The organism is Alistipes intestinihominis (assembly GCF_040095975.1).
GTDB classification, from domain to species: Bacteria; Bacteroidota; Bacteroidia; order Bacteroidales; family Rikenellaceae; genus Alistipes; species Alistipes senegalensis.
In genome coordinates, this window is sequence record NZ_JBBMFL010000017.1 from 1 (window position 1) to 57,671 (window position 57,671).

The following is a 57,671-nucleotide window of genomic DNA, read 5'->3' on the forward strand; positions in this document are numbered from 1 at the left end:
GGTTTGTCTTAACCTTTATTAAATTATTTCCGATACAAATATAGCATAATTTTTTCAATTTTAAGTTATGCGACCCGTATAAAAAACAAGACGTGAGCCTTGCATTATCGCTGTTCGGTTCTGGGGAGATACCTTGCCCAATAACACAAGATCCCACGCCCATAGAGCATGGTACGATACCACAATCCGGGGCGCGGGAACACGACCCGTCGGGCATCTTGTGTTTTGTAGGGCATGAAAATCTCCCCAGATTTTACAGCTACAAAACCCGCGTCTGCCTATCTGACAGACCGCAATTCAAAACTAATACAAAAAATCCAAATCCACAACAATTTGCGGACAATTTTTGCGCCGAATGGGCTATATAGACCGAATAACCTACATTCCCGCTTTAACGGAATATACCGCACCAAAACAAAACGGACACGGCAATGCCGCGTCCGTTTTTCGCATACCGGAGAATGCGTTATTTCATCTCCACCAGCGGTTTGCCCGTCATTTCGGCAGGCTGTTCGAGCCCCATCAGCTTCAGCACCGTGGGAGCCACGTCGGCCAGAATGCCGTCGTGAACCGACTGCACGCGGTCCGAAACCACCACGATGGGAACGGGATTCAGCGAGTGCGCCGTATTGGGCGTGCCGTCGGGATTCAAAGCGTTGTCGGCATTGCCGTGGTCGGCGATCATCACCACCTCGTAGCCGTTGGCCTTGGCCGCCTCGACGACCTCGGAAACGCACTTATCGACAGCCTTCACGGCCTTTTCGATGGCCTCGTAGACGCCCGTGTGGCCCACCATGTCGCCGTTGGCGAAATTCAGGCAGATGAAGTCGAATTTCTTTTCGCCCAGCGCCGCAACCAGCTTGTCGGCGACCTCCGGGGCCGACATCTCGGGCTGGAGATCATAGGTCGCCACCTTGGGCGAAGCGACGAGGATACGCTCCTCGCCCGCGAACTTATCCTCGCGGCCGCCGTTCAGGAAGAACGTCACGTGGGCATATTTCTCGGTCTCGGCGATGCGCAGCTGCTTGAGGCCCTGCGCCGAAACGTACTCGCCGATGGTGTTGGGCACGTTCTCCTTGTCGAAGAGGATGTGCAGGCCCGTGAACTTGGCGTCGTAAGGAGTCATGCAGCAGTAGTAGAGCGGCATGGTGTGCATTCCCTCGGCGGCCATATCCTCCTGCGTCAGCACGATCGTCAGCTCCTTGGCGCGGTCGTTGCGGTAGTTGAAGAAGATCACCAGGTCGTTCGGGCGGATCGTGCCGACGGGCTGTCCGTTGGCACCGACGTGCACGACGGGCTTGATGAACTCGTCCGTCACGCCCTCGTCATAGGATTTCTGCACGGCAGCGACCATATCCGACGCATGTTCGCCGACGCCGTTCACCAGCGCGTCGTAAGCCACCTTCACACGCTCCCAGCGCTTGTCGCGGTCCATAGCGTAATAGCGGCCGATCACCGTCGCCACCTTGCCCGTCGATGCGGCCATATGCTTTTCGAGGTCGGCGATGAATCCCTTGCCGCTGTGCGGGTCGGTGTCACGGCCGTCCATGAAGCAATGCACGAAGGTATTTTCGATCTTATACTCGGCGGCGATGTCGCAGAGCTTGAAAAGGTGCTCCAGCGACGAGTGCACGCCGCCGTCCGACACGAGGCCCATGAAATGCACGTTCACACCGTTCTTTTTGGCGTATTCGAACGCGGCCTTCACCTCGGGATTCTGCATGATCGAGTTGTCGCGACAGGCGCGGTTGATCTTCACGAGGTCCTGATACACGACGCGGCCGGCGCCGATGTTGAGGTGGCCGACCTCCGAATTGCCCATCTGTCCGTCGGGCAGACCGACGTTCTCGCCGTCGGTGCGCAGTTCGGCATGGGGGTATTTCGCGGTCATGGCCGAGATGTATTCGGGATGGACGGTCGAAATCACGTCCGCCTTGTCGTGACGGCCGTTTCCCCAGCCGTCGAGGATCATTAAAAGAACCTTGTTGTTGCTCATATCCTTCGATTTTTAATTTTTAATTCTCAATTGAGTTGATTGCAAATCAGCTCCACGGCCTTGTCGATGGCGGCCTGCAATCCGTCGGCGTTCTTGCCGCCGGCGGTCGCAAAAAAGTTCTGGCCGCCGCCGCCGCCCTGCATCAGCTTCGCGGCCTCACGCACGACAGCCCCGGCATTCACGGCCTGAGCCGTGATCTCGTCGCCCAGCATCACCGTCAGCGTCGGCTTCTCCTCCCAAACGGAACCGACGACGAAAACCAGTTTCGGAGAGCGCTGGCGCAGGTTGTAGGCCAGGTCTTTCACGAAATCGGGACGGCGGTCGGTCTGCGTGGCGAAAATCTGCATGCCGTGGCGCTCGGGCGTCGAAGCGATGATCTTGTCGGCCCACTGCGCCACCTGCTCGCGGCGCATGGTCTCGACCTCCTTCGACAGCGTTTCATTGCTTTCGAGCATTTTCTTCACGGCCTGCACGACCTGCGGGTTATTGAGGTATTCGGCGACGTTGCGCATCGTATCCTCGGCGGCGTAGATGATCTTCTCGGCCTGCTCGCCCGTGACGGCCTCGATGCGGCGCACGCCGGCCGAAATGGCGCTCTCGGAAAGGATCTTGAAGAAGCCGATGTTGCCCGTCGCGCTGGTGTGCGTACCGCCGCACAGCTCGACCGACGTTCCGAAGCGCACCATGCGGACCTTGTCGCCGTATTTCTCGCCGAAGAGCATCATCGCACCGCATTTCTCGGCCTCCTCCTTGGTCGCCTCGCGGTTCTCCACGAGCGGATGGTTGGCGCGGACGGCGCGGTTGACGAGCCTTTCGACCTCGCGCAGCTCCTCGGGCGTAACCTTCTGGAAATGCGAGAAGTCGAAGCGCAGGATCTCGGGCGTCACCATCGAACCCTTCTGCTCGACGTGCGTGCCGAGCACCTTGCGCAGCGCCTCGTGCATGAGGTGCGTGGCGGTGTGGTTGTTGGCCGCAGCCTGCCGTTTCTCGGGATCGACCCGGGCGGTGAATTCGGCCGCGGGGTTCTCGGGAAGCTCCCTGACGATATGGATGATGAGTCCGTTCTCCTTCTCGGTGGCCACGACCGCGATGCGCTCGTTGGCGCTCTCGATGAAGCCGATGTCGCCGATCTGACCGCCCGAATTGCCGTAGAACGGCGTGCGGTCGAAGACCAGCTGGTACGAAGTCTTGCCTTTCGAGGTCACACGGCGGTAGCGGGCGATGCGGACCTTCTCGGTCAGCGTGTCATAGCCCGTGAAGACGCTCTCCTTGATGGGGATCAGCTCCACCCAGTCGTCGGTATCGACGGCCGCGGCGTTGCGCGAACGCTCCTTCTGGGCCTGCAACTCCTTCTCGAAAGCCGCGAGGTCCACGCCGACGCCCTGCTCGCGGGCGATCAGCTCCGTGAGGTCGATCGGGAAGCCGAACGTATCGTAAAGCTCGAAAGCCTCCTTGCCGGAGATCAGTTCGCGGCCCTCTTTCCGCGTGCGCTCGACGACGCCGTCCAGCAGGTTGATGCCCGTGGCCAGCGTCCGCAGGAACGACGCCTCCTCCTCCTCGATAACCTTCTCGATAAGTCCCTGCTGCGCCTTCAGCTCGGGGAACTGACCGCCCATCTGCTCCACCAGTCCGGGGACCAGGCGGCAGAGCGTCGGCTCGGTGAAGCCGAGGTAGGTATAGCCGTAACGCACGGCGCGGCGCAGGATGCGGCGGATGACGTAACCCGCCTTGACGTTCGACGGCAGCTGGCCGTCGGCGATCGAAAAGGCGATGGCCCGCAGGTGGTCGGCGATCACGCGCATGGCCACGTCGGCCTTGGCGTCCTCGCCGTATTTCTTGCCCGACATCGCCGCGATACGGCCGATCGTGGGCTGGAAAACATCGGTGTCGTAGTTCGACTTCTTGCCTTGCAGGATCATGCACAGGCGCTCGAAGCCCATGCCCGTATCGACGTTGCGCGCCGGAAGCTCCTCCAGCGAACCGTTGGCCTTGCGGTTGAACTGCATGAAGACGAGGTTCCAGATCTCGATCACCTGCGGATGGCTCATGTTGACCATCTCGCGGCCCGGCTTCAGGGCGATTTCCGCCTCGTCGCGCAGGTCGAAGTGAATCTCCGAGCAGGGGCCGCAGGGACCCGTCTCGCCCATCTCCCAGAAGTTGTCGTGCTTGTTGCCGCGGATGATGTGGTCCTCGGGCAGGAACTGTTTCCAGTAGTCGTAAGCCTCCTGGTCGAACGGCACGCCGTCCTCCTCCGAGCCCTCGAACACCGTGGCGTACATCCGCTCGGCGGGCAGTTTATACACGTCGTGCAGCAGCTCCCAGGCCCACTCGATCGCCTCCTTCTTGAAGTAGTCGCCGTAGGACCAGTTGCCCAGCATTTCGAACATCGTATGGTGGTAGGTGTCGTGTCCGACCTCTTCCAGGTCGTTGTGCTTGCCCGAGACGCGCAGGCATTTCTGCGTATCGGCCGCACGCGGATATTTGCGGGGAGCGTTGCCCAGGAAGATGTCCTTGAACTGGTTCATGCCCGCGTTGGTGAACATCAGCGTCGGGTCGCCCTTCACGACCATCGGGGCCGAAGGCACGATAACGTGGCCCTTCGACTCGAAGAAGTCGAGAAAAGCCTGACGAATTTTATTTGACTCCATGATATATTGATTTATCCTATTTTTCCGTTATTCAATTCGGGTTGCAAAATTACACATTTTAAACTAAATTTGCATCTTATTAAAGAGTTTTTTCCGCGATGGGGCAAAAAGGACACGGATTCGATACCGGGGCGCTGCGGGCCGGCGCGGGGGAGCTGACGCACGAAGCGCAGGCACTCACGCGCGATGTGATGACGGCCCCGTTCCAGCTGCGCACCTACCGTCTGATCCGCAAGATTCTGATCGGTTTCATCCTCGTCTCGATCGCCAACGTCGTCTTCTCGTATTTCTTCTACACGCCCAAGATGTACCGCATCCTGCGCGACAACCGCGAAACGGTCATCAAGTACCGCATCCTCCAGGACCGCATCCGCAGCGCCCAGCAGCGGGTCGATGAAATACGCCACCGCGACAACTACGTCTACCGGTCGCTTTTCTCGACCGACACGCTCTCGATCCCGGGGGTGTGGCAGCCCTACCCCGACTCGAAATACGCCGCGATGGCCGAGGACGAATACGCCCCGCTGATGATCGGGATGTGGCGGCAGCTCGACGCGCTGGCCCGCACGATCTATCTCGAATCGGTGTCGTTCGACGAACTGCAACAGCTGTCGAAAAACAAGGAGCAGCTTTCGGCGGCCGTTCCGGCCATCTGGCCCATCGAGCGCAGCGCCCTGCACAACAACCACATCGGCGCCTTCAACATGCGGCGCATGCACCCCGTGCTGGGGTATATCCGTCCCCACAGGGGCATCGACCTGGGATGCGACCGCGGCACGCCGGTCTACGCCACGGGCGACGCCGTGGTGGAGGCGGCCTCCACCGGCGGCAACGGCGGCTACGGGCACATGGTGCTGCTGAACCACGAATTCGGCTACAAGACCCGCTATGCGCACCTGAGCAAGATCCTCGTGCAGCCGGGCGAACGGGTCGTCCGCGGGCAGATCATCGCCGAGACGGGCAACACGGGCATCTCCTCGGGCCCCCACCTCCACTACGAGGTGATCCACAAGGGCGTACCCGTCAATCCGATCAACTACTTCAACCGCAACATGACCTCCGAAGAGTACGAACAACTCATGGAGAACATGCGCGAAACCAATTTCGAAAAGCTGTAAGATGGCAGGGAAAAAGGATCTCGAAAAGCTCCGCCGGCGCAAACGCCGCAAGCAGCGCATCATCCGCGCCACGGTCCACGCTTTCGTGTGGCTGGGGATGGCGGTGCTCTACTATCTGGGGTTCTCGATCTTCTTCGACACGCCGTTCGAATACCGGCTCAAACACTCGACCGACCGCCTGCGCCGCGAATACACCGAATTGGCACAACGTTACGATTCGCTGCAAATGGTCCTCGGCAATCTCAACGACCGCGACCGCAGCGTCTTCCGCACGCTTTTCGAATCGGAGCCCTACGACTTCAATTCGGAGTCCGAACGGCGCCAGTCGGCGACCTACGAGAAGATCATCGGCCGCTCGACGCGCCAGCTCAAACGCGAACTGCGCGAAGGGGTCGCGGCGATGGAGAGGCAGCTGGACGAACTCAACGGCACCTACCTCGAATTGCAGGGTCTCATCGACTCGGCGGGCAGCGGATGCAACAACATCCCCTCGATCCAACCGGTCATCAACAAGCAGCTGACGCTGCTCACGGCCTCCTACGGCATGCGCATCCACCCCTTCTACAAGACCCTGCAATCGCATCAGGGCGTCGATTACACCATTCCCGAAGGGTCGCGCGTCTTCGCCACGGCCGACGGCGTGGTGCGCGACGTGGCGCTGCGCAACTCGACGCAGGGGCAGACCGTGGTGATCGACCACGGCAACGGCTACGAAACTTCGTACGGCCATCTCTCGAAAATCCACGTCCGCAAGGGCCAGAGCGTGCGGCGCGGCGACATCATCGCCCTGTCGGGCGACACGGGTCTCTCGCTGGCCCCCCACCTCCACTACGAAGTGCGGCTCGACGGCATGCGCGTAGACCCGATCCACTACTTCTTCATGGAACTTTCGCCCTCGGAATACCAACGCCTGATGCGCATCGCGCAGTCGGGCATGCAGTCTTTCGACTAACCCGGCTAAGAGCCGGGATTCAGGCGGCAACGAGCCTTTGGAACAATCATAGCCAGATACACGCCTTCGACCGAATAGTAAACCGAAAAATGGAAAATTCTGAAATCCGCCTTATTCTGCTCGATTTCGACGGCACGCTGGCCGACACCCGGCGGGCCAACACGCTGGCCTATGTCGCGGCCCTGGGCGAAGCCGGCTACAAGCTCACCGAAGAGGAGTACGCCGCGCACTATTTCGGCATGCGGTGCGACGAGTTCCTGACCCGGCTGGGGATCGCCGACGCCGCCGAACGCGAGCGGATACGGCTGCGCAAAATCGCCCTCTACCCCTCGTTTTTCGACACCGTGCGTCTGAACGTCCCGCTGTGGGAGTTCTGCCGGCAGTTCCGCGCCGACGGCGGCCGCGTGTGGGTCGTCTCCACGGGCAGCCGGGAGAATATCGACAACGTGATCGCCCATCTGGGCATCGGCGGCGGGCTCGACGGCATCCTCTCGGGCGCCGACGTGGAACACGCGAAGCCCGCCCCGGACTGCTTTCTGGAGGCCATGCGCCGCGAGGGCTGCACGCCGCGCGAGACGCTGATCTTCGAGGATTCGCCGATCGGCATCGAGGCGGCGCGCCGCAGCGGAGCGTCGTATTTCACGGTGAAACTTTCCTGAAACAGAAATAACCGCGCGCTTCGACCGCGGAAATTTATGTACTTTTTTCCGCAAAAAGTACCAAAAACTCCCCGACAGATACCTCCGCCTACTCCGGACTGTCTAACGCTGGCTCCGGGCGACTATTCGCGGGTTTGCAAGCAAACCGTCCCCTCCGCTCGCGCTTTTAGCCAGTCCGTCGTTCAACGGCTCCGGTATCGAGTCGGGATCAACCATTACGCTTGCATAGAATATTGAAATCGCAGAACTTGCAGGTGTCGGCGTCCTCGCACTGGCGGAACGGCACCGAGGGATCGTACAATTCGGCGAGGGTCTCGCCCACGAGCCCCCCGAAACGTTCGGCGCAGAACGTGTAGCCAGCGGAGCGTCATATTTCGTGGAGAAACTTACGTAAACCAGATATGAGTCCAATTCCAGAATACGCCCAGAGAGGCAATATAACCTGAAATCAACAAACCGAAACAAATCAGGGGCAACGGCCGATAGCATCTGTGCCGCAGAAACAGAAAAGCCACAACGACTTGCGCACCGAGCGTCAATACGACGACAACCGTCATCGCACGAACAACGAATAACAACGCATCGCCACCCCATAAACCCATAAACACGAGAAACGATGCAATGACCGTCACGACGGGCAGCAGCCATCCATATCGACGCAAAAGCTCCATACCCTATCGCTTACAGATGATATTGAAATCGCAAAACTTGCAGGTGTCGGCGTCCTCGCACTGGCGGAACGGCACCGTGGGATCGTACAATTCGGCGAGCGTCTCGCCCACGAGCTCCTCGAAACGTTCGGCGTAAAGCGTGTAGCCGGCGCCGCGCAGACCCGTTTCGCGGTCGTCGAGCGTCGGCAGGTAGTCGGGACGGTTCATCGCCCGCACGTAATAGAGCGCCGGCACGGCGTCGGCCCCGCGCGTGCGGTAGAGCATCATGGCGTAAAGCAACGTCTGGAGAATATTCGAAAGCCGCTGCTTGCCCTCGCCGCGGAAAAGGCTCTCCACCCCCGCGAACTCCAGATGCGGCGCCCCGGTCTTGTAGTCGACCACACGCAGCGTTCCGTCGTCCAGCGCGTCGATACGGTCGGCGATGCCGGCGAATTTCATGCGGAGCGGCCGCCCGGCCGACTCAAAATCGAATCCGTAGGCCACTTCCTGCTCCAGGCCCGTGACCGTGAAGGCGTCGTGCGCAGCGTCGTAGGGCATCACCCCGCCCCGCAGGTAGCGCGTGACGATATCTTTCACCAGCAGGAGATTGCCCGTATAATCCTCGGTCGTGGCCGCTGTGTCCCGGAGGTAATTCTCGTTGATCGCGGCCTCGACCGCCGCCGCCACCTCGCCCGTGCGGAGCATCGTCCGCAGGGTCTCGCCGGGATGCAGTTCCCCCACGATCCGGGCATAGAGTTTCTGCACGGCGGCATGGAGGATGGTTCCGAACATCGGGGCGTCGACCTCCTCGGCGATCTCGTCGTCGGCCTGAAGCCGCGCCACGGAGTGAAAATAGAACCGCAGGGGACACGCCACATAGCGGAAAAATGCCGTCGGCGAGAGCGTGGCCTTCGATTCGGGGTCGGTGAAACGCTCCAGACGCCGCATCACCCCCTCGTCCTTCGCCACCTCGATCGGGGCCGTCTCGGCGAGGTTGACATCGACGCCCACCTCGACCTTTTTCACCGGGAAACCGCTCTCGTAATCCAGCTGGTAGATGTAGCGGCTGGGCTCGCCCGTCGATTTGTCGTCGGCATGCGAGCAGTAGAGCATCCACACCCGCCGGGCACGCTGCACGAGGCGGTAGAAATAGTAGGCGTAGACGCCCTCGTGGTGCTCGGGCGTGGGAAGCCCGTAAGCCGCGCGCAGGTTGTAGGGCACGAACGACGCCTGGGCCATATGGTTGCCCGGGAAGTTGTCGTCGTTCATCGACAGCAGGATGACGTTATCGAAATCGAGGTTGCGGGTTTCGAGGATACCCATAATCTGCACCCCTTCGAGCGGTTCGCCCTCGTAGGGAATGCGCAGGGTTTGCAGGTGGCGGCGCAGAAGCGACGCATAGACCTCCGGAGTCAGTTCTATGTCGCATTCATCCAGCGAATTGCGCAGTTTGGTGAGCTCCTCGGCGATCACGGCCAGAAACTCCACCCGCTGCCGGGCGTCGTCCCCCTCGTAGGGCATCCGGGCCACGGCGGCCGTGACCCTCAGCAGCCAGTCCGAAAGTTCGCGCCATTCGGCGGCGGGCGAAAAGACCAGTTTCAGCAATTCGTTGCGCCCCAGCCACCGGGCGTCTATCGAGATGCGGCGTTCGCGCACGATCTCGTCCTGCATCGCACGGGTTTCGCGGGCATCGCAGTCCGCGATGTAGGGATGCGCGAGGATGCCCACGGCGTCGGCGTGGTAGAAGGTGCACCCCGCCCCCTTCGTGCGGCGGTGGGCCTGCAACTCCACGAGGCGCTCGACAAAGGTGTAGGCCAGGCTCGACCGCAGCGGATAACCCATCGTGACGTTGACCCGCCCGATCTCGGGCGGCAGGGCGTACAGCAGCGGCAGGAGCAGATTCTCGTCGGTCAGCACCACGGCGGTACGCTTGTCCAACGGCCCCGCGGCGGCCAGTTCGCGCAGGATCGCGGCGGCGTGCTTGCACTGCACGGCGTTCGACACCGCGGCCACGGCGGTCAACTCCTTGGGCCGCTCCATGTTGTCGTGCGACACGGCCCCGCGCGGCGGGAACTGCACGACGTTCTCGCGGACGAACATCCCGGCCTCCTGCTCGGGGCGGTCCTTATAGTAGGAGTCGTAATCCCAGTAGAAATCGGTCTCAGCGGCGGTCGAAAGGAAGCGGAAGAGCACCTTTTCGCACTCCGACAAGGCGTTGAAACCCGCCACGACATACTGTCTCGGCTCCGGGAAGGCGTACCCGCCCTCGCGGATGCGGTCGGCGGCGGCACGCTGGACCATGCCGTTATAGGCGATGCCCAGTTCGGCGAGGCGTTCGCGGAAACGGCGGTAGACGGGTCCCAGCGTCTTCCAGATGGCCAGGAACTTGCGTTTCTCGGCCGAAAGGTCGGCCTCGTCGCCCAGCGACGACCAGAAGCGCAGGATTTGCAGCTGCGCGGGAGTGAGGTACGAAATGTCGGCCTCGATCTCCTTGATCTCCGAGATGTTGCGGAACAGCATCGCGGCGTCAATCCGGTATTTGTCGATGGTGTCGAAATCCGTCAGGAGCATGTCGCCCCAGAAGTAGAATTTGTCGAACGGCTCGGCGTGGTACTCCGAATAGATCTTGTAGAGTTCGGTGATGAGCCGCACGCGGTCGCCCGTATGCAGGCCCGAGATTTCGGCCATGAGATCATCGACGGTCACCCATTGCGGCTGCCACATGGGCCGCCCGGCGATTCCGGTCAGGGCATCGACGAAAAACAGCCGCGCACGCCGCGACGAAAAGAGCAGCGCACGGTCGGACAACCCCTCGCCGTAGCGTTCGTAAAGATCCCGGGCGACTTCGTGGAGAAAAGTCAAGATTATGAATTTTGAATTACTCTACCCGTGTTATGTCGCCGCCCATGAATTTCGAGCCGCTGCGCACGACCGGCGGAACGCCCTTGTAGGAGATCTTGCCCCCGGTCGAGGTCTTGCCCTGGAAACGGTCGGTCACCCACAGCGACGCGGTGCCCGAACTGGTGACGTTGACCTCGGCGGACATCACCTCCAGCTCCGCGGCTTCGACCCTGCCGGTCGAGACGAACAACGAGAGGTAGCGCACATCGCCCGTCAGCGTCGCCGAACTCTTGCCCGAAAGCTCCATTTTAAGGTCCTTGACATCCATCCGGGCCGTCACCTGCGCCATGCCGCCCACGGTCAGGTCGAGGACCGTGGCCACCAGCGTGCTGTCGAACGTCGCCACGGCGTCGGCAATGGCTATGCGTTCCAGCGAGTTGTAATAGACCGTCACGGAGGTGCGGTCGGGACGGCGCGCGTCGGCACGCTCCGAAATGCGCAGCACCTTGTCCCGCACCTCGGCGCGGAAACGGGTCGTATAGGAACCTTTGGTGTCGTAGACGATCTTGGGGGCTTCGGTGTCGGGCACCGGGACGAAGCGGATGTCGAGCGGAGCCGACACCTCGACGGCGGTAAACGAAGTGAGCCATTCGCGGCGTTCCCCGGTTTCGGCCGGCTGCTGTGCGCGGCAGAGTGCGGCGGCGGCCAGCATCACGGCCGTCAGAATCATTTTCTTCATAACAAAGACTTGTTTTACCTCCGCTAAATTACAAAATTATTGCGAAGTTCGGGATTTGTTTTGTATTTTTACCCGTTAAAACGAAATTTCGGACAGTGAGAGCGAAGATTCTGAATGCAAGCGCCGGATCGGGAAAAACCTACCAGCTGGCCTACAAATACGTCCGCGACGTGATCGGCCAGCCCGGTCTTTACCGGCATATCCTCGCCGTGACCTTCACCAACAAGGCCACCGAGGAGATGAAATCGCGCATCCTGAAAGAGATTCACGCCCTGGCGTCCGGAGCCGCAAGCCCCTATCTGGAAAACCTCTGCCGCGAGCTGTCGCTCGACGAACGTTCGGTGCGCAAACGCGCCGCCGAGGTGCGATCGAAGATACTCCACGACTATTCGCGCTTCACGGTGCTCACGATCGACACCTTCTTCCAGCGCATCCTGCGCGCTTTCATCAAGGAGCTGGGCATCGACCTCAATTACAACGTCGAGATCGAAACGGCGTCGGTGCTGTCGAAAAGCGCCGACACGCTCATCGAGCAGATCACCGTTGACCGCGACCTGCAACGGTGGCTCACGGATTTCGTGCAGGAGCGCATCGACGAAGGCCGCAAGTGGGACATCCGCGACGGCATTCTCTCGCTGGGCGGCGAGCTGTTCAAGGAGAAGAACAAGGCCGCGCTGGGCCGGGCGCGCTCGCGCGAGGAGCTGGGGAGGATCGTCGCACGCGCCACGGCGCATGCCGAAGCGACCAAGAAACGGATGCAGGAGGCGGCCGCGCAGGCCGTCGGGATCATCACCGGAGCCGGGCTCACGGCCGCCGATTTCTCGGGCAAGAGCCGCAGTTTCGCCAACTGGTTCTTCACCGTCGCCGCGGGCGAACTGAAACCCTACGGCGCCACGGCGGCCAAAATGGCCGCCTCGACCGACGGATGGGCTCCCAAGGGATCGCCCGCTCAGGCGCTCGTTCCCGAACTGCAACCCCTGCTTCGGGAGATGTGCGATCTCTACGACGCCAACATGCGGAGCTGGAACACCTGCGACCTGCTGCGCGAGAACTACCGCAGCTTCGCCCTGCTGTCGGACCTCTACGAACGGGTGCAGCAGCTGTGCGACGAACAGAACATGATGCTCCTCTCGGAGACCAAATACGTCCTTTCGGAGTTCATCGGCCACAACGACGCGCCGTTCATCTACGAGAAGGTCGGCAACCGTTTCGAACGCTTCATGATCGACGAGTTCCAGGACACCTCGGTCAAGGAGTGGGAGAATTTCCTGCCGCTGTTGCAGAACGCCATGTCGCAGACCGCAGAGACCTCGGTGCTGATCGTGGGCGACATCAAGCAGTCGATCTACCGCTGGCGCGGCGGCGACTGGCGCATCCTCCACGAGAAAGCCCAAAAGGCCCTGGGACCCGGCAATACCGTGGTCGAAAACCTCCAGGAGAACTGGCGGAGTCTGCCCGCGGTGGTGGACTTCAACAACCGCATCATCGAACGGATCGTCGCGGCGGACAATCTCCTGCTCAACGAAACTCTCTCGAAGGCCGCCGACGCAGGGGCCATCGACCCCGCGGAAGCCGCCTCGCTGCACGACACGCTGGCCGACGCCTACCGCGGGCACGCGCAGACGCCCCGCCGCAAAGCCGAGCATCCGGGCTACGTTTCGGTCGAAACCTTCGCCGAACAGCCGCCCGTCGTGGAGCGCATCTGCGAGCTGATCGACAAGGGTTTCCGGCCGTGCGACATCATGATCCTCGTGCGCGGGGCCACCGACGGCGCGAAGGTCGCCGCCGAACTCCTCGACTTCAAGCGCCGCAACGAAAATCCGCGCTACCGCTTCGACGTGATGACACAGGAGGCGCTGATCGTCGGCAACGCCCCCGTCAGCTCGTTCATCGCCGCCGCGCTGCGGCTGGCGCTCAACCCCGACGATTCGCTTTCGCGGGCCGTCTACAACCACTACCTCGGCCATGCGTTCGACCGCGCGCTGACCGACGGCGAACGCGACTTCTTCCGTTCGATCCGCCTGCTGTCGCCCGAGGAGGCGTTCGAACGGATCGTCATGGAGCACGCCCTCGAAGGCGACCGCCGCCAGACGGCCTATCTGCAAGCCATCCACGAACAAATCATCGCCTTCTGCGCGACGAAGATCGCCGACATCGCGCTGTTCCTGCGTTGGTGGGACGAAACGGGCAAAAACCGCTCGCTGTCGGTTGACGAAAGCGCCACGACGGTCGAAATCACCACCATCCACAAAGCCAAGGGGCTCGAAAAACGGGCCGTGGTGATCCCTTACTGCTCGTGGCCGCTGGACCCCAAATCGAGCGGTATGGTGCAGAACATCGTCTGGGCCGAGGCCCGCGGCGAAGCGGCCGGCGAGATCGGACGTTTCCCGGTGCGCTACAAGCGGGCGATGGCCGAATCGGACTTCTCGGCGGAGTACTACCGCGAACTGGTCTACGCCCATGTGGACAACGTGAACCTGTTGTATGTGGCCCTCACGCGCGCCGCCGAGTCGCTGCACGTCTTCATTCCCCAGAAGGGCGGCCGCACGGTCGGCGGAGTGCTGCTGCAAAGCATCCGCATCGACGGCGACAAAGCCCTGCTGGGCGACACCAAGGGACGCTATACGGCCGACGAGACGGGCGAACATTTCGCTTTCGGAGAGTTCGCAGGCCCCGTCGCCGGAGGCTCCAAGCGTTCGGAAACGGAGCATATCATCCTCGAAGACTACCCCACGGCGCGCGCCGACCTGCGGCTGCGGCTCCCCTCGCAGCGCTATTTCGAAGACGGGGCCGATGTCGAGCTCTCGCCCCGCAACCTCGGCATCCTGATGCACAAAGCGTTCGAGCAGGCCGGCGACGAAGCGCAAATCCACGACGCCGTGCGGCGCATGCAGGCCGACGGCACGCTTTCGACCGACGATGCCGCGACGCTGCGGCTGATGATCGACCGGGCGCTGGAACACCCCGAGGTGCGCGAGTGGTTCGGCGGCGGATGGCGGCAGGTCCGCAACGAAAGCGAGATCATCCTCCCCGGAAGCTCGTCAACGCGGCGTCCCGACCGCGTGATGATCGGCGACGGGCGAGTCGTGGCCGTCGATTACAAGTTCGGCGAACGCGACGCCGGACGCTATCGCAGCCAGATGCGCGAATACCTCCGCCTGCTCGGCGAAATGGGCTACGAAGGGGTCGAGGGATACCTTTGGTACGTGAAGCTGGGGAAGATCGAAAAAGTGGAACTCTGAGAGGCGGCCGGAAAAACCGCGGAAGCGGCCCAAAAAACAACACCGGAGCCCCCGCCGCACACAACAAAAAAAAACAGACCGGATCGCTCCGGTCTGTTTTCGTATGAATCGGTTCGGACTACTCGCCCAAAGCGAAACGCTTGTAAGCGACTACCGTGGCGTCCTTGTCGGCCTTGCGGATGAAGTCGGCGATCGACTCCTTCTCGCCTACCACCGGCTGAGCCAGCAGCGTGTTCTCCTCGAAGAACTTGCGCATCTTGCCTTCGGCGATCTTCTCCAGAATGGCCTCGGGTTTGTTGGCGTTCTTGGGGTCCTGCTTCATGGATTCCACGGCGATCTTGCGCTCGTGCTCCACGACCTCTGCGGGGCAGTCGGCCTCGGAGATCGAAACCGGAGCCATAGCCGTAGCCTGCATGGTCACGGTGTGGGCCACCTCGGCGGGAATCTCCTTGTTGAAGCCCAGGATCGTACCCAGCTTCTTGTTGAAGTGCACGTATGCGGCGCAGTAGGGAGCCTCGATGCGGGCATAGTATGCCAGCTCGATCTTCTCGCCCGTCTGACCCGACTTCTCGGTCACCATCTCCTCGACGGTATGGCCTTCGCCGTTCTTCGTAGCCAGCAGAGCGTCGCGGTCGGCAACGTCGTTCTTCACGGCGACCTCCAGCATGGCCTCTGCCGAAGCGCTGTATTCGGCATTCTGAGCCACGAAGTCGGTTTCGCACGCCAGGCAGAGGATGTAAGCCTTCTGGCCTACGATCTTCGTCACGACGACACCCTCGGTAGCGGTGCGGTCGGCACGCTTGGCAACGACGAGCTTACCCTTCTCGCGGATGATGTCCTGAGCACGCGCAAAATCGCCTTCGGCCTCGATGAGTGCTTTCTTGCAATCCATCATACCGGCACCGGTCATCTTGCGGAGCTTCATTACATCGGCAGCTTTGATTTCCATAATCTTTTCCTTTCTCTTACGGTTCGTAATACAATTATTCTGCCTTTTCCTCGGCAACAGCTTCGGCAGCCTCCTCGGCGGGAGCGGCAGCGGGCTCCTCGAACGGAGTTTCGACAGCGGCAACCACCTCTGCCACGGCAGCCTCCTCGGCATCCACCGAAGCCTTCACGGCCTTCTTGATGCGGGGCTTGCCCTCCTTCTTGATCGCAGCACCCTCGGCTTCAGCCTCCTGTGCCTCCTTCTCCTTTTCGAGCTTGCGCTCCTCGGTGCCCTCGGCGATAGCGGCGCACATGGCTTCGAGAACCACGGCGATCGACTTCGTAGCATCGTCATTTGCAGGGATAACGTAATCAATGTCGGTCGGATCACAACAAGTGTCTACCATTGCAAATACGGGGATGCTGAGGCGTTTGGCCTCTTTCACGGCGTTGGCCTCTTTCTGTACGTCAACGACGAACAGGGCGGCCGGAAGGCGCGTCAGATCGGCGATCGAACCGAGGTTCTTCTCCAGCTTCGCGCGCTGGCGGGCGATCTGAAGTTTCTCGCGCTTGGAGAAATTATCGAACGTGCCGTCGGTGGTCATCTTGTCGATGGTGGCCATTTTCTTGACGGCTTTACGTATGGTGGGGAAGTTTGTCAGCATACCGCCGGCCCAACGCTCGGTGACGTAAGGCATTCCGACGGCTGCCACCTTTTCGGCAACAATTTCCTTGGCTTGTTTCTTGGTCGCTACGAACAGCACGCGGCGACCGCTCTTGGCGATCTGCTTGATGGCCGCAGCAGCCTCATCGATCTTCAGCACGGTCTTGTGCAGGTCGATGATGTGGATGCCGTTCTTCTCCATGAAGATGTAAGGAGCCATTTTGGGGTTCCATTTGCGCTTCAGGTGACCAAAGTGCGCACCGGCTTCCAGTAATGTATTAAAATCTGTACGTGACATTTTAATTCGATTCGTTGGTTTAATTTTAATTCTCTTTTCATCAACTCAGGCGGGTAGCGGCCTTGCCGGTCCCCCGAGTTTTCCGCGGCGCAGCAACCAGATAGTAGACTGATTAAAAATTAAGAATTGAAAATGAAAAATTCCCAATATATAATAAGTATCCATGTGGTTTGAGAACCGTCGCCGTGCGTTGCCGAAATTCCGGTCGTGCGTATTAACGCTTGCTGAACTGGAACTTGCGGCGTGCTCCGGGCTGACCGGGCTTCTTACGCTCAACCTCGCGGGGATCGCGCGTGAGGAATCCGGCCTTTTTCAGCACCGGACGCATCTCGGCGTCGATCTCGCACAGGGCACGTGCGATGCCCAGACGAGCTGCCGAAGCCTGTCCCGTGATGCCGCCGCCATCGAGGTTGATGGCGATGTCGTAATTCTCCACGGTGTTGGTGGCCAGCAGGGGCTGCTTCACCTGGTACTGGAGAATTTCGAGCGGGAAGTAAACTTCAAGCGCTTTGCGGTTGATTGTAATCTGACCCTTGCCCGGCTTCACGTATACGCGAGCCACAGCGGCCTTACGACGACCTACGGTGTTTACAACTTCCATAACTCTTACTTAATCTCGTTTAATTTAATGGTCTTCGGGTTCTGTGCGGCATGGGGATGCTCCGCGCCGGCATACACCTTCAAGTTCGTGAGCAGCTTTTCGCCCAGACGGGTCTTGGGCAGCATGCCTTTGACAGCCTTCTCGATGAGGAAGGTCGGTTTCTTGGCCAGATAGTCGGCGGGGGTGGCGAAACGCTGGCCGCCGGGATACCCGGTGTGACGTGTGTAGACCTTGTCGGTCATTTTGTTGCCCGTGAGCTTCACCTTCTCCGCGTTGATGACGATGACGTAGTCGCCGCAATCGACGTGGGGCGTGTAGCTGGGCTTGTTCTTGCCTCGGAGGATCTTCGCGACCTGCGATGCAAGACGTCCCAATACCTCGTTCGTAGCGTCGATGACGACCCACTCTTTGGTCACCGTCGAAGCATTGGCCGAGATAGTCTTGTAGCTTAATGAATCCACTTTCGTTTACGTTTAATTTAACTTATTGTAATCCGTTTCCCGCACTTTGCGGGTGCGCAAAGGTACGAAAAAGTTTTCGAACTGCAAAGACAAATGAAAATCAAAATCGCAAACGGCGCAAAAAAAGCCGCAACCGCCCCGTTTTCAGAGAGGTTACGGCTTTTGCGAGCCACCGTCGGCGCCGTCAGCGCCGGGTAGTATTGCGTTCCTGCGCCGGGCCGGAGGCCGTTTTCCGCTCCGCCGGAATCCGGAAATCGACCGGAACGGTATATTTCACCCGCACGGGCTCGCCGTTCTGGCTGCCGGGGGTCCATCGGGGCGACTCGGCCAGCGCCCGCACCACCTCCCGCGAAAGGACCGGATGGGGCGAGCGGATGATCCGCACCGACCCCACCGAGCCGTCGGCCTCGACGACGAACGAAGCCAGCACGCGCCCTTCGACGCCCGATTCAAGCGCCTCGCGCGGGAATTTCACCGTCTCCATCACCCACTGGCGGAATTCCGGCAAGCCTCCGTTCTGAAATTTGGGCAGCACGTCGAGCGAATCGGGATTCTTCCCGAGCTCCTCCTCCTGCCCGAAAAGCAATATCTGCGAAATCCGGAAGCGGACCTTTTCCCCGCCCGCCACGGCCGGGGTCCACAGCGGGGTCTTATCGACGGCCATGCGGACCAGTTTGGCGAATCCCGAATGCTCTTTCGGAGCGCTCACGCGGATACCGGTCATCGTGCCGTCGGGTTCGATAACAAAGCGCACGTTGACCCGCACCCGGGGCACGGCGGCGCCGGGGCCCAGCAGAGTGTCCACCTGCCGCCGCACCCACTCCCGGAACATCCCGGGCGAACCGCCGCAGAAGCGCGGCAGGCTGTCGGCGTCGGTATAGGCCGTCATATCCTCGGAATAAAGCCCGTTCGGACCGCGCTGCAACGACAGGTCGAAACGCAGTTTGAAATCGGTGCCGCGCCTCTTGCCGCTGCTGTCGGCGGGAGTCCACAGCGGCGACGACGCGATCGTCCGCTGAATCTGGAAGGCGAAATCCGGATCGCTGAAACGGGTCGTCTCGATCTCGCGCACCTTGCCTTTCCGGTTCACGGAGAACGACACCTCGACCCATCCTTCGTCCCCGCGGTAGAAAATCTTGTCGGAGAACTCCACGTTCCGGAGCACCCAGTGCTTGAAGTCGATCAGTCCGCCGCCCTGAAATTTCGGCAGCATCGTAACGACAACAGGTTTTACCCCCGACAACTGGAGGTTGAAATCAATCGGAAAGGAGAGCCTGACCCGCACGGGCTGGCCGTTCAACTTTCCTGGCTCCCAGCGGGGCGACCGGCGCACGACGCTCAGAGCGGCCTCGGAGAGCGTCGGATCGGGCGACGCCAGCACCTCGGCATTCGAAACCCTGCCGTCCGCCTCGACGACGAAACCCACCACCACACGTCCTTCGATGCCGTAGATAACCGCCTCGTAGGGATAGCGCAGATGCTCCTGCACCCAGCGGCAGAAGTCGAGCGTTCCGTTTCCGTTGAACGAGGGCATCGGATCGGCCAGCAGATAAGGTTCGTTCGCAAGGGTATCGACCGGCGGCAGACTGTCCGCCGCCGTCGCACAGACGGCCGGGAAATCCGCCTCCGCCGCCGAAGAATGTCCGGCGGCAGCTGCGTGGAACGCCGCGAATCCCGCCATCAGCAGAATCAGTTGTTTCATCGCAACAGAGATTAATGATTTGCGTAAATATAACAAAAAAAGCCGGAAACGAATCCGGCTTTTACACAAAAAACGATCTCCGTTATCCGAGGAACGAGAGCAGGATACCCGCGGCGACCGCCGAACCGACCACGCCGGCCACGTTGGGCCCCATAGCGTGCATCAGCAGGAAGTTCGAGGGATCGGCCTTCTGACCCTCGGTCTGCGACACGCGGGCAGCCATCGGCACGGCCGAAACGCCTGCCGAACCGATCAGCGGGTTGATCTTGTTCCCCTCCTTCGAGAAGAGGTTCATCAGCTTGGCCAGCAGCACGCCGCCGGCGGTACCCATGCCGAAAGCGATCACGCCCAGCAGCAGGATGAAGAGCGTCCGGGGATTGAGAAACGCCTCGGCCGTGGCCGTAGCGCCCACCGTGAGGCCCAGAAAGATCACGACGATATTCATCAGCTCGTTCTGCACGGTCTTCGACAGACGGTCCACCACGCCGCACTCCTTCATCAGGTTGCCCAGCATCAGACAGCCCACCAGCGGTGCGGCCGACGGCAGCAGCAGGGCGATGATGACGGTGATGATCAGCGGGAAGAGGATCTTCTCGGTCTTCGACACCGGACGCAGCTGGCGCATCTTGATCTTGCGCTCCTTCTCGGTGGTCAGCGCGCGCATGATGGGCGGCTGGATCACCGGCACGAGTGCCATGTAGGAGTAGGCGGCCACGGCGATCGGGCCCAGCAGTTCGGGCGCGAGGATCGCGGTGAGGTAGATCGACGTGGGGCCGTCCGCGCCGCCGATGATGCCGATCGAACCGGCCTCCGAGGGCGAGAAGCCCAGCGCATAGGCGCCGATGAACGTGAGGAAGATGCCGATCTGCGCCGCAGCGCCCAGCAGGAAGCTCTTGGGGTTGGCGATCAGCGGACCGAAATCGGTCATGGCGCCCACGCCCACGAAGATGAGACAGGGATAGATGCCGAGTTTCACGCCCAGATAGAGGTAGTCCAGCAGTCCGGCGTTCGCCACGAAAATATCCCAGTGGACATGCCCTCCGGCGAAGAGTTCGGTATGGTAGAGGTTGGCTCCCGGCAGGTTCGTCAGCAACATGCCGAATGCGATGGTCAGCAGCAGCAGCGGTTCGAACTTATGCTTGATGGCGAGGTACAGCAGGAAGAAGGCCACGCAGATCATGACCAGACTGCCCCACCCCATGTTGGCCAAGAGGCCGGCGATGCCGGTGGACTCGACAAAGGTTTCCAGACTCTCCAACACGAAATTGGAGCTGGAAGTCAATGCACTCCACATACGCCTACTCGATTACGATTAACACATCGCCTTCCATTACCGTAGCGCCCTGCTGCACGAGGACCTGCTTGACAACGCCTCCGCGGTCCGCGTCGATGTTGTTCTCCATCTTCATGGCTTCGAGCACGACGAGCGTCTGTCCCGCAGCGATCGTATCGCCAGCGGCGACCTTCACGCTCAGCACGGTGCCCGGCAGGGGGCATTTCACGCTGTACCCCGACGAAGGGGCGGCAGCGGCGATGCGCGGCGAAGGAGTCGCCGAGCTGGGGGTTATCATGGCGCTGTTTGCCGACTTGGGAGCCGGTGCGACCTGGGGTTTGGAGACCGTCGAGGCTTTTGCGCCCTCGATCTCGACTTCGTAATCCACACCGTTCACCACGACATGGGCCACCGTCGAAGCCTCGTTCACGTCGTCGATCTGAACGCTGTAATTATGTCCGTTGATTTTCAGTGAGTAATCTTTCATTTTCTTGTTTAGGTTATTTCCGGTCGGGAAGCTGGGTTAAACCGTGAATTTTCGAATTCCAGGGCGAATAGGCCCGCTTGATGTTGAGAATGGTCAGCACTTCGGATTCGCGGTCGTGCAGGGCGCCCTTGTAGATTTTGAGCGCCGTGGCGATGGCTGCGACCTCCTCGGGGCTGATCATCGGCTGTGCGTCGATCTTGCGGCCGGCCGCGGGACGCACCCGGAAGCAGGCGCCGAAAGCCTTCATGATGAAGATCAGCGCCACCAGCATGACGACCACCAGACAGAAACCGATCAGCGACACCCAGAGTATCTCCGACCATCCCCAACTCATTGCTTGCAGTATCATAAGCTATCGGTCTTTACAGGGGAATGTTCGAATGTTTCTTGGGCGGGTTCTGCAAACGCTTGGTTGCCAGCGACTGCAAGGCGCGGATCACACGGAAGCGCGTGTTGCGCGGCTCGATCACGTCGTCGATATAGCCGTAGCGGGCGGCGTTGTAGGGGTTGGAGAACTTGTCGTTGTACTCCTGCTCCTTCTCGGCGATGAACTTCGCCTTCTCCTCGGGTTTGTCGGCCAGCTCTTTCAGCTCCTTGCCGTAGAGCACCTCGACGGCGCCGCTGGCGCCCATCACGGCGATCTCGGCCGTCGGCCATGCGTAGTTGATGTCGCCGCGGATGTGCTTCGACGACATCACGATATAGGCTCCTCCGTAAGCCTTGCGCAGCGTGACGGTGATCTTCGGCACCGTGGCTTCGCAGTAGGCGAACAGCAGTTTCGCGCCGTGGGTGATCACGCCGCCGTACTCCTGCGTGGTGCCCGGCAGGAAGCCCGGCACGTCCACGAGCGTCACGATCGGGATGTTGAAGGCGTCGCAGAACCGCACGAAGCGCGCGGCCTTGCGGCTGGCGTTGATGTCCAGTACGCCGGCCATGAACTTGGGCTGGTTGGCGATGATGCCCACCGACTGTCCGTTGAAGCGGGCGAAGCAGGTGATGATGTTCTTGGCATAGCCTGCGGCCGACTCCAGATATTCGCCGTTGTCAACGATGGCACGGATTACCTCGGCCATGTCGTAGGGTTTGTTGGCGCTGTCGGGGATGATGTCGTTGAGCGAATCCTCCAGACGGGTGATCTTGTCCGTGCAGACGGCCAGCGGGGCGTCCTCCATGTTGTTCTGCGGCATGTAGGAGATCAGTTTCTTGATCAGCTCGATACCCTCCTCCTCGGTGTCTACGGCGAACTGCGCCACGCCCGACTTGGTGGTGTGCATCGTGGCTCCTCCGAGCTGCTCCTGCGTCACGTCCTCTCCCGTCACGGTCTTGACGACCTTCGGGCCCGTGAGGAACATGTTCGAAGTCTCCTTCTTCATGATGATGAAGTCGGTCAGCGCGGGCGAGTAGACCGCACCGCCGGCGCAGGGGCCGAAGATGGCCGAAATCTGCGGAATGACGCCCGACGACATCACGTTGCGCTGGAAGATGTTGGCATATCCGGCCAGGGCGTTGACACCCTCCTGGATGCGTGCGCCGCCCGAGTCGTTCATGCCGATGCACGGAGCGCCGTTGCGCATGGCCATGTCCATGACCTTGCAGATCTTGTCGGACATCGACAGCGACAGCGAACCGGCCGTCACGGTGAAATCCTGTGCGAAGACGTACACCAGACGGCCGGCAATCGTTCCGTACCCCGTCACCACGCCGTCGCCGAAGGTGTGCTTCTTCTCCATGCCGAAGTCGTAGCAGCGGTGGGTCACGAACATGTCGAACTCCTCGAACGAACCTTCGTCGAGGAGCATCTGGATGCGTTCGCGGGCCGTGTACTTGCCCTTGTCGTGCTGTTTGTCGATCGCCTTCTGTCCGCCGCCCATGCGGGCCGTCTCGCGGTTCTCGATCAGTTGGTTGATCTTATCCTGAATCTGGCTCATATCTTTATTTGTTTTTGTTTTCGCAAAGCTCCGTCAGAATGCCCTGGGTCGATTTGGGGTGCAGGAAGGCGATGGTCAAGCCCTCGGCGCCCTTGCGGGGGGTCTTGTCGATCAGGCGGATGCCCTTGGCCTCGGCGTCGGCGAGCTGCTCCTCGATGTTCTCGCAGGCCAGCGCCATGTGGTGAATGCCGATACCGCGGTTTTCGATGAACTTGGCGATCGTGGACTCCTCCGACGTGGGCTCCAGCAGTTCGATCTTGGTCTGCCCCAGCATGAAGAACGCCGTGCGGACCTTCTGATCGGCCACCTCCTCGATGGCGTAACACTTCAGTCCCAATACGTTTTCCCAATAGGGAATCGCCTCGTCGAGACTCTTCACGGCGATGCCAAGATGCTCGATATGAGAAACTTTCATAGCAACAATTAAATTTAAGTTAGTGAATATTTATGTGTTGTTTCGTCCTTTGTTATTTTGCGAACACAAAGATAGACGAATCTTTCAGAACCGCCAAAATTCGGCGGACTTTTTTTGGCAATAGTTTGGCTTCGAAATTCGCGGGATGTGTCCGAAAAGACGATTTCGGGTCCGGGCGGCTTCGGAAAAACCGCCGCCGGAAAGGAAAAACCGCGCAGTTTCGGCGTACAAAGGGTCGTGACGACCCTTTTATCATTCGGAAGATTCAGAGCCATATGCAATTCGGTTTTGGAACAAACGCATTTTTCCTATCTTTGGGGTCGTAACGACCCTTTTATCAGTCGGAAGGTTTTGCAAAGCCATATGCAATTCGGTTTTGGAACAAACGTATTTTTTGCTATCTTTGTCCTGCAATCCGCAACAGCGGGTTGTCTTGGCTGGTGAAAAAATCTGGAAAATTTTATTCGAAACAGTCAAGCGTATATCCTGCTTGCGGTGCAGCCTGCGCCGTATGGCACGGGATATGATTCCTACGTCGTTACGGCGCGGGCTATATGCGCTTATTTGTTTCAGGGTTTTCCAGAGCCTTTCACCAAATAAGCAAACAGTAGTCCGCGTTCGTATTTTTACGGGCGCGGCACAGAGGTCCCCAAAATCCACATCACCATGAAACAGCATGACCACCGCCGCCGCAGCGACAACAACCGTTTCGACCACGAACGCCTCCGGTTCGCAATCCGCGCATCGGGGCTCTACACCGGGAGTTTCGCCCGGCGGATCGGCCTTCCCGACAGCGAAGCGCTCTACGACGTGCTGACGGGCCTGGCGCCCCTCTCCCCCGAGCTGGCCCGCCGCATCCACGTCTGCTATCCGCAGATCGATCTGGAGTGGCTGATGACGGGCCGCATCAGAGGCATCGAACTTCCCGCAGCCGGTCAGAGCGACGTATAAATCTGCATAAGGCGTTCCGCCACAGCGTATTCCGAGAAAAGCTCCGCGCGGCGGCGTTCGCGCCGGCGCATCGTCTGCCGCCACGACTCGTCGCAGAGGGCGTTCTCCAGCGCCGCGACGACCTCGCCCGGGGCCTCGGGGTTCACGTAGGCGGCGGCATGGCCGGCGGCCTCGCGGTTGAGCCGCGTGTCGCTCAGCACCATCGGAAGCTCGGCGCGCAACGCCTCGACCACCGGCACGATCGACGCCTCGGAGCAGGCGTCGGGCAGGTAGGCGAAGACCCGCGCCATGCGGAACAACGCCGGAAGGTCCGCGGGGGTCAGCTCGTAGATGAAATCCACGCGCGTGGCCAAATGCCGCTCGCGGGCATAGCTGAGCAGAAAATCCGAATAGACCGTGCGGCGGCCGCAGACGACCACCCCGACACGCGAATCCAGCAGCGCGAGCGCATCCAGCACCGCTTCGTGGTTATGGTGCGGTTCGACGGTGCCTATCATCAGAATAAACATCTCGGGAAGACCGTATTTGCGCCGCGTGTGTTCAAGTTCCGCTTGAAGCGGCGGCTCCTGCGGCACGCGGGCTGCGAGCGGCATCATGACCTCGATCTTCGCGGGGTCGATGCGCAGGCGCCGCGACAGCTCCTCGCGGGCCGGCGTGCTGACCGTGATGACCCGCCGCGCCTGCCGCAGCGCCCGGCGGTAGAGGCGCAGGGCGATGAGCCGCTCGGAAAAGGTGTAGAGGTGCGGATAACGCAGGAAATCGAGGTTGGGGACGGTCATCACCGCCGGAATGCGCCCCAGATGTACGGAGAGCGGCAGCGAGGATCTGAAGCCGTGGTACAGGTCGAGGTGCCCATAGCGCTTTGCGTCAACGACATATTCATGTTCCGGAGCGTAATTCTCCAACACCCCGGCCAGGTGCTGAAAGTAATTGCCCCGGAGCGTGACCGGGGCCGTATCGAGTCCTATTTTCATAACTTGTTCCTGAAAAATTGTTCCATCTGGCAAATAATCGTTATCTTTGGTGTCGTAACGACACTTTTATTCGTGTACAAAAACAAGGTTCTCTATGAAGAAAGTGCTCCTTATCCTGTCGTTCGCGGCTGTCGCGGCTGCGGGCGGCGCAGCAGCCCAGAATATCGTGCTCGGCGACCGCGTTCCCGAGCTCAAAATCTCGAAATGGCTCGACGACAACCAGCCGGAGGCCGCACCCGCGACCTACATCGAGTTTTTCCACTCCTCGAACCCCGCCTGCATCGCCTCGCTCAAACGCCTGAAGGAGATCACCGACAAAACAGGGGCCAAACTGCGCGTGATCGTCGTCACGAAGGAGGACGCCGCGAAAGTCACGCCGCTGCTCAGGCCCTATCTCTCGAAGCGGATCGGCGCGGCCCTCGGCACGGAAAAGGCGTTCACCGCCTTCGGCGTGACCTACGTGCCGTTCGGGGTGCTCACCGATGCCAGGAACCGCGCGACGTGGATGGGCAACTCGCTGCAATTCAACGAAAAACTGATCGAACAAACAACCAGGTAACGACCCATGTCATTCACCAAGATAGACCACTACGAAAAAGAGTACGCGGACACGCATCACAATACGGCCCTCAATGTCACGGAAGGAGTTGAGGACCAACCGATAATAAGCCCTTATTTCAAGCGGCGCAAGAAGCGTGCGCTTTCGACCGAAGAGTACGTCGCGGGCATCCTCGCGGGCAACATCACCACCCTCTCGCAGGCCATCACGCTGGTCGAATCGTCCAATCCGGCGCACTATGCGCAGGCGCAGGAGATCATCGAAGCGTGTCTGCCCCACGCCGGGCATTCGGTCCGCATCGGCATCACGGGCGTCCCGGGAGCTGGCAAGTCCACGTTCATCGAGGCCATCGGCAACATGGTCGTATCGCTGCGCCACAAGCTCGCGGTGCTGGCCATCGACCCCTCGTCGGAGCGCAGCGGCGGTTCGATACTCGGCGACAAGACCCGCATGGAGAGCATCTGCAACAACCCTTCGGTCTTCGTGCGCCCCTCCCCTTCGGCGGGATCGCTGGGCGGCGTGGCCCGCAAGACGCGCGAAACGATCGTGCTGTGCGAGGCCGCCGGGTTCGATGTCATCTTCATCGAGACGGTGGGCGTCGGGCAGTCGGAGACCGCCGTGCATTCGATGGTGGACCTCTTCATGCTGTTGCAGATCTCGGGCGCGGGGGACGAATTGCAGGGCATCAAGCGCGGCATCATGGAGATGGCCGACCTGATGGTCATCACCAAGGCCGACGGCGAGAACATCCACAAGGCGGAGCTGGCGCAGACGCAGTTCCAAAGCGCGCTGAGGCTGTTCCCGGTGCCCGAATCGGGCTGGCGCCCCAAGGTCTACACCTCGTCGGCGGTGGCCAGGACGGGGCTGGAGGAGGTTTGGAAAGGCGTCGAGGAGTATCTCGACCACATCGGGAAAAACGGCTATTTCCAGCACAACCGCAACCGGCAGAACAAATACTGGATGTACGAAACGATCCATGAAGCGCTGCGGGAGAGTTTCTACCGCGATCCGGCCGTCGAAGGGCGCATCGGAGAGTACGAAAAGCGCGTGCTGGAAGACCGCATATCGTCGTTCATCGCGGCCAAGGAGCTGCTGGAGATCTATTTCAAGGACAGGGCCGGGAAGCCGGAATAGTCCGCCGTCCCGCCATCGGACGAAAATCCCGCCTCTCGGCATCGAGGGGCGGGATTTTCATATGCGGAAAGGAGGGGCGTCTTACGCGTGCACGGGATGTTCCGCATAGATTTCGCGCAGGCGATCGGCCAACTCCGGAACGCCCTCGCCGGCGCATTTGCGGATCACCTCCAGCGGATTGCGGATGCCCCGGATCGCCGGGCGGCCCGGATCGACCACATAGACCGGAATTTCGGGACGCACGCACCGCACCAGCGACGCAGCGGGATAGACCGCCAGCGACGTGCCTATCACCACGAAAATATCGGCCTCGGCGGCAAGCGCCGAAGCGCGCCCGAACTCGGGGACGGGCTCGCCGAAGAAGACGATGTGCGGACGCAGCAGCGAGCCGTCGGGAGCCGTGTCGTCGAACCCCTGCTCGATGCCGCCGAACGGCACGACGAGCGACGGATCGTCCGACGAACGCAGTTTGGTGAGCTCGCCGTGAAGGTGGAGTATGTGTGTCGAACCGGCCCGTTCATGCAGGTTATCGACATTCTGGGTGATGACCTGCACGTCGAAATCGCGCTCCAAAGCGGCGATAGCCAGGTGCGCGGGATTGGGTTCGGCGGCGAGCATCTCGCGCCGCCGGTCGTTGTAGAAACGGATCACGCCCCGACGGTTGAAATCCAGAGCCTCGGGAATACAAACCTCCTCGATCTTGTAATTCCCCCACGTCCCGTCGGAATCGCGGAACGTCGCAAGACCGCTTTCGGCGCTGACTCCGGCGCCGGTAAAGACTACGAGTTTTTTCATGGCATGGAATAGTTACACAGGGGTAAAAGTACGAAATTTATGGCATAGTTCATGCAAGATTCGGACGATGTATACCAAAAACAAAATTTTCGCATTATGAATCAGCAAAAACACACACCCGAGGACACCCTGACAGACATTTTCGGATCGAAGGAGATGCGTTCGCCGGCTCCGACGGAATTCATCCCCAAGGAGAAGACCGCACCCGAAATAGCCTATCAGCTGGTCAAGGACGAGACCTATCCCCAGACCCAGCCGCGGCTGAACCTGGCAACTTTCGTGACGACCTACATGGACGACTACGCCACACGTCTGATGAACGAGGCCATCAACATCAACTACATCGACGAAACGGAGTATCCCCGCGTAGCGGTGATGTGCGGACGCTGCCTGAACATCGTCGCAAACCTGTGGAACACGCCCGAAAAGGCCGAGTGGAAGACCGGAGCGCTGGGCATCGGCTCGTCGGAAGCCTGCATGCTGGGCGGCGTGGCCGCATGGCTCCGCTGGCGCAACCGCCGCAAGGCCGCCGGCAAACCCTTCGACAAACCGAATCTCGTGATGAGCACCGGATTCCAGGTCGTATGGGAGAAGTTCTGCCAGCTGTGGCAGATCGAGATGCGCACCGTGCCCCTGACCCTCGACAAGCCCACGCTCGACATCGAAGAGGCCCTGAAGGTCTGCGACGAGAACACCATCTGCATCGTGCCCATCGCCGGCGTGACGTGGACGGGTCTGGACGACGACATCGAAGGGCTGGACAAGGCCCTCGACGCCTACAACCGGAAGACCGGCTATGAAATTCCGATCCACGTGGACGCGGCGTCGGGAGGTTTCATCCTGCCGTTCCTTCGTCCCGAAAAGAAGTGGGACTTCCGCCTCAAATGGGTGCTGTCGATCTCCACGTCGGGCCACAAATACGGACTGGTATACCCGGGCCTGGGATGGGTCGTATGGAAGGACAAGAAATACCTGCCCGACGAGATGTCGTTCTCGGTCAACTACCTCGGTGCCAACATCACGCAGGTAGGTCTGAACTTCTCGCGCCCGGCGGCGCAGATTCTCGGCCAGTACTACAACTTCATCCGTCTGGGATTCGAGGGCTACAAAGAGGTTCAGCAGAACTCGATGGACATCGCCCGGTACTGCCACACGCAGATCGGCAAGATGCCGTGCTTCAGGAACTACGCCAAGGAGGTCGTCAACCCGCTGTTCATCTGGATGATGGACCCCGAGTACGACAAGAAGGCCAAATGGACGCTCTTCGACCTCCAGGCATCGTTGCAGCAGAGCGGCTGGATGGTTCCGGCCTACACCATGCCCAAGAACATCGACAACCTGATCGTCATGCGCATCGTCGTGCGCCAGGGCATGTCGCGCGACATGGCCGACATGCTGCTGGGCGACATCCGCAACGCCGTCGCCGAGTTCGAGAAACTCCAGTACCCCACCCCCTCGCGCATCAAGTACGAGAACAAGGAGCATCAGAAAGGCAAAGTTTACACGCATTAATCGAACGCCGGAAATCTCCGGCAAACGGCCCCGCTTTGGAAAATGAAGCGGGGCCGTTTTCTTGCGCCCCTGCCATATCCCGATGCCAAACTGGACAATATCCGCGCATCCGAAAACTTGCCGGAAGCAAAAAAATCCGTATCTTTAACGCGTTTTTACCTGACGCATGCGATTATGACAGAAACCTTTTCGATCTTCCTGACCGTCATGGCCCTGCTGGCCGGCGTGGTCTTCGCCGCACTCCACTTCTTCGAAGCCGGCTACGGCTACCTCTTCGACCGCCGATACGGACCTCCCGTGCCGAACAAAATCGGCTGGGTGGTGATGGAATCCCCGGTCTTCATCCTGATGTGCGTGCTGTGGGCCTCGTCCGAACGGATGTGGCAGGCCGGACCGCTAGCGTTGTTCTGTCTCTTCCAGGCGCACTACCTCCAGCGGGCCTTCATCTTCCCGCTGCTGATCCGCGGAAAGGGGAAAATGCCCCTCGGAATCGTGCTGATGGGCATGGTCTTCAACACGCTCAACGCCCTGATGCAGGGCGGATGGATCTTCTACGTTTCGCCTGCGGACTATTACGCCGACTGGTTCTCACAGCCCTACATCTACGTCGGCGGGGCGCTGTTCCTGGCCGGCATGGCCGTCAACCTCCACTCGGACCACATCATCCGCAACCTGCGGAAGCCCGGCGACACGCGCCACTACATCCCCCGCGGCGGAATGTTCCGCTACGTTTCGTCGGCCAACTATTTCGGCGAACTGATGGAGTGGACGGGCTTCGCCATCGCCTCGTGGTCGTGGGCGGGCGCGGTGTTCGCATGGTGGACCTTCGCCAACCTCGCACCCCGCGCAGCGTCGCTCCGCCGCCGTTACGAGCAGGAGTTCGGCGAGGAGTTCACGAAACTCCGCCGAAAACGCATCATCCCTTTCATCTATTAGATAGAAGGCCCCGCCCGCCAATTACGAATTATGAACTGTGAATTATGAATTCCTCTCTCTTCACCCCTTACAAATTAGGCCCCGTCACGCTGCGCAACCGCACGATCCGTTCGGCGGCTTTCGAGTCAATGGGCAAGGACTTCGGTCCCACGCAGCAACTCAAAGACTACCACGTCTCCGTGGCCCGCGGCGGCATCGGCATGACCACGCTGGCCTATGCCGCGGTGTGCCGCAGCGGACTGTCGTTCAATAAGCAGCTGTGGCTGCGCCCCGAGATCGTCCCGGGGCTGCGCGACATCACCGACGCCATTCACCGCGAAGGGGCTGCCGCCGCCATCCAGATCGGCCACTGCGGCAACATGACCCACTGGACGACCGCCGGGCAGATGCCCATCGGCGCCTCGTCGGGATTCAACCTCTATGCCTATACGCCCGTGCGGGGCATGAAAAAACGCGAGATCGAACAGGTCGCACGGGATTTCGGCACGGCGGTGCGCACGGCGCACGACGCGGGATTCGACTCCGTGGAGGTGCACGCCGGGCACGGATACCTCATCTCGCAGTTCCTCTCGCCCTACACCAACCACCGCCGCGACGAGTACGGCGGATCGCTGGAGAACCGCATGCGGTTCATGCGGATGTGTCTCGGGGAGGCCGTCGAGGCGGCCCGCGCATGCGGCATGGCCATCACCGTGAAACACAACATGTACGACGGATTCAAAGGGGGCATCGAGATCCCCGAAAGCATCGAGATCGCACGGGCAATCGAATCCTTCGGTGTGGACGGCATCGTCCTCTCGGGCGGGTTCGTGTCGAAGGCCCCGATGGCCGTCATGCGGGGGCTGATTCCGATCTACACCATGAGCTACTACTCGCCGCTGTGGCTGCGCTACTTCATCCGCTGGTGCGGCCCCTTTATGATCAAGCAGTTCCCCTTCGAGGAGTGCTACTTTCTGGAGGACGCCAAGAAGTTCCGGGCCGAGCTGAAAGGTCCGCTGATCTACGTCGGGGGACTCGTCAGCCGCGAGGGCATCGACCGGGCGCTGGACGCCGGATTCGAGCTGGTGCAGATGGCCCGGGCGCTGGTGAACGACCCGTCGTTCGTTGATAAGCTCCGCGCGGGCGACGCCGCGACGCGCAGCGCCTGCGACCACCGCAACTACTGCATCGCGCGGATGTATTCCGTGGACATGAAGTGCTGCAAGGATTGCCCCGACCTGCCGCGGAAGATCGTCGAAGAACTGAAACGCCTGCCCTGATGAAACGCGGAGCAATCACACCGGGAAGCGCCCGGGCGCTGGTCACGGGCGCCGGATCGGGCATCGGCCGCTGCTATGCCCTGCGGCTGGCGGCGCTGGGCTACGACCTCGTGCTGGCGGGCAACCGCCGCGAACCGCTGGAAGCCGCCGCCGCCGAGATACGCGCCGCCGCGAACCGCTGCGACGTGCGCATCGTCGAGATCGACCTGGCCCGCACGGAGGCCGCCGAGGAGCTTTGGGAGGCCGTGCGGCGCGAAGGGGTCGAGATCGACGTACTCATCAACAACGCGGGGATTTTCTCGTTCCGCGACATCTTGCAGACGCCGCCCGAGCGCATCGAACGGATCATCCTCCTGCACGCCCTCACGAACACCCAGCTGTGCCGTCTGGCGGCCGCCGACATGGTGCGCAGAGGCTGCCGGGGGTATATCCTCAACATGTCCTCCTACTCGCTGTGGATGCCTTTCCCGGGGCTGTCGCTGTACAGCGCGTCGAAAGCCTATCTGCGGTCGTTCTCGGTGGCGTTCTCGAAAGAGGTGCAGGAGCACGGCATCCGCGTCACGGCGGTATGTCCGGCGGGCGTAGCCACGGACCTCTACGGGCTGACGCCCCGCTGGCAGCGCATCGGCCGACGCATCGGGGTGCTCATCTCCGCCGACTCGTGCGCACGGCGCGGACTGCGGGCCTTGTGGCGGGGCCGCCGGTGCATCGTTCCCGACTGGTGGAACCGCGCGTGGATTCCCCTCTGCAAAGCGCTGCCGATGTGGGTGCTGAGGCCGATCCGGAAGTTTACGATGAGATTCCAGGCGTAGCCATACGCAAAAAAACAATGCGGCCGAAAAGCCGCATTGTTTTTTACGATTACTCCGTGCGTCAGTCCACTTTGAGCGCCCGGTCGATCGCCAGAAGCATATAGCGATAGTGGTTCTTCATGCGCTCCGACGCAGAGGTGCCGAGGGCGTTCCGGTAGAGCTTCTTCATGTCGAGCAGCATCCCGTAACGCTTGTAATCCACCGCCGGACGGACCAGGAAAGCGACGCTCCGCATCGGCAGCACGCCCGACACCGGGTCCGAAGTCATCTCCGGAAACACCCGGGCCATCTTCGCCAGGCGGGAGAGCGCCGCGGCATCGGGCAGCGCCTCTCCGGCGAACGCGGAAGCCGATGCGGCGGACCTGCGGGTCTGCGTCACCACGCCTGCGTTGCGGATGACGTTGATCAGCAGCAGGTGCTGCATGGCGATATTGGCCTCGGTGGACTCCCGTCCCACGGCGACATCCCGCAGGATATAGCGGTAGAGATCGTCCATCGCATCGTCCTGCGTATAGGGGTCGTCCGATTTGGAGGCGCTCAGGTCGAGCGTCGAAAGGCTCTTGAAGATCACGTCGCTGAGCATGTCGCGGCAATATTCGCCCAGCGACACCACCTCGACCACATCCTTGTTGAGCCGCTCGTTGTCGAGCCACGACATGTCTTCGAGCCGTTCGAGCATGAATCGCAGCGCCCGGCGTTGCAGGTCGCGGGGAACGGAGAGATAGGTCGGCAGCGCGTCGCCCTCGTACTTTTCGTTCAGATAGACACCCCCGAGGTTGGCCGAAACGCTGACGAACGCATAATAGAGCTGATTCATCACGCTGGCCTGCACGAGCGACCGGAACGTATAGTCGGCATCCTCCTCCCCGATCCATTCGTCGGCATGCTTCATCACATAGGCGTAATTGGCGAACTCGTAGGCTGCGGCCCGGACCGGATCGTCGCCCAGGTTGTAGGGCATCGACCGGGGATCGAGCGCCACGGCCACGGGAGGAGGCGTATAGAGACACATCGGATCGCTGCGGCGCGCGGCGATGCGGCGGTCGAGTTCCGCCACCTCGTCCTCGGGCGTCGCGGCACCCGGAACGGGCCGGTAGAGCCAATCGACGACGTACTCGTCGTAGACGCCCGGCCCCTGCTGCATCAGGGCCACGCCGCGCTCCTTGTCGCCCGGCTGTGCGACCAGATTGTAGGGCAGCTCGTCCATGATCGAAGCCGAAATCCCGTAACGCTGCGTGAAGGAGGGCGAACGCAACGAATCCACCGGCACGCAATACGAACCGGCGTAGTTGACCGCAAGGCCCAGACAGGCTCCGGTATGGCGCGCCACGTCGGCCGCCAGCGCCTTTCCGAACAGCTCCGGGGACATCTTCACCCGGCGCGCGTCGGGATCGGCGGCGCCCAGCTGCACGAAGAGGTCGGTGCGTATCCGCGAGGTCACGTTGTGCGGGATGCAGATCGTCGCGCTGAGAATCTCGCCGCTGCGGGGATCTATGCGCGCGGAACTCGAAAGACTCTCCCCCATCGTATTGGCGTACTTGACACACGAGAACTTGATGTCGTTGGGATCGAACGACGCATCGTCGCGCGGATAGGGCCGCACCTGCACCGCATCGCGGTAGCCGATCTTCTCGAAAGCCGCGTTCCAGCTGAGCAGGCCCCGCCGGATCGCATCATACCACCCTGCCGGGAACGTGTCATCGACATAGAACACGATCGGACGTTCGGGCGTCGTGAGCTTCCCGGCCGCGAACGCCGCGGGATCGGAGGGTTTGAGATTCCAGCGGCAGGCATAGTAGACCGCCTTGGCCTCCTGCTCCCGGTCGCTGAACTTCACGAAGGCCACGGGAACCGTGCCGATGCGGGAGTCGCACAGCCGCGGCATCATCACCTCGCGCGGCAGCAGCATCAGCGAACGGCGCGCAAGGGCCGTGTAAGGCGTGTCCTTGTTGATGAGGTAGCCGCCGAAACGGGTCGTCAGCGTGAACGAAAGCGAACTGAGCACCGACACGTTGTCGGCGAAAGCCTCCACGCCGCTCAGCAGCGAACATCCCGCCACGTAGTTGACCGTCGTGGAGAGGAATCCTCCGAAACTGTTGATGCCGTAGGGATCGTGCGGCCGCATCGCCGGAGCGCCGTTCACGAAGAACGACGTGGCCTCGAAAACCGACGAACCGTCGGGCGCCTTGCACTTCACGGGGAACGAGGCGATCACCGGGTCGATGTTGCTGCGCCGCACGGCCCGCGCCATCAGGCTGTCGCCCTCGACCAGCACGTCGGAATGCACGCGCCGCAGGCAGATGAGCGAATCGCTGCGGGTGAAGACCACGTGGAGCGGATCGCGGGGCTGCTGTCCGGCGAAGCCCTCGCCGGGGTCGGAGCTCTCCTCGATGGTCGTACCGAGCAGCATCTCGCGCCCCAGCAGCGAATCGGGCAGTTCGACGTAGAGTTTGTTGCCCTCGAACATGTGGAGGGTCATGAAACCCCGGACCGTGGTCACACGCTTGTCCTTGAAGAGCTTTTCATAGGCGGAGAGCGGTTTGGGCGTCTCCGTCGTCCCGGACGCGGACTTCTTTTTGCCGCGGGCCGCCGAAGCAGTTCCGGGAAGCAGCGTCAGGCCCCCGGCCAGCAGGACGGAAAGAAGGGTCAGCAGGGCTGTCGGTAAAAATCTTCTCATCGCCGTTTCGCTTATTTCAAGGTTTTCTCGATATTGTGCAACATCAGCGCATAGTGCATCCGCGTCTTCTGCGAACCGCTGTTCACGCGGCTTTTGAGCAGCCGCTGCACGCGCAGCAGGTTGGCGTAGTTCTCGGCTTCGAGCGACTGCTTGACGACGTAGAGGATGCGCGGCGGATTGTAGCCCGAAACCGGCCCCGGATCAGCCCCGGCGTGCGAATGCACGTGCTCCGAACCGCAATAGCAGAGGTTGTCGGTCATGGACTGATACCCCCGCAGGCACTCCGGAACGGCGATGGCGTAGGGATCGAACCCGATCTCCTCGTCCGGCCCGCCGGCGAAGGCTTTCGGCACGGCGCCCGTACCGGCGTATTTCAGCCCGGCGGCCTTGCAGATGGTCAGCAGGTATTCGCGCTGGATCATCATCTGCTCCTCGGTGGGGTTCTTGCCCTGCACGGTGGGTTTCCAGACGAAATCGTAGATGTCCTTCATGCAAGCCTCGACGGTGTAGGGATCGTCGGAGAGCTGCGCGGAGTTCTCGACCTTCACGGCGCTCATGACCACGGCGCGGATGATGGCGATCTGCATGTAAGCCTTGGGGGAACCCATGAACTGAATGTTGCGCATCAGGCCCTCGTCATCCATCCAGTCCAGGTCGGCCAGCTGGCCGAGCAGGAACAGCACGGCGGCGCGCTGGCGCTCCTTGGGAACGCTCTTGTAGGCATCGACCGGATCGCCCACGTGCTTCTCGTTGAGATAAATGCCGCCCACGTTGGCGAACACGTGGCCGATGTAACGGATATACTGGCTGACGATGCCCTTGTAAATGTCGGTCCGGTAGGAGTAGTCGCGGTCCTCGTCCTTCACCCAGTCGTTCAGATTGGCAAGGATGTAGCGCAGGTTGCGGATGCCGTACTCCGAAGCCTTCACGGCGTCGTCGCCGAGGTCCTCGGTCTGCGAGCGGGGATCGAGCACGGCGCCCTGCTGCTTGCCGTAGCGGAGCACGGGATCGGCGGCGGCCTCGGTGATCCACCGCGACGTGATCTTGTAGACCTCCTCGGGCGATGCGGCGTCGAAGACCGGCGTATAGAGCCATTTGACAGCGTAGTAGTCGTAGACGCCGAAACGGGGAGGCGTCATCCGCACGCCCCGCTCCATGTCGCCCGGCTGGGCCACGTAGTTGAAGCGCGCATAGTCCATGATCGAGGTGGTCGTGCCGTATTTCTGCGTGAACGACGGCGAGCGCAGCGAATCGACCGGAATGACGGCCGAAGCGCTCATGTTGTGCATGAATCCCAGGCAATGCCCGACCTCGTGGGTCACCACGTAGCGCAGGGCGTCGTCCATCACCTCGCGGGGCAGTTTCACGCTGCGCACCGACTTGTCGGCCTGGGCCGTCTGGATGAAGCGCCAGTTGTTCACCAGCTTGACGATGTCGTGGAACACGTAGACCGAGGCGTTGACGATCTCGCCGCTACGCGGATCGACCCACGAGGGCCCCATAGCGTTGGAGATGCCGATGGGCGCATAGCGGATGCACGAATATTTAATGTTGTCGGGGTCGAACTCCGGATCGTCCTTCGGGAACTCGCGGGCCTCGACGGCCTGTTTGAATCCGATGCGTTCGAACGGCTCGTTCCACTGCTCGACGGCTTCGAAAATGGGCTTGCGCCAACTCTCGGGGAAATCGGGGTCGATGTAGAAGACGATCGGTTTCTTGGGCCGGACGAGCTCCCCGCGGCGGTAGGCCGCCTCGTCCGACGGCTCGACGCGCCAGCGGTTGGCGTAGCAGAGCAGCTTGGCCTGCTGCTCCCGCTCGCTGAAAAGAATCTTCCCGGTGGGGAAAACCGACATGCGGCTATCGACGAAGCGCGGCTCGTAAGGCGTTTCGGGCAGCAGCACGAGCGAACGCGTCATGACGGCCGTGAAAGGCACGTCGGAGGCGATCTCCTTGCTTCCGGCTTTGAGCGTGTAGGTGTAGCTCAGGTGGCTACGGATCACGACGTTGTCCTCGAAGGCGCGGATCTCCCCGAGGAACGACTTGTCGGACTGGTAGCTCGCCGAGCGGGTCACCCTCCCGTAGTAGAGGTTCTCTCCGTAGGGGTCGAACGGCGTCAGAGCCTTGTTGTCGCTCAGGAAGAGGTCCGTCGCATTGAAAACGACCGCGCAACTGTCGGGACTCCACGCCGCAATGTCGTACGACTTGATGATCGCGCCGATGTTGTTGTTCGCCAGCGACCGGGCGATATTGGGGCTCGCCGCGTCGGTCACGTTGTCGCGGACCAGCTTGCGGACCTGCACCTTGTCGCCCGTGCGGGTGAACTGTATCCACAGCGGATCGGTCGGTTTGGAACCGATGACGGCGTCGCCGTTGTCGGAAATCTCGCTGACGGTCGATCCGAGCAGCATGTCGCGCCCGAGCAGTGCCACCGGGAACTCGAAATAGAGTTTACCCTTGACCTTGTGCAGGCGAATCATGCCGTCGGCCGTCTCGTGCTTCTCCTTGAAGAGCTTCTCGTATTCGCTCGTCTTTTTCGGCGCGGGAGCCGGTTGTTCGGATTTCGCCTTTTTCTTTTTCTTCGAAGCGGCCGCCGCCGGGAACGCACCGAGCGTCCCGGCCAGCAGACCGCAGCAAAACAATGATAAAACGGTTTTCTTCAACATAAATTAATAGTTCAAAAATCAGAACCCGAAGTAGCAATAGGGATTTTTCGCCACATAGAAATCCATATCCACGACTTTGCCCAGCCCGGAGAACGAAGCGAGTTCGGGAGCGGCGCCCTCCGCGATCTTCGCCTCCGAGATGTCGAGCAGCGCCAGCGTTCCCGATGTCGTGCCGAGAAGCATGCGGTCCAGGTAATTCGTCTTGGCATAGGCCGCGAACGACGACGGAACCGACACCACCCCCGGACGCAGGGCCGTGATCTGCGACGAAGCCGTATAGACCGGAGCCGAGGCCCCGCTCAGAATATCGTATGCGTAAAGCGTCTCATTGTTCGACCCTGCCGTATAGAAGATGTACTCGCTGCCGCCGATCAATACCTCGAACAGACTTTCGGGTCCGAAGCCCTGTGTTTCGGGGAAAGCCCGGAAACTATTCAGCACAAGGCTAACCGACGATTCGCTGTTCATCTTGTAATCGAACGACAGCAGGTAATATTTACCGTCCGTTTTCGAACGGAGCAGCAGGTAATTGGTCGAGGTGGTGGCAACGCCGACCGTAGCATAGGTGACGCGGGCTCCCATGGCCTGAACCGTATAGTCCCCCAGGTCGGCGACATCGGGGAACACGAGTCCCGACTCCGGATCGGTATCCCCGGGCTTCACGGACGCAGCGTCGGGCACTTTCAACGCGCGGAACACGCCGAACTTGCTGGAGGTGTTTCCCCGGACATTGAACCCGTAGACGCTCAGCAGGCGGTTGTTCAGCCGGTCGTAGAGCAGCGCATAGGGAATATGGCCGTAGGACTTGTTGGTGAAGTGGTCGAAACCGTTCATCAACGCGATCTCCATGCCGCCGTCGAAATAGACGGGCGTCGTGCCGTATTTGCCCGAATGGGCGACCGGATAATCGTTGTAGAAACTGAAATCGCGCTGGTAGACCTTGCCGTCCTCCGACAGGACGATCGAACCTCCGTCCCGCTGGAATCCATCGACCGGAACGAAGCCTTCGGGAGCCTGTCCGCCGACGAATTCGGTGTCGATGTCGATCGTCTTGGTCAGCGTGGCCTGATCGAGGCTGACGCTTCCGCTGCCTTGCAGGACCTCCCACTCATAGGCGACGTTCAGGCCGTCGTATGCCACCAGCCGGACCTTCCGCGGGTCCGAACCGAGCTCCCCTTCGTTCACCTCGCCGTAAACGTCGCGGACCAGTTCGCCCGGCGTCGAGGCATCGACGAGATTGACGTAGCTCAGCAGCGATTTGCCGCCGTCGTCGGAGAGAATGAACCACCCCTCGGCGAACGAGGAGGTGACCGTCAGGGTGAAAATCGTACTGTAACGGATCTGACGGTCGGCATCGAGGACCGTAAAGCTGCCCGAATGCCGTCCGACCGACAGCGGGTCGATCGACAGGATGCGATCCGTGGAGACCGTCTCCCCGTCGATGTTCCATTCGTAACGCAGGCGGCCTTCCGACACCCGGTCGTGAACGATCCTGTAACCGGGCTCGATGACGATCTCCTCGTCGTAGCTCCAGCTCAGGCGGACCGACTTCATCGTATCCAGACGGTAGACGACGATGTCGTCGCCGGTCGTGGTGTAATCGTAATTTCCCTTGTCCTCGTAGCAACCGGTTGCCAGGGCCGCACCTGCGAACAGTGCGGCGAGATATATGCCAAATGACTTCATATTCGCATCGGATTAAGCGTTGATATTGATTCCGTCGAGCATCGGACGGCCGTCCTTTTCCAGCACCTCGTTGCCGTTGTCGCGCAGCTCGCGCAGGTAGTAGACGAACTGGCGGCAGAGGGCGGAGATCTCGCTGTTGTCCTTGTCGGAGAGATCGCTCACGCCGGTGGCCTTGATGAACTCCTCGTACTTCTCGTCCGAATAATCGCCCAGGAAGGCGGCGGCGAAATCGTCGTTCCACCAGTCGGGCTGGGAGATGATGTTCGAAACGCGGATGATACGCAGACTGTTGGACGTGGGGCCGGGCCGGTAGGCGCCGCCCTCGACGATGCGGACGGCGATGTCCACCTCCTTCTCGTCCATGATGTCGGTCTTGCGGACCCGGACGTAGGTTTCGCCGGAGAACGATCCGGCCGGGATGACCGGATTGGGATCGAGATCGTAGGACCCGGCCGGAGCGGTGGTCTTCTCCGGGTCGATCTCCAATTTGTAACCGAGCGTTTCGTCGGGAGTGCGGCTCACGGTCTCCACCGCAAGGCGGATCGTGCGCTCGTCCTTCCCGGGCGTCGTCTTGAACGAGAAGCGCACGATCTCGTCGGACTTCTGGACGAAATAGACGTAACGGTCGCCTCCGTAGGTCGGAAGCCCCTGTTCGGAGCAGGCCCCGGCGCCGAGGGCCGCGACGGCAAGCAGATATATCAGTTTTTTCATGATCGCAATTATTTTAAGGTCGTTTCACTGTCGGGAATGGGGAATACGTATTTGTCCGCCATCTGGATCGTCTGCGTGGTGCTGACGAGCGTGGGACTGTTGATCCGCTTCAGGTAGAAGAAATACTGTCCTTCGCCGATGTTCTCCTTCCAGACTTCGAGTTCGAGTTTCGACATGAACGTGTCGAAATCGGAGGCCGAGACGGTCTTACGCCCCGAGCAGCGCACCTTGTGGACCAGATTGAGATCCGAAACGGCCGCACTGATGTCGCCGTCGCCCTCACCGCTCTCGCCGCGGGCTCTACACTCGGCCATGATCAGCATGATCTCCGACATGCGGATCACCGGAACCAAAGCCCCCTGCGTGGTCTCCTTGTCGAAATCCGATCCCTGCGTGCTGGTGTACTTGACGTATTTGCAGGAGGCGTAGACGTCTTCCTGCTCCTCTTCGTCAGGCTGGTTGATCGTATACATGTAACGGGTATCGTAGCTCGTCTCTCCCGAGAAACGCCCCTTCGGACTGCGCAGGGCCAGGATGAAAGTCGTGGTCGCACCCTGGCTGGACAGCATCACGCTGTTGTAGTTCTTCTTCAAATATTGGTCGTAGGCCGCGAAAATGATGTCCTCGTAGAGTTTCACGGCGCCGCTGACACCCTGCGCCTCAGCCTTGGTCGTAATGGGGAACCAAGTCTTGCAGGCGTCGTAGACCTCGGTGGCCGCAGCCAAAGCCTTCTCGTAATCGCAGGCGTACATGTAGACGCGGGCCAGCAGCGCCTTGACGGCCCAATAGTGGAGCCGCGTACCGCGGTAGCCGAAGAACAGACCGCGCGAATCGTTCGCCGCGAAACGGGTAGAGACCGTTTTGAGCGCATCCAGTTTCAGGTCGTTGACGGCCAGCAGCGGAAGCGCCGCCTCGAAATCGGCGATGATCTTTTCGAGCACCTCCTCGGTCGTATAGCGCGACGGGACCTTGTCGGGATAGGTCGTCGAATAGGGAATCGCCTTGGCCGTGAGGTCCACGACGGGGGCCGCAGCGAAAAGCCGCAGCAGCTCGAAGTGCAGCAGGGCGCGGGCTGCCAGCGCTTCGCCGTAGATCATCTCCCGCTCGCCGCTCTCGGCATAGGGGAAGAGGTCCGGATCGGCCTTCTCGACATGGCTGATCAGCGCGTTGCAGTTGGCGATCGTATTATAGGCGGTCTGCCAGATGGATTCCAGAAAGTCGAGCACCTCCTTGTTCTCGTAGTCCATCTTCTCGGTATAGGCGTAGATCTGCGAAGCATCCATCGAACCGAAATCGTAATACTGCGACAGAGCGCTCACGAATCCCCAGGAGAGTTCGCGTCCGTAGAGCGACGGGGAGGCCATCTGCTGATAGATGCCGTTCAGGGCCGAACGGTAGCCCGAATAGTCGCTGAAAAGGTTCTCCTCGGTGGTCATTCCCTGGGGCATGACGTCGAGCCACTCGCCGCAGGATGCGGACGAAAGCAGGAGCGTGCACGAAACGAATATTTTTGCGAATGTTTTCATACAGGGACGAATTTAGAAAGTGAGATTGAGCGTAAAGTTAACCGTGCGGGAGTAGGGATAGTCCAGACCGCGTTCCTGGAGCACGGAGCTGAAATAACCCAGGTCCTCCATATTGGCCGTCAGGCGCAGCATGCCGAGCCCCCAGCGCTTCACGAGTTTGGCGGGGAAATCGTAGCTGATCGAGAGCGAATTGAATTGCAGCGTGTTGTAGTCCTGAATGAAGCGCGACGTGGGACGGGTGACCAGCGAACGGTCCTTGATGTCTTTCAGCGGAGCGACATCGCCGGGTTTCTTCCAGCGGTCCGTGGACACGCGCTTATCGACGTTGTAGCGTTCGAGGTTCGCATTCTCGACCTGGCTGACCAGCGTCGAGTTGTAGCGCTGTCCGCCGAATTCGTAAAGGAACGAGGCGAAAAGCGAGATATTCTTCCAGCGGGCGTTCAGACCGAAGGAACCCTGCGCCCACGGCTCCCGGTTGCCGATCTCGACCTGGTCGGCGGCATTCCAGTCGTAAGTGATCGTACCGTCGGGACGCTGGTAGACCTCGCGGCCGTTGGCCGGGTTGATGCCGAGCGACTTCATGCCGTAAATGGCGTAGATCGAACCGCCCTCGACGTACTGCGTGTAGGTCTGGGCGTACTTGCTCTGCGAGGAGTTGTCGTCGTAGTCGTCGTACTGCTTCTGCACCAGCTCGTTGTAGGCTTTCAGCGCATCGTTGATCTTGACGATCTTGTTCTTGTTGTGCGCCATCTTCCCGAAAGCGGTCAGTTCCAGATTCTTCGAACGGTAGAAATTGTAACGCAGGTCCAGTTCGAAGCCCCGGTTGCTCACCTCGCCCAGATTGTCCTTATAGCTGGTGAATCCCGACGACGAGGGAATCGTCACGTCGGTGATCTGGTCGATGGTCTTCTTGTCGTAGTAGCTGGCCTTGAAGGTCAGGCGGTCCTTGAAGAAGCCGAGTTCGATGCCGACATCCGCCACGCGGGTCTTCTCCCAGCCCAGATCGGGGTTGCCCATATAATAGAGGACGTGTCCGGCGCCCGTCGAATACCAGTCCGATGTCGAGGAGGTCGTATAGGTCGAACGGGCCGAATAGGCGGCGTACCCCACCTTGCCGACCGTACCGATCGTTCCGCGGAGTTTCAGGCGGCTGATGGTCTTGTTGCCTTTCAGGAACTTGTAGTTGTGGAAGTTGATACCGGCGCCCACGGCCCAGAAGGGAGCCACGCGGTTGTCGGAACCGAACTCCGAGGAGCCGTCCAGACGCACCGAGAGGTCCAGCAGGTAGATGTCGTCGTAGGTGTAGTTGCCCGAGAGGAACATGCCGACCAAACGGGTCTTATTCTTCGATTCGGTGGGTTTGCCCTCGACCTGCGCAGCGTCGTTCGGCGAGTTGAGCGCCCCGGTCGAGAAACCGATATACTTGATGTTATCGACCGTATAGCTGGTCTCGACGGCGTTTCCTCCCAGCGAGAAGTTCAGGAAATGCTTGTTGAAATTCCGGTTGTACATGAAGAGCAGGTTGGCGTCGTAGGAGAACGTGTCCGAACCGTTCACGGTCAGCGAACCCAGCTCCTGAGGCGTTGCGAAGGCGCTGTTCGAGGCCGACAGCGGATCGACGAAGACCCGCGACTCGTAGGAGCGCTGGCTCAGGGTGATCCAAGCCTTGGCGGTGAAGTGCGGCGTGGCGTAGAAGTTGATTGCGAAGTTGTCCTGCAACGTCCGGTAGTTGCTGCGGCTGAAATTGTTCAGGTATTCACGCTCGTAGAGCGGGTTGAGCGCCGAATAGCCGAAACGCAGGTTCTGGAGGTAGTTGCCCGTGGTCTCGTCGATCGGCACGTTGTAGGGCAGCATGTGGGAGAACTGCGAGAAGGAATAGGGCGAGTCGGTCGAACGGTTGGCGTCGTAGGAGGCGCGGTTCATCAGCTGGAACTTGCCGATGCGGTAGTCGAGGAAAAGCCCCGCGCCGTAGGTGTCGCGCTTCGAATCGCGCATGACGCCCTTGTTGCCGGCATATTTCAGCTCGATCCCCCAGCGAACGTCGTTCTCACCGCCGTCGATATAGATGCTGTGCTGGTGGTTCACCGCGGTCCGGAGGTTCTTCGAAAGCCAGTAGGTGTCCACGCCGCGGTTCACCTCGTTGAGTTTCTTGTAATAGGTCTCGTTTTTATTGTAGATGTTCTCGTTGAAATCGGTGGCGTCGAAAGAATAGAGCCCCGCATCGAGTTCGGCCTGCAATTTCTCGCGGGCGTTCATCAGGTTGTAGGCCGAGAGGTCGGGCATCTCGACGCTTCCGGTCAGGTTGTAGGAGACGCGCAGTTTGCCGGCCTCCGGGGCGCGCGACTCGATGACCACCACGCCGTTGGCGGCGCGCGATCCGTAAAGCACCGTCGCGGCGGCGTCTTTCAGCAGCGTGATCGAGTGTACGCGCATGGGGTCCATGTCGTAGATCTTCTCCACGTCCACCTCGAAGCCGTCGAGGATGAAGATCGGCAGGTTGGAGTTGTTCGTGAGGTTCTGACGCGAAATGTCGGCCGAGGTGTTCAGCTCGGTGGTGATGCTGTTCTGACCGCGGATGTAGAACTCAGGCAGCGCGTTGGGGTTCGAACCCATCGAGATGTTCTCGGCCAGCCGGAACGAGGGGTCGAACACCTGAATGGCGTCGATCATCCGCTTGGGCGAAACCTCGACGATCTCCTTCTGGGTGATACGCGTGGTGTTGCCCGTGAAGCTCTCCTTGCGGACCTGCGCATAACCCGTAACGACCACGTCGTCGATGCTCTCCACCTTGTCGAGCAGCTGCACGTCCAGTTCCGTCTGGTTGTTGTAGGCTATCTCGCGGCTCTCCATGCCGAGGAAGCTCACCGTCACGACCGTCCCGGGACGGTTCGGGAAGCGAAGCGAATAATAGCCGTCGGGATCGGTCGTCGTGCCGACGGTCGTACCCTTGATATGGACCATCGCCCCGGGAATCGGGGCCTTCGTGGCGCGGTTCGTCACCCGCCCGGTCAGCGTAACCCGCTGGGGGGGGGCCGGAGCGGCCGTTCCCTGCGCGTCGGACTTCGACGCCTTGTCCGCTTCGCGGACGCGGATGATGATCGTATCCTCGCTGATGGAGAAATCCAGCCCGGTGCCGTGGAGCGCCTCGCGCAGGATCTCCTCGACGGGAGCGTTCTGCCGGTGCAGCGTAATTCCCTTGACGGCTTTGATCGAATTGCTATTGTAGAGCAGCAGATAACCCGTTTCCCGTTTGATGTGTTGAAGCACATCGTCGAGCGTCGCTCCGGTCAGAGCGATCGACATCCGTTTCTTCGGCTGAGCCGGCCCGTCCGCCCTCACGGACTGGACCGCAAAGACCGCGACCGCCAGCAAAAGCAGTACGACGGCACTCCGGCCCCCTCGGAGAAGAGGCGCAAATAAGTCAAGTTTCTTCATACGCAAATTATTTTAACTGAAACAAAGGGTTTCCTGCTTCACGGGGACAGCCCCCGACGCATCGCAGCGTCATTCCGATTTCCGCACCACCCGGATCACGCCGCCGTCCTCCGTGAAGACCACGTCGTTGGTCAGATTCATCAGGTCGGCGATCGTATTGAGCGTCGCATGGCGTTTGATCATACCCGTATAGAGCACGCCGTCCAACGTCGGCGAAGAGGTGTCGATCTCCACCCCGTACCATCGCTCCAACTTCCGGCAGATCGACCGCAGCGGCTCGTCGTAGAAGACCAGCAATCCCCGCCGCCACATCGTACAGGCTTCGACATCGGCTTTTCGGACGGTCAGCCCGCCGCCGGACTTGTCGAACCCGGCCTGAAGCCCCGGCGACAGCAGGGTCTCCTCCCCCTCGGCAGCCACCCGCAGCGATCCCGTGACCAGCGTCGTCTCGACAGAGGGTTCATCGTCGTAGGCCATGACATTGAACGAAGTTCCCAGGACGGTCAATTCGACTCCCGAGACCGACACGACGAAGGGATGCCGGCTGTCGGGAGCCACTTCGAAGAAGACCTCGCCGGTGACCGTGACGCAGCGCCGGGAGCCGAAATGCAGGGGATAGGTGATGCTCGACCCGGCGTTGAGCCAGGCGCGCGTGCCGTCGCCGAGCGTCAGCGAGTACTCGCCGCCCAGCGGCACGCGGATCGTATTGTAAGCCTCCTCGGCCTGTTTCCCGGATTTTTCGGATGCGGTGTAGGCGATCTCGTCACCGTTGATCTCGATCCGGACATTCCGTTCGCTGAGTTCCGTGCGGACCGAATCGGCCAAAAGAACCTGCTCCCCCGACGAGAGTTCGAGCACGGCGCGGCGCACCCCTGGTTCGACGGTCGTGAGCAACCGGTTGCGATTAGGGTCCAGACGCTCCCCGGCCTGATAAAGCAGGGCGCCGCTGACCAGCATGCCGGCCAGCACGGCGGCCGCAGCACCGATCCGCAGCGAACGCAGCAGCCGGCTGCGCCGCATATAACGTCGGTCCTCCTCGCAGACCCTGCGCCACACCTTTTCCTTGTCGTAACGGTACATCCGCGACAATTCGCCGCCGAGGTCCGAATGGCCCTCGATCAGGTCGAGAATCTGACGGTTCTCCTCGGACTCGTCGCCCCAGGCTTCGAGCTGCCTCGATTCCTGCGGCGTGATCGTTCCCGAAATATAGGAATGCAGCAATTTGTCGATCTGATCGTTGTCCATAAAGCCCGGCCTTTATAATAAAGACGGGAGCACCGGAAAAACTCCTTACAGTTTTTCGCAAAAAAATGAAAAAACAGCCCGAAAAAACAGGGATTCAAAAGAAAAAGAGGGCCATCATCTTACGCAACGACTTGATGGAACGATACATATGCGTCTTGATGGTAGCGAGCGAAACGCCCAGTTCGGAAGCGGCGTCCGCATAGGAATAATTATTCAGGCATATCAGCTTGACCACCCGGCGGGACTGTTCCGGCAGGCGCTCGATCGCCTGGTAAAGACGGTGCAGCCGGTTGGCCCGTTCGACATCGTCGCGGCTGAGGTCGAAATTGACCTCGTCGGCGATGAGTTCGCTGCCGTTCAGCTCCTCCCAGCGGCGCAGCGTATGCGTGCTGGCATAGTCCAGCGCCGCATTCCGCACGCAGCGGTAGAGGTATTTCACCGGGGAGTCGATTTTCGAAAAATCCACCCGCGCCAGCCGCACGAAAACCTCCTGCACGATATCTTCCGCCACGGATTTCGAATGCACGATCTCCTCCGCCACATACGCGGCGCTCCGGAAATGCGCATTGAAGAGTTTTTCTAAGGAATGGGAGATCATACGGCAGTAACGCTTGGGACAAATATATGAATAAATGTAAAAAAATGTATCCCAAAAAGGCATTTTTTCAAGCCACCGAGGCACAAGAACCGGTCGAACGTTCGGTCAAAACAATATCCGTCAACGATTTACGCGACTACCCTCCGCGCATTTTTTTTATTATAAACTGTAAGCCGAATCCGCCTTTCCGCCGAAATACGGCCCGCTCCGGCGCGCGAAAACGAGCGGAGCGGACTCCCGGACTACGATTCGCAACCCGAACGCTCCGGATACGCCGGCCGTCAGTCCTTGTTTTTATCTCAAATTAGAGGTACTTTTGCCCCCGAAAATTACGTAATTATGGAAAAGATCAAGAATGTCGTTTTCGATCTCGGGGGTGTGCTCGTGGGGCTGGATTTCGACCGCTGCACGGCGGCGTTCCGCAGCCTCGGCATGGACGCCGTGGCGGAGCTCATCAACCCCTGCTACCCCGCCGATATGATCGGACGCCTCGAACACGGCGACATCACGTTCCACGAAGCCTGCGACGAAATGCGCCGCCTCTCGGGCACTCCGAAAGTCACCGATGACGAGATAGCACGGGCCTACGGCGCCTTCCTCACGGAGATTCCCGTGGAGAAGCTCCGCCAGATCGACCGTCTGCGCCGACGGGGATTCCGGACCTACGTGCTCTCGAACAACAACCCGGCGTCGATGGAGTACATCCGGCGGATGTTCACGGCCGACGGCAAGAGCATGGATGCCTATTTCGACGCCGTGTACCTCTCCTGCGAACTCCGCGAACTGAAACCCTCGGAGGCGATCTTCCGCAAGATGATCGCCGCGAGCGGCATGCGTCCCGAAGAGACGCTCTTCATCGACGACGGACAGAAGAACGTCGATGCGGCCCGCGAACTGGGATTCTCGGTCTACATGCCTGCCCACGGCGAGGATTTCGGCCACATTCTCGAAAACCTGAACTGCCATGAAGAAGATCTGTAAGACACTCCTGATCGTCCTCGCCGTCCTGATCGCCCTGGTGCTGGGCATCGCCATCGCCGCGTCGCCCGTGGCGAAAAACTACATCGAAAAGCACGACCGCGAACTGCTGGGCCGCTCGATACGCATGGAACGCCTGCGCATGAACATCTTCACGGGACGCCTGCGCGTCGAGGGGCTGAAAATCGGCGGAAGCGGCGACTCGACGACTTTCTTTGCGCTCGACAGTTTCGACATGCGCATGCGCATCCTGCCGCTGCTGTCGAACCGCGTCACGGTGAAGCACATCACCTTCGCGGGCCTCGACGTGAAGATCTACCAGCGGGGCAGCGCGTTCAGTTTCGACGACATCCTCGAGCACTTCGCGCCGGACTCCACGGCCGCAGCCGAACCGGCGGAACCCTCCGAGCCGTGGGAGATAGGCATCTATAACATCGCCGTCCGCAACGGGCATCTCTTCTACAAGGATCTGGAACTCGACGCCGTGTGGGGGCTCAACGACATCAACCTGCAAATCCCGGGCGTCTATTTCGGAGGCGAAAAGACCGACGTGGGCGCCGTGCTGAACTTCGCTGAAGGCGGTTCGCTGGCCACGAGCGTCGCCTACGACATCGACACCTCGGAGTTCGACATCGGGCTGAAACTCGACGCCCTGACGCTCGGGAGCATGCTCCCCTACTTCCGCCAATGGCTCGACATCGGGGATGTCGGAGGACGCCTCTGGGCCGACATCCGGCTGCGGGGCAACACCGAACACCTGCTGGCCCTGCGCACCGAAGGCACGGCCTCGCTGGCGGATTTCGTCCTGACGGACCCGCAACGGCAGCCCGTGGCCGGGCTCGACACGCTGGGCGTGAAACTCGCCGAAGGCGACCTGGGGCGGATGCGGTTCCGGTTCGAACGGTTCTACGCCGGAGGATTCTCCCTGAACGCCGAACTGACGCCCGAAGGCGACAACATCTCGGCGCTGATGAAGCCGGCGCCCGAAACCCCGGAACAACCCGCCGAAACGGCTGCGGAAGCCGCTTCGGGAACGGCTCCGGTGTTGCAGATCGCCGATCTGGAAATCGCCGGGGGCCGGATTTCGTTCCGCGACCTGACGATGGAAAAACCCTTCGAATACGTCGTGAGCAATATTCGGATGCGCAGCCGCGATTTCGCCCCATCGAAGCGCAACAGCCTGCAAGTCGATGCCCGGATGCAGCGCACCGGATCGGCGAAACTCCGCTGGGAGGGAACGCTCGACGACCTGAACAACCAGAGCATCACGCTCTGGCTTTCGAACCTCAATCTGCGGGACTTCTCGCCCTACTGCGAGCACTTCACGGCCTACCCCGTCACGGACGGCAACCTCACGTTCCGCAGCCAGAACGTCATCCGCAACCGCTATCTCGACGGCACGAACCACCTCGATGCGTTCGAACCCAAGGTGGACAAGAAGCGCAAGGAGCTGAAACCCGAAATGAATATCCCGCTCAAACTGGGACTCTACGTGCTGCGGGACAAGAAGGGGCACGTGAAGATGGACCTTCCGGTGGGCGGCAACCTCGATTCGCCGGAGTTCTCCTACCGCAAGATCGTGCTGAAAGCCATCGGCAACGTGCTGCTCAAAGTGGTGACGGCGCCGTTCTCGTTCCTCTCGGGCGGCGGCAAGGACCTCGAATACATCGCCCTCGATCCGGCGCAGTACGCCTTCACGTCGGAACAGTATGCGTCGTTCGACCAGATCGCGCAGATGCTCAAGGAGAAACCCGAAATGCAGATCGCGCTGACCCAGCGCATCAACCTCGACCGCGCCCTGCCGGCGCAGAGCGTCAACCTCCTGCGCCTGGCCTATCATAACAGCCTCGCGGCGGCCGACTCGACCGGACGGCGCCCCCGGCTCTCGATGCTCGAATACGAAAAACTCCAGCAGATAGACATCCGCACCCCGGCCGTCGGGGCGTTCGCCGATTCGCTGCTCGCCCTGCGCGGCATCTCCCCGCAGGGCATGTCGCCCAACGCCAAGGCCCTCGCCCTCTACCGCGAAGACGCCCTCGGCCTGCTGCGGCGGATGATGGCGATGCGCGACAAGGCCCTCGGAGAGTACATGCTCTCCACGCACGGCGTGCAGGCCCCGGCATTCCGGCTCCAGCCGATGGATTCGACAGCCCTGACGGCCTATGCGGGCCGCGACCGCTACACCCTTGCGCTGGGGCTCGACGGCGAGACCGTCGAAATCGGCGGCGATACGGCGGACGGGGATGCCCCGGCGAATGCAGGCGAGCCGGCCGGGACGGAAACCCCGGCGGCGACTGCGGCCGACAGCACGGCGGTCCCGGAACCCGAACGGCAGGAATCCGCCGAAATCCGTTGAACGGAGATCGCGTGACTATTCCGAATCCAAAACGAACGTTCGCCGCCCGCAAATGCGGGCGGCGAACGTTTCATAAGCGGCGGTCCGCCGCATCACGCATCCTTCAAGGCATGGTCGCCCGGCAAGGGCTCGCCGCTCCACGCCTTGAGGTTGGTCCACGGAACGGGAGCCCCGCTCCAAAACGGATCGGAAGCCGGAAGTCCCAGTGGCAGGAAAAACGTCAGGCAATGGTACAGGCTCCCCGTATTGACGTAACGTTCGGCCATACCGCCCTGCCGTCCGCCGACGAAGCCCACGCGCAGCCATCCCTCGCTGTCGAAATTGTCCGGGCATTCGAGCTGCCGCCGCAGAACGGCGGTCATGGCGCACCGCACCTGGGGAGGAGAAACCTCGTCCGGAAGCGAGTGCAACAGGGCCGACTGCCCGAGCGCATGGAACACGCCGAAACGGCAGGCCGTGATCGAACGTCCCAGCACCGGATAACTCCCGTCGGGAGCCACCATGCGTTCCAGAATGGCCGCATAACGGGTATGGCGGCGGCGTTCGGTCGCCAGCATACAGCAGTCGGCCAGCCCGTGCCGCTCCATGACCGTCAGCACGTCCAACAGCATCGGATGGATGACGTAACTGTTGTAATAGTCCATGTGGAAGAACTTTCCGTCGCCGTACATCCCGTCCCCTTTGTAAAAGTCGTTCAGAAAACGGTCCGTACCGTAGCGCATGCGCGCCGTGTCGCACGACCCGGTGAGTTCGAGAAGCGCGGCTTCGACCATCGACGCGAAGAGCAGCCAGTTGGTCTCCCCGGGACGGATCGTGCGCGTCCGCTTCAGGGCGTCGATCAGATTCGCCCGCGCCGCGGCATCGAGTTCGGTCCACAACTGCCTCTTCGCACGGAGCACGCTCTCGGCCAAATAGGCCGCATCGACCAAAGGCTGGCGCCCGCGGTCGAAAGTCAGGTAACCGGCATCCGAAGGATCGACGGCCCGGGAGAGCGCACGACGGGCCAAAAGACGGTATTCCGCCTGCCGGGGATCGGACTCCCCGTCCAGTTCGAGCCACGGTGCGATGCCGCAAAGCGTGCGTCCGAGCGCCTCCAGACAGGCGAAATCCCGGCATTTTCCGAGCGAGTCCGGCGACTCGTAAGGCATCGCCTCCTTCAAGGTCCCCGCCGCCGCATGGCGCAGGACGGGATCGGCGATACGGATCATCGAAGAGAGCCACGAGGCCCGGTCGGCGGCTCCGGAGGTTTCCCGGGAGGATGAACATCCGGCCGCGAAGAGGATGCAGATCAGCATCAAAAATCGAAATCGTTTCATGGAATCAGTCTTTCAGGTATTTCAGGAATTTCGAACCATGTCCCGTCCTGAAAAAGGTTTACAGTGATTGATAATTAAAGATAAACATTTTGGTTCAAAAAATATTGTCCTGATATAAGTTTACATATGCCTTCCGAACAACCGTCTTTCGGCCCCAATGATGTTTGAGTTTCCCGGTTCTAAGTTCCGCTTCCAAGGGCGTAAGCCAATCGCAGCTGGCATGAGGTCTGAGTGAATTGTAAAGGATAACGATCTGGTCGATGCGTTCTTTTGCTGCCTGAAAACTTTCAAAACATTCCTCGTCGATCCATTCGCTCTTCAGAATACCGTTCACCCGTTCGGCAACGGCATTCTCATACGGATCGCCCTTTTCAGTCATGCTGATGCGAATCCCATTATCGGTCAGCAATTTCACATATTCTTTCGAACAATATTGGCATCCTCTGTCCGAATGATGGATTAACCCTTGCCGTTTTTGCTGCGGAGTCTGGTCTATGGCCATCCTCAGTGCACGGAGCGCTCCGTCCCGTTCCAATGTCGTATTCAGATCATAGCCTACGTCCGTTTGGAATAGGCATCCGTTATCAAAGCCAGATATGCAAATCCTCCTTTCAAAGAAATGTACGTAATATCTCCGACCCATAAACGATGCGGCCGCTCGAGGTCGAAACCCCGGATCAGATTCGGATATTTACGCATCCAGTGCCGCGAGCAGGTCGTAACGCTGTATTTCTTCCGACGTTTGACCAGAAGATTGTTTTCCGAAAGCAGCGTAAATAACCGATCCCGACTGACCGGAAATCCGTCTTGTTGCAGCAAATGCCACAGTTTACGACCGCCGAGCCTGGGCATCAGTTTCCGGTAGTAACCCACCCGCTCCAAAAGAAGGGTGTCGGACAAAGATCCTTCCCTATTACGCCGTAAATGTTTATAATAGGCCTGACGGGTATAGCCGAACAACCCGCACAGAAACGATAGGCTCATTGCTGTGTGTCTTTCTTTGAGACGCTGGACTGTCCGGCTGCGGATTTTTTTAGCAGGTCGATACCGTATTCTTCTTGGAGGATATCTCCCATGATCTCATAACCTTCCAGACGTAATAAAGCCTCTTCCAAGCGCCGCCGAAGGGCTTTGTTCTCGGATAACAGTTCACTGGCTTCTTCACTCGTAACGCGGGACATGATCGGATAAGGATTAGGGGTACTCACAAAGCTACAACTATTTTTCGCTTTCCAGCGCTGACCCAGCTTATGAATCGTAGACATGGGAATACCATGTTCTTCGGAGAGTTGGCGAGCCGTCTTGACTCCGCTCAAATACTCCTGTAAAATCAGATGACGCAATTGACGCGGTAAATAATGACGCGATAAGTCTGAATTCGTTTTTTGCTGCATAAGATTTACTCTTTTTTGTAAACCTTTTTCAGGACGGGACACCATAACGTTTTTCGCACATCCCGACGATGCGGGACTGGATCAGGCAGAGCGTCAGGGCTATCGCATAAATGAGCAGGAACCGGAATCCCCACCAGACATCGGTCATCGAAGTCTTGATCAGCCGGGCGAAGGGAATGTGCCACAGATAGAGCCAGATGGTGTTCCGTCCGATGAACAGCGCCGGACGGCACGCGAGCAGAGGGCTCCAGTATTTCCGCAGGCTCCACAGCAGCAGGCTCACGGTCGTTCCCCACAGCAGGAAATAGACCCGCGGGGGATATTTGTAGGGCTGCATCCGCAGCCACGTTCCCGTCGAATCCGCCATGACCGCCGCCGCGCAGACCATCGCCGTCAGGAAGATCCCGCAGAACCACAGGCTCCGGCGCCGGTCGGCATACCGCATGCGGACGCCCGCCAGGAACGGAATGGAATAACCCACGGCGTAGAGCAGCCAGTCATCGACCAGAAATCCGAGATGCAGCGGTTTGAGCCACCCCGTCAGCAGGGCCTGCAAGCCGAACAAGGCCGCCAGCAGAGCGATGAATCCCCGGTCGTCGCGCACGGCCCGCTCCAAACGCAGCAGCGGCGGAGTCAGCAGCATGACGATCAGAAAGACGCGGAAAATCCAGACATAGTTGATGCTCGGCTTCAACCGCAGCAGATACGTGCCCACGACTTTGCGCGCGGCGAACCACTCCACGACTCCGCATTTGGAGAGCAGTCACATGACCAGAAAATAAACGGTCAGAAAGAAGTAAAGCGGGATCAGCAGCCGCCCGAGCCGTTTGCGGACGAACGACGCATAGCCGACGACCTGCCGCCCGGAGTAAGAGAGCCCCGAAACGAAGATCATCAGGGGCACGTCGAACGAACGCAGCTGAAACAGAGCCGCGGGAGGCCCGATATGGGCCAGAAAAAACATCGAGATCCCAATGAACCGCAGCAAATCGACTTCGGAAACAATGCCTTTCTGACTGGCGACTGGAGTACAGGCGGGGAGACAGAGACAAATATAAGCGACGCCTGTTTCGTGCGTCTGGTGGAATAGCGGCCGCAAAAGCTCCGTCCCCGAACGGAGGACGGCATTCCGAAAACACCCCTCCGTTTTCTGGGCTGACTGTTTTTGAGATACCGTTCTGTAAATCAGAACGGTATTTTTATCGAAAAGAGGAAGGGTTACGAATTGGTGACGGAAGTCTTACATTCTGTTGCACCCTTATACAATAAATCCAAGAACTCACGACAAAGATAGTTAAAATATTCTACATAAGCAAATTAACGAATAGAAAAGCATTAAGTACTATTTAAGCATATCCAACTTGGATATGCTTTTTTGTGCTACGAGCGGGTTGATTATTTAGACGTATTTCTGGGAGATCAGAGGGCTGTACCCGTGGTTCTCGATGCCGAAGGCATCCATTTTCGCCGAATAGCTTACCGATACGGGAACCTGAAAGAAATGCTCGCAGAAGCCTTCGTAAATATCGGTCGGTATCCATCGCTCGCCGAGGTTGAAATCCAGTTCCTCGAACTCGATGCGTTTGGGTGCGGCCTCACGAAGCAGCGCGAGCGAGTGGCGGCTGGCATCGTCGTCGGGATTCTCCTTGAGGTAATTTTCGATTCATTCGGCTTTGGCGACGACATTCCCTGCCGCGAGCCGTTCGCGGATTTCAAACCCCTTGACCATCGGATTGTAGAAAATGCGATCGCCCAGCTCGTCGATCAGCTCTTGCCGGGAACGCGATGCGAGCGACTCCATATAGGGAAACTCCACCCGTCCGAACTTGTTGAGCGAGGCGGCCAGCGCTTCGGCCGCCGTATCGACGTGTTTGATCTCGTTAGGGTCGAACGATACGGGGCGTCGGAGGATGTCGGAGAGCTGTTTTCGGCCTTCGACGAAACGTTCGAGCCCCAGCACCTCCCGCCCGCCGGGATCGTTCAGGATGAAGGCGGCATTCTCCTTCTTGTTCAGATCGCCCAACAGAGCCGTGAAGTTCTCGTAACATCCGTTGAGTTTGCGCCGCAGGCCCTTGTATTCGATCTCGTTCTGCATTTCGAGCCGGTAGAGCAGCTGGTAGGTATCCCGTAGCGGAATATAGCGTTCGGCCCGGTATCGGGACAAGGTTCCCAGCTCTTCGGGATGGAACGTGCAGCCCTGTCGTGTCAGGCCGCCCAGACGCCCGACCTGCCCTTCGAACAGAACCAACGACCGCTCTTTGTAGTGCGGAAGCATCGTGCCGGTAAAGGGCCGCGGATCTTTATTCTCCGAAGCCGGCGCAGTGATTGCTGCCGGGGCATCCGCTGCCTCCGCCGGTTGTGCGAACAGATTCCCCTGCGTGAAGAGATCGGATATGCCGGTCGTATCCGTATTGCGCCCGGCTCGCCGCCGCTGTCCCAGCGGACGGCGGGCGATCGGAACGGCGGCAGCGCTGCCGAAAAGCGATGCGGCCGGAGTCGGTGCAACGGATGCCGGCTCCGGTGGCGGCACGGATTGCGGAGCCGCGACCCGATTTTGCCTCCGGGCGGTCGGCGGCACGGTTTGCGCCTGCGGGATATGGAGCGGACGGAGATATTGTGTATATCGTTCGGTGTCGAGGCGGGCTGCGAAATCATTTGCGAGGATTCCGCGCAGCCGCTCGGCGATCCGTTCCGGGCCTCCGTCGTAGTGCAGTACGAGAGCGGATTGTCCATAGAGACCTTTTTCATGCGAAACCGTCGTATGGATCGCGTGCTTGAAATCCCGGTGGTAGTCGTTCAGGTAAATTCCGTTGCCGATCTCGGACGAACTGACGAAGCGTTGCTCGTCGGGGGTAAGCTCCCGCTTTTCGCTCCATTTCTGAAGGACGATGAGATCGCTGGCCACTTCCGTGCCGGCATACTCCGTAAAGAGGTTGTTCGGCAGCCGCACGGCCGAAACCAGCTGCGCATGCTCCATCAGATAGCGGCGGACGGGTTCGTTGCCGGGAGCGTCCATGACGCCCGCCGAGGTGACGAACGCCAGAATACCGCCTTCGCGGAGCGTATCCAGACCCCTGATGAAGAAATAGTTGTGAACGGCCTTGAGCGCTTGCCGTCGAACCGGGTCGTCGCTCTTCCGAAAGGCAGTGTCGAAAATCCGGGTATCTCCGAAGGGAATATTGGACGTTACTACGTCGAAATAATCGTCATAGGTCGCTTCGATGGTTTGGAAACCGTCGATGACGACCTGCTCTCGTTCCCGGGCCTGTGCGGAGAGCACTTGTCCGGTCAGCAGGTCTTTCTCGAGAGAGAGGATTTCGACTTCGCCGTCGGCGGCCTTCCGGAACGACGAAGGGAAAATCCCGGCCCCGGCACTGGGGTCGAGCAATCGCCGGGGAACGATGCCGGCATCCCGGAGCGTCTCGGCGAGTGCACGCACGATGGCCGGCGGTGTGTAGAATGCCGTCAACGTAGAATTGCGCATGCTCTGCACGAAGTCTTTATACCGCTGTTCGCTGCCGGCAGAATGGCGCAGCAGTTCGTGCAGTTCCCTCACCTGCGGGAAGAGTTCCCGGTCTATCTTTCATTGCGCGAGATCGTCGTCCGCAGCGGCCGGTTGCAAGACACATTTCAACGCTCCGAAGCCACTATACGCAATCAAGGCTTCACGCTGCTGCGGAGTAAGTACCGTCGATGGAGCGAAAGCGATGCGCAGGGCGGCGATGTTCGCCTCCAGATGTTTCCTTTTATTGTATGCCATGCAGTTCGATGTGGGTTTGGATAAGTCCGGTGAGTTCTAAAAGGAGATTTTTATAGGACGGGCTGCTCTCGAAGTCGTCGGTCAGGTCGTACATCTCGAATGCCTCTTCGCAGACGGGAAGCAGTTTCAGGCAGAAAGCGGTGCGCTGCCGGGCTGCGACCTCCGGGAACCATTCCGACACGACCTCGAAGATCGCATCGTATTTCGAAAAACGCAGGTCTTGGTACAGAACGGCGTTCGAGAGTTCCAGAGCCTCGTAGACGCTGTTGCCGTTACGAACGGCACGTTCATAGGTCTGGGCCGCATGGTCGCTCCGCTCGGCGATGAAGTGTTTGTCGGAGAGCAGTTCGGGATGGCTTTCGCGCAAATAAGCGGTAAGAGTTGTCGCGAAGTACGGCAACTCTTTCTCTTCTACGTGTCGTTTCATAATGGCTAACCGATTTTCATGCCTTTGGGTTGTGCGCCGGGAAGCGACGGAAGACGCCGGCGGACGCGCTGGCGCGGACGCGGGTTCTCCTCGCCCAGACGCGAACGGTAATTGCGGGCGTTGTTGCCGAACAGGGGCCGGCCCGTGTCGCTGTAACGAAGGTCGGTGCTGATCGTCTTGCCGCCGACTTTCATGCCGGGGATGAAGACGACCTCGTGGTTGGCCAGTTTCGCCTGAATGTCTGCACTTACCTTGACTCCGAAAACCGTATCGTGGATGCGCAGATGCGGATTATTGTCGTTGCGGAACACCACGTCTCCGCGGTTGGCGTCCACGCGGGCATGGCCCGAGATGACCCGGCCGTCC

General features: G+C 60.3%; 47 protein-coding genes and 1 pseudogene (1 of these 48 running past the window's edge). 13 read left to right on the plus strand and 35 right to left on the minus strand.

Annotation, left to right across the window (positions count from 1 at the left end):
- Positions 1-466: 466 nt before the first annotated feature.
- Together gpmI and alaS are read right to left on the minus strand one after the other, a co-directional pair.
- The gene (gene gpmI / locus WMO46_RS12760) at positions 467-1,996 is read right to left on the minus strand and encodes a 2,3-bisphosphoglycerate-independent phosphoglycerate mutase (RefSeq protein WP_302987517.1); all 1,530 of its coding nucleotides are present in this window, start codon (positions 1,994-1,996) and stop codon (positions 467-469) included.
- Positions 1,997-2,022: 26 nt separating this feature from the next.
- The gene (gene alaS, locus WMO46_RS12765) at positions 2,023-4,644 is read right to left on the minus strand and encodes an alanine--tRNA ligase (protein WP_349094469.1); all 2,622 of its coding nucleotides are present in this window, start codon (positions 4,642-4,644) and stop codon (positions 2,023-2,025) included.
- 98 nt (positions 4,645-4,742) lie between these two features.
- On the opposite strand from alaS, the gene WMO46_RS12770 reads away from it, so the two are divergent.
- From WMO46_RS12770 to WMO46_RS12780, 3 genes are all read left to right on the plus strand, one after another.
- Positions 4,743-5,762, plus strand: a complete 1,020-nt coding sequence (locus WMO46_RS12770) for a M23 family metallopeptidase (protein ID WP_349094470.1) — start codon at positions 4,743-4,745, stop codon at positions 5,760-5,762.
- A 1-nt stretch (position 5,763) separates the two neighbouring features.
- Positions 5,764-6,714, plus strand: coding sequence for a M23 family metallopeptidase (locus WMO46_RS12775; protein ID WP_019150512.1), 951 nt, complete (start codon positions 5,764-5,766; stop codon positions 6,712-6,714).
- Positions 6,715-6,803: 89 nt separating this feature from the next.
- Entirely contained in the window at positions 6,804-7,373 is a 570-nt protein-coding gene (locus WMO46_RS12780) for an HAD-IA family hydrolase (RefSeq protein ID WP_276714243.1), read from the plus strand.
- A gap of 386 nt (positions 7,374-7,759) precedes the next feature.
- Here WMO46_RS12780 and WMO46_RS12785 read toward each other — a convergent pair whose 3' ends face one another.
- The 3 genes from WMO46_RS12785 to WMO46_RS12795 are packed head-to-tail and all read right to left on the minus strand — an operon-like array spanning position 7,760 to position 11,603.
- Positions 7,760-8,044 (minus strand): hypothetical protein, encoded by a 285-nt coding sequence (locus tag WMO46_RS12785; RefSeq protein ID WP_129652016.1) that lies wholly within the window; start codon positions 8,042-8,044, stop codon positions 7,760-7,762.
- 3 nt (positions 8,045-8,047) lie between these two features.
- Positions 8,048-10,888 (minus strand): PD-(D/E)XK nuclease family protein, encoded by a 2,841-nt coding sequence (locus WMO46_RS12790; protein WP_349094498.1) that lies wholly within the window; start codon positions 10,886-10,888, stop codon positions 8,048-8,050.
- A 13-nt stretch (positions 10,889-10,901) separates the two neighbouring features.
- A complete protein-coding gene (locus WMO46_RS12795; RefSeq protein ID WP_129652014.1) occupies positions 10,902-11,603 on the minus strand; it encodes a GIN domain-containing protein in 702 nt (233 codons plus the stop codon).
- A gap of 95 nt (positions 11,604-11,698) precedes the next feature.
- Here WMO46_RS12795 and WMO46_RS12800 point away from each other — a divergent pair, with 95 nt between their 5' ends.
- Entirely contained in the window at positions 11,699-14,845 is a 3,147-nt protein-coding gene (locus WMO46_RS12800) for a UvrD-helicase domain-containing protein (protein ID WP_349094472.1), read from the plus strand.
- A 118-nt stretch (positions 14,846-14,963) separates the two neighbouring features.
- Here WMO46_RS12800 and tsf read toward each other — a convergent pair whose 3' ends face one another.
- From tsf to WMO46_RS12855, 11 genes are all read right to left on the minus strand, one after another.
- A complete protein-coding gene (gene tsf / locus WMO46_RS12805) occupies positions 14,964-15,794 on the minus strand; it encodes a translation elongation factor Ts (RefSeq protein ID WP_019150518.1) in 831 nt (276 codons plus the stop codon).
- 34 nt (positions 15,795-15,828) lie between these two features.
- Positions 15,829-16,734 (minus strand): 30S ribosomal protein S2, encoded by a 906-nt coding sequence (rpsB, locus tag WMO46_RS12810; RefSeq protein ID WP_026076470.1) that lies wholly within the window; start codon positions 16,732-16,734, stop codon positions 15,829-15,831.
- A gap of 214 nt (positions 16,735-16,948) precedes the next feature.
- Positions 16,949-17,335: a 30S ribosomal protein S9 gene (gene rpsI / locus WMO46_RS12815; protein ID WP_009598525.1), complete on the minus strand. Its 387-nt coding sequence runs from the start codon at positions 17,333-17,335 to the stop codon at positions 16,949-16,951.
- Between the two features lie 5 nt (positions 17,336-17,340).
- A complete protein-coding gene (gene rplM / locus WMO46_RS12820; RefSeq protein WP_019150521.1) occupies positions 17,341-17,796 on the minus strand; it encodes a 50S ribosomal protein L13 in 456 nt (151 codons plus the stop codon).
- Positions 17,797-17,980: 184 nt separating this feature from the next.
- Positions 17,981-19,498 carry a TonB family protein gene (locus tag WMO46_RS12825; RefSeq protein WP_349094473.1) on the minus strand — a complete coding sequence of 506 codons (1,518 nt, stop codon included), beginning with the start codon at positions 19,496-19,498 and terminating at the stop codon, positions 17,981-17,983.
- Positions 19,499-19,580: 82 nt separating this feature from the next.
- Complete coding sequence (locus WMO46_RS12830; protein ID WP_129652011.1) at positions 19,581-20,792, minus strand: sodium ion-translocating decarboxylase subunit beta; 1,212 nt, start codon at positions 20,790-20,792, stop codon at positions 19,581-19,583.
- Positions 20,793-20,796: 4 nt separating this feature from the next.
- Positions 20,797-21,258 (minus strand): biotin/lipoyl-containing protein, encoded by a 462-nt coding sequence (locus tag WMO46_RS12835; protein ID WP_019150524.1) that lies wholly within the window; start codon positions 21,256-21,258, stop codon positions 20,797-20,799.
- A 13-nt stretch (positions 21,259-21,271) separates the two neighbouring features.
- The gene (locus tag WMO46_RS12840; RefSeq protein ID WP_458693329.1) at positions 21,272-21,607 is read right to left on the minus strand and encodes an OadG family protein; all 336 of its coding nucleotides are present in this window, start codon (positions 21,605-21,607) and stop codon (positions 21,272-21,274) included.
- Between the two features lie 13 nt (positions 21,608-21,620).
- Positions 21,621-23,186 (minus strand): acyl-CoA carboxylase subunit beta, encoded by a 1,566-nt coding sequence (locus WMO46_RS12845; protein WP_019150526.1) that lies wholly within the window; start codon positions 23,184-23,186, stop codon positions 21,621-21,623.
- A gap of 4 nt (positions 23,187-23,190) precedes the next feature.
- Positions 23,191-23,601: a methylmalonyl-CoA epimerase gene (mce, locus tag WMO46_RS12850; protein WP_019150527.1), complete on the minus strand. Its 411-nt coding sequence runs from the start codon at positions 23,599-23,601 to the stop codon at positions 23,191-23,193.
- Positions 23,602-23,615: 14 nt separating this feature from the next.
- On the minus strand, positions 23,616-23,876 hold the full coding sequence (locus tag WMO46_RS12855) for a hypothetical protein (protein ID WP_276714249.1): 261 nt from the start codon (positions 23,874-23,876) through the stop codon (positions 23,616-23,618).
- A gap of 391 nt (positions 23,877-24,267) precedes the next feature.
- Here WMO46_RS12855 and WMO46_RS12860 point away from each other — a divergent pair, with 391 nt between their 5' ends.
- Positions 24,268-24,552: a hypothetical protein gene (locus WMO46_RS12860; protein ID WP_195497165.1), complete on the plus strand. Its 285-nt coding sequence runs from the start codon at positions 24,268-24,270 to the stop codon at positions 24,550-24,552.
- Here WMO46_RS12860 and WMO46_RS12865 read toward each other — a convergent pair.
- Entirely contained in the window at positions 24,537-25,526 is a 990-nt protein-coding gene (locus tag WMO46_RS12865; protein ID WP_288661737.1) for a glycosyltransferase, read from the minus strand. The genes WMO46_RS12860 and WMO46_RS12865 overlap by 16 nt on opposite strands.
- Positions 25,527-25,620: 94 nt before the next feature.
- Between WMO46_RS12865 and WMO46_RS12870 the strand changes: the two genes are divergently transcribed.
- Both WMO46_RS12870 and meaB read left to right on the plus strand, forming a co-directional pair.
- Positions 25,621-26,085: a hypothetical protein gene (locus WMO46_RS12870; RefSeq protein WP_196016633.1), complete on the plus strand. Its 465-nt coding sequence runs from the start codon at positions 25,621-25,623 to the stop codon at positions 26,083-26,085.
- A gap of 6 nt (positions 26,086-26,091) precedes the next feature.
- Positions 26,092-27,219, plus strand: a complete 1,128-nt coding sequence (gene meaB / locus WMO46_RS12875; RefSeq protein ID WP_349094474.1) for a methylmalonyl Co-A mutase-associated GTPase MeaB — start codon at positions 26,092-26,094, stop codon at positions 27,217-27,219.
- Positions 27,220-27,300: 81 nt separating this feature from the next.
- Here the strand turns inward: meaB and WMO46_RS12880 are convergent, their stop codons facing one another.
- Positions 27,301-28,014 carry an SIR2 family NAD-dependent protein deacylase gene (locus WMO46_RS12880; RefSeq protein ID WP_019150532.1) on the minus strand — a complete coding sequence of 238 codons (714 nt, stop codon included), beginning with the start codon at positions 28,012-28,014 and terminating at the stop codon, positions 27,301-27,303.
- 96 nt (positions 28,015-28,110) lie between these two features.
- Between WMO46_RS12880 and WMO46_RS12885 the strand changes: the two genes are divergently transcribed.
- The 4 genes from WMO46_RS12885 to WMO46_RS12900 all read left to right on the plus strand — a co-directional run bounded on the left by WMO46_RS12885 (position 28,111) and on the right by WMO46_RS12900 (position 32,533).
- The gene (locus tag WMO46_RS12885; protein WP_019150533.1) at positions 28,111-29,526 is read left to right on the plus strand and encodes a glutamate decarboxylase; all 1,416 of its coding nucleotides are present in this window, start codon (positions 28,111-28,113) and stop codon (positions 29,524-29,526) included.
- 174 nt (positions 29,527-29,700) lie between these two features.
- Positions 29,701-30,462 carry a DUF1295 domain-containing protein gene (locus WMO46_RS12890; RefSeq protein ID WP_129652007.1) on the plus strand — a complete coding sequence of 254 codons (762 nt, stop codon included), beginning with the start codon at positions 29,701-29,703 and terminating at the stop codon, positions 30,460-30,462.
- Between the two features lie 44 nt (positions 30,463-30,506).
- Complete coding sequence (locus tag WMO46_RS12895; protein ID WP_349094475.1) at positions 30,507-31,721, plus strand: NADH:flavin oxidoreductase; 1,215 nt, start codon at positions 30,507-30,509, stop codon at positions 31,719-31,721.
- Positions 31,721-32,533, plus strand: a complete 813-nt coding sequence (locus WMO46_RS12900) for an SDR family NAD(P)-dependent oxidoreductase (protein WP_302589637.1) — start codon at positions 31,721-31,723, stop codon at positions 32,531-32,533. The genes WMO46_RS12895 and WMO46_RS12900 overlap by 1 nt, the downstream gene beginning before the upstream one ends.
- 61 nt (positions 32,534-32,594) lie before the next feature.
- Here the strand turns inward: WMO46_RS12900 and WMO46_RS12905 are convergent, their stop codons facing one another.
- From WMO46_RS12905 to WMO46_RS12940, 8 genes are all read right to left on the minus strand, one after another.
- Positions 32,595-35,210, minus strand: coding sequence for a zinc-dependent metalloprotease (locus WMO46_RS12905; RefSeq protein ID WP_349094476.1), 2,616 nt, complete (start codon positions 35,208-35,210; stop codon positions 32,595-32,597).
- Positions 35,211-35,221: 11 nt separating this feature from the next.
- Complete coding sequence (locus tag WMO46_RS12910; protein ID WP_276759315.1) at positions 35,222-37,873, minus strand: zinc-dependent metalloprotease; 2,652 nt, start codon at positions 37,871-37,873, stop codon at positions 35,222-35,224.
- Between the two features lie 18 nt (positions 37,874-37,891).
- The gene (locus WMO46_RS12915; RefSeq protein WP_349094477.1) at positions 37,892-39,559 is read right to left on the minus strand and encodes a PKD-like family lipoprotein; all 1,668 of its coding nucleotides are present in this window, start codon (positions 39,557-39,559) and stop codon (positions 37,892-37,894) included.
- A 12-nt stretch (positions 39,560-39,571) separates the two neighbouring features.
- Positions 39,572-40,270: a DUF4843 domain-containing protein gene (locus WMO46_RS12920; RefSeq protein WP_349094478.1), complete on the minus strand. Its 699-nt coding sequence runs from the start codon at positions 40,268-40,270 to the stop codon at positions 39,572-39,574.
- Positions 40,271-40,278: 8 nt separating this feature from the next.
- Entirely contained in the window at positions 40,279-41,796 is a 1,518-nt protein-coding gene (locus WMO46_RS12925; protein ID WP_349094479.1) for a RagB/SusD family nutrient uptake outer membrane protein, read from the minus strand.
- Between the two features lie 12 nt (positions 41,797-41,808).
- Positions 41,809-45,231, minus strand: a complete 3,423-nt coding sequence (locus tag WMO46_RS12930) for a SusC/RagA family TonB-linked outer membrane protein (RefSeq protein WP_229091839.1) — start codon at positions 45,229-45,231, stop codon at positions 41,809-41,811.
- A gap of 69 nt (positions 45,232-45,300) precedes the next feature.
- Positions 45,301-46,476 carry a FecR family protein gene (locus WMO46_RS12935; RefSeq protein ID WP_129652002.1) on the minus strand — a complete coding sequence of 392 codons (1,176 nt, stop codon included), beginning with the start codon at positions 46,474-46,476 and terminating at the stop codon, positions 45,301-45,303.
- A gap of 94 nt (positions 46,477-46,570) precedes the next feature.
- Positions 46,571-47,074: a sigma-70 family RNA polymerase sigma factor gene (locus tag WMO46_RS12940; protein WP_129652001.1), complete on the minus strand. Its 504-nt coding sequence runs from the start codon at positions 47,072-47,074 to the stop codon at positions 46,571-46,573.
- 339 nt (positions 47,075-47,413) lie between these two features.
- Between WMO46_RS12940 and WMO46_RS12945 the strand changes: the two genes are divergently transcribed.
- Positions 47,414-48,055 carry an HAD family hydrolase gene (locus tag WMO46_RS12945; protein WP_302589621.1) on the plus strand — a complete coding sequence of 214 codons (642 nt, stop codon included), beginning with the start codon at positions 47,414-47,416 and terminating at the stop codon, positions 48,053-48,055.
- On the plus strand, positions 48,039-50,408 hold the full coding sequence (locus WMO46_RS12950; RefSeq protein WP_349094480.1) for a DUF748 domain-containing protein: 2,370 nt from the start codon (positions 48,039-48,041) through the stop codon (positions 50,406-50,408). The genes WMO46_RS12945 and WMO46_RS12950 overlap by 17 nt, the downstream gene beginning before the upstream one ends.
- A gap of 92 nt (positions 50,409-50,500) precedes the next feature.
- Here WMO46_RS12950 and WMO46_RS12955 read toward each other — a convergent pair whose 3' ends face one another.
- The 9 genes and pseudogenes from WMO46_RS12955 to WMO46_RS12995 all read right to left on the minus strand — a co-directional run.
- A complete protein-coding gene (locus tag WMO46_RS12955) occupies positions 50,501-51,724 on the minus strand; it encodes a DUF2264 domain-containing protein (protein WP_349094481.1) in 1,224 nt (407 codons plus the stop codon).
- 94 nt (positions 51,725-51,818) lie between these two features.
- The gene (locus WMO46_RS12960) at positions 51,819-52,367 is read right to left on the minus strand and encodes an integrase core domain-containing protein (protein ID WP_129651998.1); all 549 of its coding nucleotides are present in this window, start codon (positions 52,365-52,367) and stop codon (positions 51,819-51,821) included.
- Positions 52,280-52,624, minus strand: a complete 345-nt coding sequence (locus WMO46_RS12965) for a hypothetical protein (protein ID WP_165357784.1) — start codon at positions 52,622-52,624, stop codon at positions 52,280-52,282. The genes WMO46_RS12960 and WMO46_RS12965 overlap by 88 nt, the downstream gene beginning before the upstream one ends.
- Positions 52,625-52,704: 80 nt before the next feature.
- The gene (locus tag WMO46_RS12970) at positions 52,705-53,163 is read right to left on the minus strand and encodes a hypothetical protein (protein WP_349094482.1); all 459 of its coding nucleotides are present in this window, start codon (positions 53,161-53,163) and stop codon (positions 52,705-52,707) included.
- Positions 53,147-54,082: pseudogene (locus WMO46_RS12975) on the minus strand (acyltransferase family protein). The gene WMO46_RS12970 and the pseudogene WMO46_RS12975 overlap by 17 nt, the downstream one beginning before the upstream one ends.
- Before the next feature lie 699 nt (positions 54,083-54,781).
- Entirely contained in the window at positions 54,782-56,674 is a 1,893-nt protein-coding gene (locus WMO46_RS12980) for an N-6 DNA methylase (RefSeq protein WP_349094483.1), read from the minus strand.
- A 27-nt stretch (positions 56,675-56,701) separates the two neighbouring features.
- Positions 56,702-56,878 (minus strand): hypothetical protein, encoded by a 177-nt coding sequence (locus WMO46_RS12985; RefSeq protein ID WP_019150823.1) that lies wholly within the window; start codon positions 56,876-56,878, stop codon positions 56,702-56,704.
- Complete coding sequence (locus WMO46_RS12990; protein WP_026076541.1) at positions 56,865-57,305, minus strand: DUF1896 family protein; 441 nt, start codon at positions 57,303-57,305, stop codon at positions 56,865-56,867. Before WMO46_RS12990 ends, WMO46_RS12985 begins: the two co-directional genes overlap by 14 nt.
- Positions 57,306-57,310: 5 nt before the next feature.
- Positions 57,311-57,671, minus strand: the 3' end of a protein-coding gene (locus WMO46_RS12995; protein ID WP_349094500.1) for a DUF4099 domain-containing protein. Its footprint extends 662 nt past the window's final position; only the last 361 of its 1,023 coding nucleotides appear in the window; its start codon lies off the right edge, out of view; the stop codon is at positions 57,311-57,313.

What these genes read in the sequence shown, in the direction of transcription:
- gpmI (WP_302987517.1), bottom strand. Translation starts at nt 1,996, where the DNA reads ATGAGCAACAACAAGGTTCTTTTAATGATCCTCGACGGCTGGGGAAAC.
- alaS (WP_349094469.1), bottom strand. Translation starts at nt 4,644, where the DNA reads ATGGAGTCAAATAAAATTCGTCAGGCTTTTCTCGACTTCTTCGAGTCG.
- WMO46_RS12770 (WP_349094470.1), top strand. Translation starts at nt 4,743, where the DNA reads ATGGGGCAAAAAGGACACGGATTCGATACCGGGGCGCTGCGGGCCGGC.
- WMO46_RS12775 (WP_019150512.1), top strand. Translation starts at nt 5,764, where the DNA reads ATGGCAGGGAAAAAGGATCTCGAAAAGCTCCGCCGGCGCAAACGCCGC.
- WMO46_RS12780 (WP_276714243.1), top strand. Translation starts at nt 6,804, where the DNA reads ATGGAAAATTCTGAAATCCGCCTTATTCTGCTCGATTTCGACGGCACG.
- WMO46_RS12785 (WP_129652016.1), bottom strand. Translation starts at nt 8,044, where the DNA reads ATGGAGCTTTTGCGTCGATATGGATGGCTGCTGCCCGTCGTGACGGTC.
- WMO46_RS12795 (WP_129652014.1), bottom strand. Translation starts at nt 11,603, where the DNA reads ATGAAGAAAATGATTCTGACGGCCGTGATGCTGGCCGCCGCCGCACTC.
- tsf (WP_019150518.1), bottom strand. Translation starts at nt 15,794, where the DNA reads ATGGAAATCAAAGCTGCCGATGTAATGAAGCTCCGCAAGATGACCGGT.
- rpsB (WP_026076470.1), bottom strand. Translation starts at nt 16,734, where the DNA reads ATGTCACGTACAGATTTTAATACATTACTGGAAGCCGGTGCGCACTTT.
- rpsI (WP_009598525.1), bottom strand. Translation starts at nt 17,335, where the DNA reads ATGGAAGTTGTAAACACCGTAGGTCGTCGTAAGGCCGCTGTGGCTCGC.
- WMO46_RS12825 (WP_349094473.1), bottom strand. Translation starts at nt 19,498, where the DNA reads ATGAAACAACTGATTCTGCTGATGGCGGGATTCGCGGCGTTCCACGCA.
- WMO46_RS12830 (WP_129652011.1), bottom strand. Translation starts at nt 20,792, where the DNA reads ATGTGGAGTGCATTGACTTCCAGCTCCAATTTCGTGTTGGAGAGTCTG.
- WMO46_RS12835 (WP_019150524.1), bottom strand. Translation starts at nt 21,258, where the DNA reads ATGAAAGATTACTCACTGAAAATCAACGGACATAATTACAGCGTTCAG.
- WMO46_RS12840 (WP_458693329.1), bottom strand. Translation starts at nt 21,607, where the DNA reads ATGATACTGCAAGCAATGAGTTGGGGATGGTCGGAGATACTCTGGGTG.
- WMO46_RS12845 (WP_019150526.1), bottom strand. Translation starts at nt 23,186, where the DNA reads ATGAGCCAGATTCAGGATAAGATCAACCAACTGATCGAGAACCGCGAG.
- mce (WP_019150527.1), bottom strand. Translation starts at nt 23,601, where the DNA reads ATGAAAGTTTCTCATATCGAGCATCTTGGCATCGCCGTGAAGAGTCTC.
- WMO46_RS12855 (WP_276714249.1), bottom strand. Translation starts at nt 23,876, where the DNA reads ATGGCTCTGAATCTTCCGAATGATAAAAGGGTCGTCACGACCCTTTGT.
- WMO46_RS12860 (WP_195497165.1), top strand. Translation starts at nt 24,268, where the DNA reads ATGAAACAGCATGACCACCGCCGCCGCAGCGACAACAACCGTTTCGAC.
- WMO46_RS12865 (WP_288661737.1), bottom strand. Translation starts at nt 25,526, where the DNA reads ATGAAAATAGGACTCGATACGGCCCCGGTCACGCTCCGGGGCAATTAC.
- WMO46_RS12870 (WP_196016633.1), top strand. Translation starts at nt 25,621, where the DNA reads ATGAAGAAAGTGCTCCTTATCCTGTCGTTCGCGGCTGTCGCGGCTGCG.
- meaB (WP_349094474.1), top strand. Translation starts at nt 26,092, where the DNA reads ATGTCATTCACCAAGATAGACCACTACGAAAAAGAGTACGCGGACACG.
- WMO46_RS12880 (WP_019150532.1), bottom strand. Translation starts at nt 28,014, where the DNA reads ATGAAAAAACTCGTAGTCTTTACCGGCGCCGGAGTCAGCGCCGAAAGC.
- WMO46_RS12885 (WP_019150533.1), top strand. Translation starts at nt 28,111, where the DNA reads ATGAATCAGCAAAAACACACACCCGAGGACACCCTGACAGACATTTTC.
- WMO46_RS12890 (WP_129652007.1), top strand. Translation starts at nt 29,701, where the DNA reads ATGACAGAAACCTTTTCGATCTTCCTGACCGTCATGGCCCTGCTGGCC.
- WMO46_RS12895 (WP_349094475.1), top strand. Translation starts at nt 30,507, where the DNA reads ATGAATTCCTCTCTCTTCACCCCTTACAAATTAGGCCCCGTCACGCTG.
- WMO46_RS12900 (WP_302589637.1), top strand. Translation starts at nt 31,721, where the DNA reads ATGAAACGCGGAGCAATCACACCGGGAAGCGCCCGGGCGCTGGTCACG.
- WMO46_RS12905 (WP_349094476.1), bottom strand. Translation starts at nt 35,210, where the DNA reads ATGAGAAGATTTTTACCGACAGCCCTGCTGACCCTTCTTTCCGTCCTG.
- WMO46_RS12910 (WP_276759315.1), bottom strand. Translation starts at nt 37,873, where the DNA reads ATGTTGAAGAAAACCGTTTTATCATTGTTTTGCTGCGGTCTGCTGGCC.
- WMO46_RS12915 (WP_349094477.1), bottom strand. Translation starts at nt 39,559, where the DNA reads ATGAAGTCATTTGGCATATATCTCGCCGCACTGTTCGCAGGTGCGGCC.
- WMO46_RS12920 (WP_349094478.1), bottom strand. Translation starts at nt 40,270, where the DNA reads ATGAAAAAACTGATATATCTGCTTGCCGTCGCGGCCCTCGGCGCCGGG.
- WMO46_RS12925 (WP_349094479.1), bottom strand. Translation starts at nt 41,796, where the DNA reads ATGAAAACATTCGCAAAAATATTCGTTTCGTGCACGCTCCTGCTTTCG.
- WMO46_RS12930 (WP_229091839.1), bottom strand. Translation starts at nt 45,231, where the DNA reads ATGAAGAAACTTGACTTATTTGCGCCTCTTCTCCGAGGGGGCCGGAGT.
- WMO46_RS12935 (WP_129652002.1), bottom strand. Translation starts at nt 46,476, where the DNA reads ATGGACAACGATCAGATCGACAAATTGCTGCATTCCTATATTTCGGGA.
- WMO46_RS12940 (WP_129652001.1), bottom strand. Translation starts at nt 47,074, where the DNA reads ATGATCTCCCATTCCTTAGAAAAACTCTTCAATGCGCATTTCCGGAGC.
- WMO46_RS12945 (WP_302589621.1), top strand. Translation starts at nt 47,414, where the DNA reads ATGGAAAAGATCAAGAATGTCGTTTTCGATCTCGGGGGTGTGCTCGTG.
- WMO46_RS12950 (WP_349094480.1), top strand. Translation starts at nt 48,039, where the DNA reads ATGAAGAAGATCTGTAAGACACTCCTGATCGTCCTCGCCGTCCTGATC.
- WMO46_RS12955 (WP_349094481.1), bottom strand. Translation starts at nt 51,724, where the DNA reads ATGAAACGATTTCGATTTTTGATGCTGATCTGCATCCTCTTCGCGGCC.
- WMO46_RS12960 (WP_129651998.1), bottom strand. Translation starts at nt 52,367, where the DNA reads ATGGGTCGGAGATATTACGTACATTTCTTTGAAAGGAGGATTTGCATA.
- WMO46_RS12970 (WP_349094482.1), bottom strand. Translation starts at nt 53,163, where the DNA reads ATGGTGTCCCGTCCTGAAAAAGGTTTACAAAAAAGAGTAAATCTTATG.
- WMO46_RS12985 (WP_019150823.1), bottom strand. Translation starts at nt 56,878, where the DNA reads ATGGCATACAATAAAAGGAAACATCTGGAGGCGAACATCGCCGCCCTG.
- WMO46_RS12990 (WP_026076541.1), bottom strand. Translation starts at nt 57,305, where the DNA reads ATGAAACGACACGTAGAAGAGAAAGAGTTGCCGTACTTCGCGACAACT.